The 57,055-nt window shown below is 63.7% G+C and carries 53 protein-coding genes, 3 pseudogenes and 1 riboswitch (2 of these 57 cut by a window edge); of the genes and pseudogenes, 36 read left to right on the top strand and 20 right to left on the bottom strand.

The window, feature by feature from the left end:
• The 10 genes and pseudogenes from purE to CDQ91_RS09175 form a co-directional block, all read left to right on the top strand.
• Positions 1-504, top strand: partial view of a 5-(carboxyamino)imidazole ribonucleotide mutase gene (purE, locus tag CDQ91_RS09220; protein WP_088472431.1) — the 3' portion only. Its footprint begins 15 nt before the window's first position; the window shows 504 of its 519 coding nt (coding positions 16-519); its start codon lies beyond the left edge, outside the window; it ends in the stop codon at positions 502-504.
• 4 nt (positions 505-508) lie between these two features.
• Positions 509-1,582: a 5-(carboxyamino)imidazole ribonucleotide synthase gene (locus tag CDQ91_RS09215; RefSeq protein WP_088472430.1), complete on the top strand. Its 1,074-nt coding sequence runs from the start codon at positions 509-511 to the stop codon at positions 1,580-1,582.
• A complete protein-coding gene (locus tag CDQ91_RS09210) occupies positions 1,579-2,070 on the top strand; it encodes a dihydrofolate reductase (RefSeq protein WP_088472429.1) in 492 nt (163 codons plus the stop codon). Before CDQ91_RS09215 ends, CDQ91_RS09210 begins: the two co-directional genes overlap by 4 nt.
• Positions 2,070-3,251: a dipeptidase gene (locus CDQ91_RS09205; protein WP_088472428.1), complete on the top strand. Its 1,182-nt coding sequence runs from the start codon at positions 2,070-2,072 to the stop codon at positions 3,249-3,251. Before CDQ91_RS09210 ends, CDQ91_RS09205 begins: the two co-directional genes overlap by 1 nt.
• Positions 3,248-4,177: a bifunctional riboflavin kinase/FAD synthetase gene (locus tag CDQ91_RS09200; protein ID WP_088472427.1), complete on the top strand. Its 930-nt coding sequence runs from the start codon at positions 3,248-3,250 to the stop codon at positions 4,175-4,177. Before CDQ91_RS09205 ends, CDQ91_RS09200 begins: the two co-directional genes overlap by 4 nt.
• 102 nt (positions 4,178-4,279) lie before the next feature.
• Positions 4,280-5,326 carry a glycerophosphodiester phosphodiesterase family protein gene (locus CDQ91_RS09195; RefSeq protein WP_088472426.1) on the top strand — a complete coding sequence of 349 codons (1,047 nt, stop codon included), beginning with the start codon at positions 4,280-4,282 and terminating at the stop codon, positions 5,324-5,326.
• Positions 5,327-5,421: 95 nt separating this feature from the next.
• A pseudogene (locus CDQ91_RS09190) lies at positions 5,422-5,708 on the top strand (GIY-YIG nuclease family protein).
• A 145-nt stretch (positions 5,709-5,853) separates the two neighbouring features.
• Positions 5,854-8,859 (top strand): isoleucine--tRNA ligase, encoded by a 3,006-nt coding sequence (locus CDQ91_RS09185; protein WP_088472425.1) that lies wholly within the window; start codon positions 5,854-5,856, stop codon positions 8,857-8,859.
• Positions 8,859-9,380 carry a signal peptidase II gene (lspA, locus tag CDQ91_RS09180; RefSeq protein ID WP_088472424.1) on the top strand — a complete coding sequence of 174 codons (522 nt, stop codon included), beginning with the start codon at positions 8,859-8,861 and terminating at the stop codon, positions 9,378-9,380. The genes CDQ91_RS09185 and lspA overlap by 1 nt, the downstream gene beginning before the upstream one ends.
• 25 nt (positions 9,381-9,405) lie before the next feature.
• A complete protein-coding gene (locus tag CDQ91_RS09175; protein ID WP_088472423.1) occupies positions 9,406-9,825 on the top strand; it encodes a DUF3035 domain-containing protein in 420 nt (139 codons plus the stop codon).
• Positions 9,826-9,886: 61 nt separating this feature from the next.
• On the opposite strand, the gene CDQ91_RS09170 is transcribed toward CDQ91_RS09175, so the two are convergent.
• From CDQ91_RS09170 to CDQ91_RS09155, 4 genes are read right to left on the bottom strand one after another with little or no spacing between them, the layout of a single operon-like run.
• Positions 9,887-10,555: a hypothetical protein gene (locus tag CDQ91_RS09170; RefSeq protein ID WP_088472422.1), complete on the bottom strand. Its 669-nt coding sequence runs from the start codon at positions 10,553-10,555 to the stop codon at positions 9,887-9,889.
• A 31-nt stretch (positions 10,556-10,586) separates the two neighbouring features.
• Positions 10,587-12,515 carry a 1-deoxy-D-xylulose-5-phosphate synthase gene (gene dxs, locus CDQ91_RS09165; RefSeq protein ID WP_088472421.1) on the bottom strand — a complete coding sequence of 643 codons (1,929 nt, stop codon included), beginning with the start codon at positions 12,513-12,515 and terminating at the stop codon, positions 10,587-10,589.
• A gap of 57 nt (positions 12,516-12,572) precedes the next feature.
• On the bottom strand, positions 12,573-13,148 hold the full coding sequence (locus CDQ91_RS09160; RefSeq protein WP_088472420.1) for a hypothetical protein: 576 nt from the start codon (positions 13,146-13,148) through the stop codon (positions 12,573-12,575).
• Complete coding sequence (locus tag CDQ91_RS09155; protein WP_088472419.1) at positions 13,135-13,383, bottom strand: hypothetical protein; 249 nt, start codon at positions 13,381-13,383, stop codon at positions 13,135-13,137. Before CDQ91_RS09155 ends, CDQ91_RS09160 begins: the two co-directional genes overlap by 14 nt.
• Before the next feature lie 153 nt (positions 13,384-13,536).
• Between CDQ91_RS09155 and CDQ91_RS09150 the strand changes: the two genes are divergently transcribed.
• Positions 13,537-14,559: a MipA/OmpV family protein gene (locus CDQ91_RS09150; protein ID WP_158213648.1), complete on the top strand. Its 1,023-nt coding sequence runs from the start codon at positions 13,537-13,539 to the stop codon at positions 14,557-14,559.
• A 140-nt stretch (positions 14,560-14,699) separates the two neighbouring features.
• On the top strand, positions 14,700-15,155 hold the full coding sequence (locus tag CDQ91_RS09145; protein ID WP_088472417.1) for a DMT family transporter: 456 nt from the start codon (positions 14,700-14,702) through the stop codon (positions 15,153-15,155).
• 7 nt (positions 15,156-15,162) lie between these two features.
• Here the strand turns inward: CDQ91_RS09145 and CDQ91_RS09140 are convergent, their stop codons facing one another.
• From CDQ91_RS09140 to CDQ91_RS09130, 3 genes are read right to left on the bottom strand one after another with little or no spacing between them, the layout of a single operon-like run.
• The gene (locus tag CDQ91_RS09140) at positions 15,163-15,567 is read right to left on the bottom strand and encodes a GFA family protein (protein WP_088472416.1); all 405 of its coding nucleotides are present in this window, start codon (positions 15,565-15,567) and stop codon (positions 15,163-15,165) included.
• A gap of 46 nt (positions 15,568-15,613) precedes the next feature.
• Entirely contained in the window at positions 15,614-16,348 is a 735-nt protein-coding gene (locus CDQ91_RS09135; protein ID WP_088472415.1) for a helix-turn-helix transcriptional regulator, read from the bottom strand.
• 24 nt (positions 16,349-16,372) lie between these two features.
• The gene (locus CDQ91_RS09130) at positions 16,373-16,813 is read right to left on the bottom strand and encodes a DUF6265 family protein (protein WP_237245906.1); all 441 of its coding nucleotides are present in this window, start codon (positions 16,811-16,813) and stop codon (positions 16,373-16,375) included.
• A 161-nt stretch (positions 16,814-16,974) separates the two neighbouring features.
• Between CDQ91_RS09130 and CDQ91_RS09125 the strand changes: the two genes are divergently transcribed.
• The 3 genes from CDQ91_RS09125 to CDQ91_RS09115 all read left to right on the top strand — a co-directional run bounded on the left by CDQ91_RS09125 (position 16,975) and on the right by CDQ91_RS09115 (position 21,444).
• Positions 16,975-18,786 carry a tetratricopeptide repeat protein gene (locus CDQ91_RS09125; RefSeq protein WP_144036736.1) on the top strand — a complete coding sequence of 604 codons (1,812 nt, stop codon included), beginning with the start codon at positions 16,975-16,977 and terminating at the stop codon, positions 18,784-18,786.
• A gap of 4 nt (positions 18,787-18,790) precedes the next feature.
• Positions 18,791-18,902: riboswitch (TPP riboswitch) on the top strand.
• A gap of 56 nt (positions 18,903-18,958) precedes the next feature.
• On the top strand, positions 18,959-20,851 hold the full coding sequence (gene thiC, locus CDQ91_RS09120) for a phosphomethylpyrimidine synthase ThiC (protein ID WP_088472412.1): 1,893 nt from the start codon (positions 18,959-18,961) through the stop codon (positions 20,849-20,851).
• A gap of 14 nt (positions 20,852-20,865) precedes the next feature.
• On the top strand, positions 20,866-21,444 hold the full coding sequence (locus CDQ91_RS09115; RefSeq protein ID WP_237245905.1) for a DUF2199 domain-containing protein: 579 nt from the start codon (positions 20,866-20,868) through the stop codon (positions 21,442-21,444).
• Between the two features lie 102 nt (positions 21,445-21,546).
• On the opposite strand, the gene CDQ91_RS09110 is transcribed toward CDQ91_RS09115, so the two are convergent.
• The gene (locus CDQ91_RS09110) at positions 21,547-22,605 is read right to left on the bottom strand and encodes a GTP pyrophosphokinase (protein WP_158213647.1); all 1,059 of its coding nucleotides are present in this window, start codon (positions 22,603-22,605) and stop codon (positions 21,547-21,549) included.
• Between the two features lie 181 nt (positions 22,606-22,786).
• Here CDQ91_RS09110 and CDQ91_RS09105 point away from each other — a divergent pair, with 181 nt between their 5' ends.
• The 4 genes from CDQ91_RS09105 (at position 22,787) to CDQ91_RS09090 (ending at position 25,267) form a co-directional block, all read left to right on the top strand.
• On the top strand, positions 22,787-23,194 hold the full coding sequence (locus CDQ91_RS09105; RefSeq protein WP_144036734.1) for a hypothetical protein: 408 nt from the start codon (positions 22,787-22,789) through the stop codon (positions 23,192-23,194).
• 644 nt (positions 23,195-23,838) lie between these two features.
• Positions 23,839-24,321 carry a glycine zipper 2TM domain-containing protein gene (locus CDQ91_RS09100; protein ID WP_174688493.1) on the top strand — a complete coding sequence of 161 codons (483 nt, stop codon included), beginning with the start codon at positions 23,839-23,841 and terminating at the stop codon, positions 24,319-24,321.
• 84 nt (positions 24,322-24,405) lie between these two features.
• The gene (locus CDQ91_RS09095) at positions 24,406-24,747 is read left to right on the top strand and encodes a hypothetical protein (RefSeq protein ID WP_088472408.1); all 342 of its coding nucleotides are present in this window, start codon (positions 24,406-24,408) and stop codon (positions 24,745-24,747) included.
• 37 nt (positions 24,748-24,784) lie between these two features.
• Positions 24,785-25,267, top strand: coding sequence for a nuclear transport factor 2 family protein (locus tag CDQ91_RS09090; protein WP_158213646.1), 483 nt, complete (start codon positions 24,785-24,787; stop codon positions 25,265-25,267).
• Here CDQ91_RS09090 and CDQ91_RS09085 read toward each other — a convergent pair.
• Positions 25,264-26,100, bottom strand: coding sequence for an arylamine N-acetyltransferase family protein (locus tag CDQ91_RS09085; protein ID WP_237245904.1), 837 nt, complete (start codon positions 26,098-26,100; stop codon positions 25,264-25,266). The two genes, CDQ91_RS09090 and CDQ91_RS09085, sit on opposite strands and share 4 nt — an antisense overlap.
• Positions 26,101-26,257: 157 nt before the next feature.
• Between CDQ91_RS09085 and CDQ91_RS09080 the strand changes: the two genes are divergently transcribed.
• Positions 26,258-26,866: a 2'-5' RNA ligase family protein gene (locus CDQ91_RS09080; RefSeq protein ID WP_088472405.1), complete on the top strand. Its 609-nt coding sequence runs from the start codon at positions 26,258-26,260 to the stop codon at positions 26,864-26,866.
• Here CDQ91_RS09080 and CDQ91_RS09075 read toward each other — a convergent pair.
• From CDQ91_RS09075 to CDQ91_RS09060, 4 genes are all read right to left on the bottom strand, one after another.
• Positions 26,863-27,291 carry an OsmC family protein gene (locus tag CDQ91_RS09075; RefSeq protein ID WP_088472655.1) on the bottom strand — a complete coding sequence of 143 codons (429 nt, stop codon included), beginning with the start codon at positions 27,289-27,291 and terminating at the stop codon, positions 26,863-26,865. The two genes, CDQ91_RS09080 and CDQ91_RS09075, sit on opposite strands and share 4 nt — an antisense overlap.
• A 66-nt stretch (positions 27,292-27,357) precedes the next feature.
• Positions 27,358-27,915, bottom strand: a complete 558-nt coding sequence (locus CDQ91_RS09070; protein ID WP_144036733.1) for a hypothetical protein — start codon at positions 27,913-27,915, stop codon at positions 27,358-27,360.
• An 87-nt stretch (positions 27,916-28,002) separates the two neighbouring features.
• Positions 28,003-28,344, bottom strand: a complete 342-nt coding sequence (locus CDQ91_RS09065) for an Mpo1-like protein (RefSeq protein ID WP_088472403.1) — start codon at positions 28,342-28,344, stop codon at positions 28,003-28,005.
• Between the two features lie 72 nt (positions 28,345-28,416).
• Positions 28,417-30,732, bottom strand: a complete 2,316-nt coding sequence (locus tag CDQ91_RS09060) for a TonB-dependent siderophore receptor (RefSeq protein WP_088472402.1) — start codon at positions 30,730-30,732, stop codon at positions 28,417-28,419.
• Positions 30,733-30,857: 125 nt separating this feature from the next.
• On the opposite strand from CDQ91_RS09060, the gene CDQ91_RS09055 reads away from it, so the two are divergent.
• From CDQ91_RS09055 to CDQ91_RS09025, 7 genes and pseudogenes are all read left to right on the top strand, one after another.
• A complete protein-coding gene (locus CDQ91_RS09055) occupies positions 30,858-31,319 on the top strand; it encodes a hypothetical protein (RefSeq protein ID WP_088472401.1) in 462 nt (153 codons plus the stop codon).
• A 47-nt stretch (positions 31,320-31,366) separates the two neighbouring features.
• Positions 31,367-34,744: pseudogene (locus tag CDQ91_RS09050) on the top strand (TonB-dependent receptor domain-containing protein).
• A 79-nt stretch (positions 34,745-34,823) separates the two neighbouring features.
• Positions 34,824-36,827: a tetratricopeptide repeat-containing sulfotransferase family protein gene (locus CDQ91_RS09045; protein ID WP_158213645.1), complete on the top strand. Its 2,004-nt coding sequence runs from the start codon at positions 34,824-34,826 to the stop codon at positions 36,825-36,827.
• On the top strand, positions 36,824-37,981 hold the full coding sequence (locus CDQ91_RS09040) for an aspartyl/asparaginyl beta-hydroxylase domain-containing protein (RefSeq protein ID WP_088472399.1): 1,158 nt from the start codon (positions 36,824-36,826) through the stop codon (positions 37,979-37,981). Before CDQ91_RS09045 ends, CDQ91_RS09040 begins: the two co-directional genes overlap by 4 nt.
• A complete protein-coding gene (locus tag CDQ91_RS09035; protein WP_088472398.1) occupies positions 37,978-39,495 on the top strand; it encodes a putative 2OG-Fe(II) oxygenase in 1,518 nt (505 codons plus the stop codon). The genes CDQ91_RS09040 and CDQ91_RS09035 overlap by 4 nt, the downstream gene beginning before the upstream one ends.
• A gap of 610 nt (positions 39,496-40,105) precedes the next feature.
• A pseudogene (locus CDQ91_RS22040) lies at positions 40,106-40,174 on the top strand (zinc-ribbon domain-containing protein); the annotation flags it as partial.
• A gap of 6 nt (positions 40,175-40,180) precedes the next feature.
• Positions 40,181-41,251: a hypothetical protein gene (locus CDQ91_RS09025; protein WP_237245903.1), complete on the top strand. Its 1,071-nt coding sequence runs from the start codon at positions 40,181-40,183 to the stop codon at positions 41,249-41,251.
• Positions 41,252-41,264: 13 nt separating this feature from the next.
• Here CDQ91_RS09025 and CDQ91_RS09020 read toward each other — a convergent pair whose 3' ends face one another.
• Positions 41,265-41,735, bottom strand: a complete 471-nt coding sequence (locus CDQ91_RS09020) for a DUF3237 domain-containing protein (protein ID WP_088472395.1) — start codon at positions 41,733-41,735, stop codon at positions 41,265-41,267.
• Between the two features lie 64 nt (positions 41,736-41,799).
• A complete protein-coding gene (locus CDQ91_RS09015; RefSeq protein ID WP_088472394.1) occupies positions 41,800-43,986 on the bottom strand; it encodes a TonB-dependent receptor in 2,187 nt (728 codons plus the stop codon).
• 152 nt (positions 43,987-44,138) lie between these two features.
• Between CDQ91_RS09015 and CDQ91_RS09010 the strand changes: the two genes are divergently transcribed.
• On the top strand, positions 44,139-45,536 hold the full coding sequence (locus CDQ91_RS09010; RefSeq protein WP_088472393.1) for a spinster family MFS transporter: 1,398 nt from the start codon (positions 44,139-44,141) through the stop codon (positions 45,534-45,536).
• Between the two features lie 7 nt (positions 45,537-45,543).
• On the opposite strand, the gene CDQ91_RS09005 is transcribed toward CDQ91_RS09010, so the two are convergent.
• Positions 45,544-45,825: a putative quinol monooxygenase gene (locus CDQ91_RS09005; protein ID WP_237245927.1), complete on the bottom strand. Its 282-nt coding sequence runs from the start codon at positions 45,823-45,825 to the stop codon at positions 45,544-45,546.
• A gap of 31 nt (positions 45,826-45,856) precedes the next feature.
• Positions 45,857-46,774: a hydroxymethylglutaryl-CoA lyase gene (locus tag CDQ91_RS09000; protein ID WP_088472391.1), complete on the bottom strand. Its 918-nt coding sequence runs from the start codon at positions 46,772-46,774 to the stop codon at positions 45,857-45,859.
• A gap of 138 nt (positions 46,775-46,912) precedes the next feature.
• Here CDQ91_RS09000 and CDQ91_RS08995 point away from each other — a divergent pair, with 138 nt between their 5' ends.
• Positions 46,913-48,088: a CaiB/BaiF CoA transferase family protein gene (locus tag CDQ91_RS08995; protein WP_088472390.1), complete on the top strand. Its 1,176-nt coding sequence runs from the start codon at positions 46,913-46,915 to the stop codon at positions 48,086-48,088.
• Positions 48,085-48,789: a glutathione S-transferase family protein gene (locus CDQ91_RS08990; protein ID WP_088472389.1), complete on the top strand. Its 705-nt coding sequence runs from the start codon at positions 48,085-48,087 to the stop codon at positions 48,787-48,789. The genes CDQ91_RS08995 and CDQ91_RS08990 overlap by 4 nt, the downstream gene beginning before the upstream one ends.
• A gap of 46 nt (positions 48,790-48,835) precedes the next feature.
• Here the strand turns inward: CDQ91_RS08990 and CDQ91_RS08985 are convergent, their stop codons facing one another.
• A complete protein-coding gene (locus CDQ91_RS08985) occupies positions 48,836-49,561 on the bottom strand; it encodes a glutathione S-transferase N-terminal domain-containing protein (protein ID WP_088472388.1) in 726 nt (241 codons plus the stop codon).
• 1 nt (position 49,562) lies between these two features.
• Positions 49,563-50,066, bottom strand: a complete 504-nt coding sequence (locus tag CDQ91_RS08980; RefSeq protein ID WP_088472387.1) for a DUF3237 domain-containing protein — start codon at positions 50,064-50,066, stop codon at positions 49,563-49,565.
• A 112-nt stretch (positions 50,067-50,178) separates the two neighbouring features.
• Between CDQ91_RS08980 and CDQ91_RS08975 the strand changes: the two genes are divergently transcribed.
• The 6 genes from CDQ91_RS08975 to CDQ91_RS08950 all read left to right on the top strand — a co-directional run bounded on the left by CDQ91_RS08975 (position 50,179) and on the right by CDQ91_RS08950 (position 56,379).
• Entirely contained in the window at positions 50,179-52,533 is a 2,355-nt protein-coding gene (locus CDQ91_RS08975; protein WP_088472386.1) for a TonB-dependent receptor, read from the top strand.
• Positions 52,534-52,701: 168 nt separating this feature from the next.
• Positions 52,702-53,997 carry a spinster family MFS transporter gene (locus CDQ91_RS08970; RefSeq protein ID WP_088472385.1) on the top strand — a complete coding sequence of 432 codons (1,296 nt, stop codon included), beginning with the start codon at positions 52,702-52,704 and terminating at the stop codon, positions 53,995-53,997.
• Positions 53,998-54,027: 30 nt separating this feature from the next.
• Positions 54,028-54,426, top strand: a complete 399-nt coding sequence (locus CDQ91_RS08965; RefSeq protein ID WP_088472384.1) for a nuclear transport factor 2 family protein — start codon at positions 54,028-54,030, stop codon at positions 54,424-54,426.
• Positions 54,427-54,437: 11 nt separating this feature from the next.
• Complete coding sequence (locus tag CDQ91_RS08960) at positions 54,438-55,082, top strand: carboxymuconolactone decarboxylase family protein (RefSeq protein ID WP_088472383.1); 645 nt, start codon at positions 54,438-54,440, stop codon at positions 55,080-55,082.
• A gap of 66 nt (positions 55,083-55,148) precedes the next feature.
• Positions 55,149-55,775, top strand: coding sequence for a glutathione S-transferase family protein (locus tag CDQ91_RS08955; RefSeq protein ID WP_088472654.1), 627 nt, complete (start codon positions 55,149-55,151; stop codon positions 55,773-55,775).
• Positions 55,776-55,785: 10 nt separating this feature from the next.
• Positions 55,786-56,379 carry a VOC family protein gene (locus CDQ91_RS08950; protein ID WP_088472382.1) on the top strand — a complete coding sequence of 198 codons (594 nt, stop codon included), beginning with the start codon at positions 55,786-55,788 and terminating at the stop codon, positions 56,377-56,379.
• A gap of 237 nt (positions 56,380-56,616) precedes the next feature.
• Here CDQ91_RS08950 and CDQ91_RS08945 read toward each other — a convergent pair whose 3' ends face one another.
• Positions 56,617-57,055, bottom strand: partial view of a long-chain-fatty-acid--CoA ligase gene (locus CDQ91_RS08945; protein WP_088472381.1) — the final stretch only. 1,127 nt of this gene lie beyond the right edge of the window; 439 of the gene's 1,566 nt are visible here — the last part of the coding sequence; the start codon falls outside the window, past its right edge; the stop codon is at positions 56,617-56,619.

The raw sequence follows: 57,055 nt of genomic DNA, 5'->3' as shown, positions 1-57,055 counted from the left end.
CCGCAGGGCGGAAGCGCCAGAGTCAGCGTTGGCGTAATCATGGGCAGCCAGTCGGACTGGCCCACAATGGCGCACGCCGTCCATATATTGGAAGAATTTGGCATCGCACACGAGGTGCAGATCGTCTCCGCCCACCGCACCCCCGACCGCCTGATCGACTATGCAAAAAGCGCCGCAAACCGTGGCCTCCGCGCCATCGTCGCGGGCGCGGGCGGCGCGGCGCATCTGCCCGGCATGGTCGCTTCGATGACGCGCGTTCCCGTCCTGGGCGTTCCCGTCCAGTCGGCTGCGCTCAGCGGTGTCGACAGCCTGTATTCGATCGTCCAGATGCCCGGCGGAATTCCGGTCGCGACCTTTGCGATCGGCAAGGCGGGGGCGACCAACGCCGGCCTGTTCGCCGCCGCGCTGCTCGCGGGCGATGACGCCGATCTCGCCACCCGGCTCGACGCATGGCGCGCCGCGCAGACCGAGGGGGTCGCCATGATCCCCGTGCGCGAGGGCTGAGCGCTTGCTGCCTCCCGGTTCGACCATCGGCATTTTGGGCGGCGGCCAGCTCGGCCGCATGCTCGGTCAGGCCGCCGCACAGCTCGGCTATCGCATCCACATCTATGCACCCGACCGCGAAAGCGTCGCCGCCGATGTTGCGGCGCAGCACACGCAGGCGGCGTGGGACGATGAATCGCGCCTCGCCGCCTTTGCCTCGGCCTGCGACGTCGTCACCTTCGAATTTGAAAATGTCCCCGTCGACACCGTCCGCTTCCTGTCGGGCCATGTCGCGGTGCGCCCCGGCGGCGGCGCGCTCGAAATCGCGCAGGACCGGCTGATCGAGAAGAATTTCGTCGCCGACCTCGGCGGCCGCCCGGCCCCCTTCGCTGCGGTGGCGAACCGCGCCGCGCTCGATACCGCATTGGCCGACGTCGGCGCCCCCGCGATCCTGAAAACCGTCCGCATGGGCTATGACGGCAAAGGCCAGGCGCGCCTCACCAGCCCCGACGACGCCGATGCCGCATGGGACGCGATCGACCGCCACGCCGCAGTGCTCGAAGGTTTCGTGACCTTCGCGCATGAATTTTCGGTCCTGATGGTGCGCGGGATCGACGGCGAAACACGCTTCTGGGACAGTCCGGTCAATGTCCATGAACATGGTATCCTCGCGACATCGAGCCTGCCGCCGCCGCAGATCATCCGCGATCAGCAAGACGAAGCCCGCGCGCTGCTCGCGAAGATCGCCGACGCGCTCGACTATGTCGGCGTGCTGACCGGCGAGTTTTTCGCCACCGAAAACGGCCCGATCTTCAACGAAATGGCGCCGCGCGTCCACAACAGCGGCCATTGGACGATCGAGGGCGCGGTGACGAGCCAGTTCGAAAACCATATCCGCGCCGTCGCCGGTCTGCCGCTCGGCGATACCTCCACGACCGCACTCCCCGTCGTCATGCGCAATCTGATCGGCGCCGAGATCGAGGGCGTGCCCGCGCTGCTCGCCGACGGCGCTGCGCGCGTCCATCATTATGGCAAGGCCGAGGTCCGCGAGGGCCGCAAGCTCGGCCATGTCACCTGGGTTGGAACCTTGCCTTCATGAACCATCCCGAAATCACGCTGATCCTCGCGCGCGCCAGCAATGGCGTCATCGGCGCCGACGGCAAAATGCCCTGGCACCTTCCCGCCGATCTTCGCCGCTTCAAACAGCTGACGATGGGCCGCCCGATGATCATGGGGCGCAAAACCTTCGACAGCCTTCCCGCGCTGCTCGAGGGCCGCCGCCACATCGTGCTGACCCGCGATCCCGACTGGCAGGAGGAGGGCGCCGAGCCAGCGCACAGCGTCGAGGGGGCGCTGCGCCTCGCCAATGCACCGCATGTGATGGTGATCGGCGGCGCCGAAATCTATGCACAATTCCTGCCGCTGGCCGACCGCATCGAGCTGACCGAAATCGCGCTCGAGCCCAAAGGCGACGCCGCGATCCCCGCCCCCGGTCCCGAATGGCGCGAGATCGCGCGCGAGGATCATCCCGCCGGCGACGCTGGCCGCCCCGCGTACAGCTTCGTCACGCTCGTAAGGAAAAAATGATGCGCCGCTGGCTGATTGGCATACTGGTCGTCCTGATCGTCGCGGCGGGCGCCTTCTTCACCCTCGCCCCCGGCATGCTCGAGCGCAGCATGAACAAGGTCGACGGCAAACCGCTTGCCGAGGTCAGCGAGCGCGCCAAGGCGCTCCACAAGACCCTCACCGTCGTCGATCTGCACAGCGACAGCCTGCTCTGGAGCCGCGACTTTCTCGATCGTGCAAAGCGCGGCCATATGGATCTGCCCCGGCTCGAAGACGGAAACGTCGCGCTGCAAATCCTCGCGAGCACGACCAAGTCGCCCAAGGGCCAGAATTACGACGCCAATAGCGGCGATACCGACAATATCACCGGACTGGTGATCGCGCAGTTGCAACCTGTGCGGACGTGGAACTCGTTGCTCGAACGCTCGCTGTGGCACGCCGAAAAGCTGCACCGCGCGGTCGCAGCGTCGGACGGCCAGCTCGTCGCGGTCGCCGACCGGGCCCAGCTCGACGCGCTGATCGCGGCGCGGCAAGGCAAGGCGGTGCCCGTCGGTGCCATGCTCAGCATCGAAGGATTGCACGGGCTCAAAGGCGATATCGCCAATCTCGACAAGCTCTACGCCGCGGGCTTCCGCATGGCGGGGCTCACCCATTTCTTCGACAATGAGCTCGCGGGATCGATGCACGGGCTCAAAAAAGGCGGCCTCACCCCGCTCGGACGCAACGTTGTGACGCGGATGGAAGCCAGGGGGATGATCGTCGATCTCGCCCATTGCTCCAGCGCCTGCGTCGCCGACATTCTCAAAATGGCGCGCCGCCCCGTCGTCTCCAGCCACGGCGGCGTGCAGGCGACGTGCAAGGTCAATCGCAATCTCAGCGATGAACAGATTCGCGGCGTCGCCGCGACGGGCGGCCTGATCGGCATCGGATACTGGGACGCAGCGGTCTGCGACACCTCACCCGCGAGCATCGCGAAGGCGATGAAGCATGTCCGCGACCTCGTCGGCATCAATCATGTCGCGCTCGGCAGCGACTATGACGGCGCGACGACGGTGCGCTTCGACACGTCAAAGCTGGTGCAGGTGACGCAGGCGCTGATCGACGCGGGCTTCAGCGACGACGAAATCCGCGCCGCGATGGGCGGCAACGCGATCCGCGTGCTGTCGGCTGGCCTCGTGCCCCTCGCCCCGCCCGCCCCGTGATTCGCCTCGATGGCCACGCCCGCATCGAAGAACCACTCCGTGGCGGGGTGATCGCGCTCGGCAATTTCGACGGCTTCCACGCCGGGCATCAGGCGGTCGTCGGCCGTGCCGTCCGCCATGCGCGTGACGAGGGCCGCCCCGCGATCGTCGCGACCTTCGACCCGCATCCGGTGCGCTTCTTCAAGCCCGACGTCCCGCCCTTTCGCCTGACGACGCTCGATCAGCGGCAGGAGCTGTTCGCCGCGGCGGGCGCCGACGCGATGCTCGTCCTGCCCTTCGACGCGACGCTCGCGGGGACGACGGCCGAGGATTTCATCACCGGGCTGCTGCTCGATCGCTACGGCGCGGCGGGTGTCGTCACCGGCAGCGATTTCGTCTTCGGCAAGGGCCGCGGCGGCGATGTCGTGACGCTGGCCGACCATGCCCGCACCCACGGCTTCTTCACCGAAATGGTCGCCCCGGTCGACGATGCCGAGGAGGTCGTCTCGTCGAGCCGCATCCGCGACGCGCTGCGCGAGGGCGATTGCGACACCGCCGCGCGCCTGCTCACCCGCCCCTTCACCGTGCGCGGCACGGTCGAACATGGCGACAAGAACGGCCGCCTGCTCGGCTTTCCGACCGCGAACATCGACATGGGAAATTATCTGCGCCCGCGTTACGGCATCTATGCGGTCACCGGCCGCCTGCCCGACGGGCGCATCCTCAGGGGCGCGGCGAACATCGGCATCCGCCCAAGCTTCGATCCGCCCAAGGAATTGCTCGAACCGCATTTCTTCGACTTCGCCGAAGATCTCTACGGGCAGGAAATCGACGTCGCCTTCCGCGCCTTCATCCGGCCCGAGGCGAAGTTCGACGATATGGACGCCCTGACCGCGCAAATCGCGGCGGATTGCGACCGCGCGCGGGAATTGCTCGCCAACATATAATCATCGTCATGCCGGACTTGATCGGGGGTTCATGGATGCCGGATCAAGCCTGTCCTGAGCCTGTCGAAGGGTCCGGCATGACGAAGACGGAGGGGGAAATATATGACCGAAACGACCGACGATGACTGGGCCGCCGGGCTCGAACCCCCGCCCAAAAAGCCGATGAAGCGCGGCACCAAAATCTTCCTCTGGGTCTTCGCGGCAATCGTCGCCTGGTTCACCCTCAGCAACGCGAGCTGGCTCGCCCCCGATCCCGTCGGCAAGCGCACCCTCATCGCGCATCGCGGCGTGTCACAGCTTTTCGATCACAGCGGCGTCGGCCGCGACACCTGCACCGCGACGCGCATCCGCGCGCCCGAACATGATTATATCGAAAACAGCCTGCCCTCGATCCGAGCCGCGATCGGCCGCGACGCCAATATGGTCGAACTCGACATTGCACCGACCAAGGACGGCCAGATCGCGGTCTTCCACGACTGGACGCTCGACTGCCGCACCGACGGCAAAGGCCCGATTCGCGACGCCACCATGGACGAGCTGCGGAAACTCGACATCGGCTATGGCTACACCGCCGACGGCGGCCAGAGCTTCCCGCTGCGCGGCAAGGGCGTAGGCATGATGCCCGGCTTCGACGAAGTGCTGAGCCAGCTCGGCCACCTCTCGCTGCTGATCAATTTCAAGTCGCCCGACCCGAAGGAGGCCGAGATGCTGCTCGCCGCCTTTGCGAAGGCCGGGATCGATCCCAATGACGGACGCTTCGGCTTCTATGGCAAGGGCAAGCCGATCGAAATCATCCGCGAAAAGGCGCCCAAGGCATGGGCCATGGACCCGGACAGCGCCAGGACCTGCACCACCGACTATATCAAATATGGCTGGTCGGGCTGGTATCCGCCCAGCTGCGTCGGCAACACGATCATCGTCCCGCTGAACCGCCAATGGGCCTTTTGGGGCTGGCCCAAACGCCTGCAAGCGCGCGCGGCAGCGCATGATACCCGCGTCCTCCTCGTCGGCGATCAGGACGACAAAGCGAACGGCCTCGGCCTCCACAACGTCTACCAGCTGCAAAAAATCCCCGCCGCCTTCACCGGCTATGTCTGGATCGAGGATATCTACAACCTCGGCCCCGCGCTCCGTCCGCGACAGAAGTGACCAGCGCCTGGGCCCCGGCTTTCGCCGGGGAGCTGATCCGGATTGAACCTTGTTGTTCCCCGGCGAAAGCCGGGGCCCAGTAACAACGGTCGATCATGAAGCAAGGCAGCGTCTACATCCTGACCAATAAACGCAACGGCACGCTCTACATTGGCGTCACCAGCAACCTGCCCCAGCGCATCTGGCAACATCGCGAGGGCCTGATCGAAGGTTTCACCAAAAATACGGCTGCAAACTGCTTGTCTGGTACCAGCATTTCGATGATCTTCAGGACGCCCGCCGCCGCGAGGCCCAGATGAAGGAATGGAAACGCGCGTGGAAGATCGAGTTGATCGAGGCGATTAATCCCGACTGGCGCGACCTCACTTTCGACCCTGCCTAGCCCCGCATGGGCCCCGGCTTTCGCCGGGGAACAACTCTGGCGTGCGACTATGGTTCTTGTTCCCCGGCGAAAGCCGGGGCCAATGGCGGCACTGCGCCACATAAAAGGTGACGAAACCCCTTCTGTTACGCTAAGCGCCGCGACCATGACCGAAAGCACGCCCGCGCCCGAAACCCGCGATTATCGCGACACCGTCTTCCTGCCCAAGACCGACTTTCCGATGAAGGCCGGCCTGCCGCAGAAGGAACCGCTGATTCTCGCCAAATGGCTCGAGGGCAATCTGGAAGGCCAGATTCGCGAAAGCCGCAAGGGCCGCGACCAGTTCATCCTCCACGACGGCCCGCCCTATGCCAATGGCGACATGCACATCGGCCATGCGCTCAACCATATCCTGAAGGACATGGTCGTCCGCACCCAGACGCTGAAGGGCAAGGACGCGCCCTACGTCCCCGGCTGGGACTGCCACGGCCTGCCGATCGAGTGGAAGGTCGAGGAGCAGTATCGCAAGAAAAAGCTCAACAAGGACGAGGTTCCGGTCGAGGAATTCCGCGCCGAATGCCGCGCCTATGCCCAGCATTGGGTCGACACCCAGCGCGAACAGCTGAAGCGCCTCGGCATCGGCGGCGACTGGGACCATCCGTACCTGACGATGGATTATGAGGCCGAAGCCACTATCGTGCGCGAACTGCTCAAATTCGCCGCCAACGACATGCTCTATCGCGGCGCCAAGCCGGTGATGTGGTCGCCGGTCGAAAAGACCGCGCTTGCCGAGGCCGAGATCGAATATGAGGACATCGTCTCGACGCAGATCGACGTGGCGTTCCAGATCATCGAAAGCCCAATCGCTGAGCTGATCGGCGCGCATGCGGTCATCTGGACGACGACCCCGTGGACGATCCCGGTCAATCAGGCTTTAGCCTATGGGCCGGAGGTGGAGTATGTTCTTGCGAGCCCCCTTTTGTCGGGGGGCTCAGAGTCCGCTTGGAACATCATTCATGCTCACCCCCTGTATAATGGATGGTTTGACAGGCCCGTATTGGTAGCCGCAGATCTTGTTGAAGCATTCAAGGCACGAGTGGATGCAGCGCTTAAGACGATCGATTTGAGTGAGGTAGGTTCGCCGCGCGTCGACTTCGATCTGGATTTTGGACCGGAAGACCGCTTCAAAGGCGCCGACCTCGCCGGCACCATCGCCCGCCACCCGATGCACGCACTCGGGGGCTTCTTCGCGCGTCCGCGTCCCTTCCTCGCGGGCGATTTCGTCACCACCGACAGCGGCACCGGGCTCGTCCATATGTCGCCCGACCATGGCGAGGATGATTTCGACCTGTGCAAGGCGAACGGCATCGACCCCGTGTTCGCGGTCGAGGGCGACGGCAAATATCGCGAAGACTGGGGCTGGCTCGGCGGTCAGGGATCGGTGATCAATCCCAAGTTCAACGCCCCCGACGGCCCGATCTGCACCGACCTGCGCGAATCCGGCGGGCTGCTTGCAGCCTCGGCCGATTACAAGCACAGCTATCCGCACAGCTGGCGCTCGAAGGCAAAGGTCATCTATCGCTGCACCCCGCAATGGTTCGTGCCGATGGACAAGGTGATGACGCACATCGAGCCCAAGACCCCGCGCGAAAAGCGCTGGGAGAATGAGGGCGGCGCGATCAACCCCGCCGAAGAGGACCTCTGCGCCGCGCCGACGCTGCGTCAGGCGGCGATGCAGGCGATCGACGAGACGCGCTTCGTCCCCGAAAAGGGCCGCAACCGCATCAGCAGCATGGTCAAGGACCGCCCCGACTGGGTGCTGTCGCGCCAGCGCGCCTGGGGCGTGCCGATCACGCTCTTCGTCGACCGCAAGACCGGCGTCTATCTCAACGACCCCGCCGTCAACGACCGCATCGTCGCGGCGGTGAAGGCAGGCGGTGTCGACGCATGGAGCGACGCGCGCGCGCAGGAATATCTGGGCGAGGCCTATGACGCCGCCGATTACGAGCGCATCGTCGACATTCTCGACGTCTGGTTCGATTCGGGCTGCACCCACGCTTTCGTCCTCGAAAGCGGCCGCTGGCCCGCGCTCGTCCGCCACGACGGCGGCACCCACAGCGCCGATCTTTATCTGGAAGGCAGCGATCAGCATCGCGGCTGGTTCCAGTCGTCCTTGCTCGAGTCGTGCGGCACGCGCGGACAGGCGCCGTACAAGGCGGTGCTGACGCACGGCTTCACGATGGACAGCAAGGGTCTCAAGCAATCCAAGTCGGTCGGCAACACGACCGATCCCGTCAAGGTGATGCAGACCAACGGCGCCGACATCATCCGCCTGTGGGCGCTGAGCGTCGATTTCACCGAAGATCACCGCATCGGCGACGAGATCCTGAAGGGCGTCGCCGACCAGTATCGCAAGCTGCGCAACACCTTCCGCTACCTGCTCGGCGCGCTCGACGGGTTCAGCGAAGAAGAACGCGTCACCGACGTCGCCGCGATGCCCGAGCTGGAGCGTTATATGCTCTCGCTGCTCGCCGACCTCGACACAAAGATGGCGCAGGCGGTCGATGATTTCGACTTCAACAGCTACACGCGCCTGCTCGCCGATTTCTGCAACGAAGACCTCTCGGCCTTCTATTTCGACATCCGCAAGGACGTCCTCTACTGCGACCTCGGCCCCGCCGCACCGCTCGGCACCGACACCCGCCGCGCGTATCGCAGCGTGCTCGACATCCTGTTCCACGCGCTCGTCCGCTACGCCGCGCCGGTGCTGGTGTTCACCAGCGAAGAGGTGTGGGGCACGCGCTATCCCGAAGCGGGCAGCGTGCATTTGCTCGAATGGCCTACCGTCGACGCCGTATGGAACGACGCCACGCTCGCGACCAAATGGGCTGGCGTGCGCACCCAGCGCGAAGCGGTGACCGAGGCGATTGAACCCTATCGCCGCGAAAAGACGATCCGGTCGAGCCTCGAGGCCGAGGTCACGATTCCCGATCCGACGCTCGATCCAGCGGCGCTTGAAGAAATCTTCATCGTCTCGGTCGCCCGCGCGGGCGATGCGCTGACCGTCACCCGCACCGAAAACCACAAATGCGGCCGCTGCTGGCGCCACCTGCCCGAGGTCGAGTCCGACGGCAGCTTGTGCAATCGCTGCGACACGGTATTGGACGCCTGATGACCCGCACCCGCTCCCCCTATCTGGGCTTCGGCCTGTTGATCGCGGCCTTCGCCTTCCTGCTCGATCAGGTCAGCAAGTGGATCGTCATCGTTCCGCTATCGCTCGAGCCCCAGCGGACGATCGAGATTGTCTCTTTCTTCAACCTGACCTGGGCTGAAAATTGCGGCATTTCGCTGTCGATGTTCTCGGCCTGCAACGACACCACGCGCTGGACGCTCGTCGCGGTCACCGCTGCGGTCGCCGCCGCCGTCGCCTTCTGGATGACGCGCGAAAAGGCGAAGGGCGACGTGATCGCGCTCGCGATGATCCTCGGCGGTGCGCTCGGCAATATCGTCGATCGCGTCCGCCACGGCTTTGTCGTCGATTTCGCCGACCTGCATTTCGGCGATTTCCGTCCCTTTCTGATTTTCAACGTCGCCGATGCGTGCATCACCATCGGCGTGCTTTTGCTGGTTGCGCGCGCGCTGCTCTTGGGCGAAAAGGCCGCAACCACGGACGGCCAGCCGTCCGCCGATTAACGGGGCGCATAGGAGTATATTTCAAGTGAACCGGACCACCGCCATCCTTGCCGCCACGATTGCCGCTTCAACCCTGTCGGCCTGCGGGTCGAACAGCCTGTTCAGCCGCGACCGCCCCGATGAAATGATGGTGTCGCGCCAGGCGCCGCTCGTCGTGCCGCCCGATTATTCGCTCACCCCGCCCGCCCCCGGCGCGGCGCGTCCCGGCGGCGAATCGACCGCGGAGCAGACGCTGCGCGCCCTGTTCGGCGGCCCCGCCCCGCGCAGCGCCAGCGAAGCCGCAGTGATCGGCAGCGCCGATGGCACGCGCGCCGACCCCGGCATCCGCAGCCAGGTCGGCAGCCCCAACACGCAGGTCGTCGACAAGGGCCTCGTCGTCCGCGACATCCTCGCCGCCCCCGAAGGCGACGGCCGCGACGCCTCCTCGGCAATCCCGGGGGCCTAAGCCTCCATACGATCAATAGCGAGACGACGGCCCGGCGATCCCGGGCCGTTTTCTTTTGGGCTCAGCCGAACAGCAACGACACCGTCGCGAACAGGGCCAGCGCCTCGACCATCGCGCGCGAGGCATGGCCAAAGGCGCGCCAGTGGCCCGATCGCATATGCTGCGCGAACCACAATATCTGCAAACTGCCGAACCACAGCAGCGCAAAGATCAGCAGCGCGAAACCCGCCAGCATCGCCTCGGTCGCGGTCATTCGCATCAGGATCGACGCGCCGGTGACCATCATGGCAAAGGGCGCGGTCGCATAGCATTGGCTATAGAAGGGCGCTTTGAGCGTATTGCGGTCGAGTTTGACGTGCCGCGCCAGCACCAGCCGCGCCGCCATCATCAGCGGGAAAATGCTGAAAAAGGCGACGCGCAGCAGGATCAGGCTCGAATCGTCGCTGATCAACCCGCTCAGCCCCGTCCGGTCGGTCACCATGGCGCTTTCGCCCACCGTCGACAGCTCGATCCCGTGACCGATCACCAGCGTCAGCATCAGGAACAGGGGCGGCGACAGCGTGTCAGTATATTGCCGGTCAGCGGCATCGCCGAGTTCGGCCTCCGAATAATCCATCATCTTCAGCGGCCGTGTCAGCGTCCGCCACAGCGTGACCGGATAGAAGACCAGCCATGACATGATCTCGTAAAGCAGCTCGTCGAGCGACTGGATGAGTTTCAGGAAATCCATACCGCGCCCCGATCCCCCTGCGGTCTTCGGACTAGGCCCGCGCGCCCGCCTCTTCGACGCCCGCGCTATTGTGGCGCAGCGCTTTCAGCACCGTATCGACGATCTGCGGCGCGTTGAGCCCCGCTGCGTCATATTGCACCTGCGGCGAATCCTGGTCCTGAAACACGTCGGGCAGACGCATCGTGCGCAGCTTCAGCCCCGCATCGATCAGCCCTTCGTCGCTCGCCAGCGTCAGCACATGCGCGCCGAGCCCGCCGATGCTGCCTTCCTCGACCGTCACGCACACCTCGTGATTAGCGAGCGTCTTGCGGATCAGCTCCTCGTCGAGCGGCTTGGCGAAGCGCAAATCGATCACGCTCGTCGACAGCCCGCGTGCTTCCAGCGTGTCGGCGGCCTTCAATGCCTCGGCGAGCCTTGTGCCGAGCGACAGGATCGCGACCGCCTTGCCCTGCCGCACCACACGGCCCTTGCCGATTTCCAGCTTCTCGGGAACCGCGGGCAGCGCGACCCCGGTGCCATTGCCGCGCGGGTAACGGAACGCAATCGGGCCATCGTCATATTCGGCGGCGGTGTAGGTCATATGGACGAGTTCGGCTTCGTCGGCCGCCGCCATCACCACCATGTTCGGCAGCGTCGCGAGATAAGTGACGTCGAACGACCCGGCGTGGGTCGATCCGTCGGCGCCGACCAGCCCGGCGCGGTCGATCGCAAAGCGCACCGGCAGATTCTGGATCGCCACATCATGGACGACCTGATCATAGGCGCGCTGGAGGAAGGTCGAATAAATCGCAGCGAACGGCCGCATTCCCTGCGCCGCGAGCCCGGCGGCAAAGGTCACCGCATGCTGTTCGGCAATCCCGACGTCAAAGGTCCGCGTCGGATGCGCTTTCGCGAATTTGTCGACCCCGGTGCCCGACGGCATCGCGGCGGTGATCGCGACGATTCGCTTGTCGGTGTCAGCCAGTTTCGCCAGCGTTTCGCCGAAGACATTCTGATAGGCGGGCGGTCCCGGCGGCGCTTTGGCCTGCTCGCCAGTGATCACATCGAATTTCTGGACGCCATGATATTTATCGGCGGCCGCCTCGGCGGGAGCATAGCCATGCCCTTTTTTGGTCACCGCATGGATCAGCACCGGGCCATGGTCGCTATCGCGGACATTCTCGAGAATCGGGATCAGATGCTCGAGATTATGGCCATCGATCGGCCCGACATAATAAAAGCCCAGCTCCTCGAAGAGCGTCCCGCCCATCGCCATGCCACGCGCAAATTCATCGGTCTTGCGCGCCGCCTTGTGCAGCGGTTCGGGCAGCTTGCGCGCAAAGCGCCGTGCGATCTCGCGCAATTCCAGGAACGGCCGCGACGACACCAGCTTGGCGAGATAGGCCGAAAGTCCTCCCACCGGCGGGGCGATCGACATGTCATTGTCGTTGAGGATGACGATCAGGCGATTGCCCGCCGCCTTGGCATTGTTCATCGCCTCATAGGCCATGCCCGCCGACATCGACCCGTCGCCGATCACCGCGATCGCGCGGCCGGGTTCGTCCTTCAGCTGGTTGGCGATCGCAAAGCCCAGCGCGGCGCTGATCGAGGTGGAGCTATGCGCCGCCCCGAACGGGTCATATTCGCTCTCGCTGCGCTTGGTGAAACCCGACAGGCCGCCACTGGCGCGCAGCGTTCGGATGCGGTCGCGGCGCCCGGTGACGATCTTGTGCGGATAGCATTGGTGCCCGACGTCCCACACCAGCTTGTCGCGCGGGGTATCGAAAACATAATGGATCGCGACGGTCAATTCGACCACCCCCAGCCCGCTGCCCAGATGCCCGCCCGTCGTCCCGACGGCAGAAATCATCTCGGCGCGCAGTTCGTCGGCGAACTGGCGGAGTTGTTCGGGCTTCAGCTTGCGGAGGTCGGCGGGGACATCCACCGTGTCGAGCAGCGGCGTATGCGGACGTTCGGTCATCCCGCGGTCATAAAGATAAGCGCCGAAGCTGTCGAACGAAAAGGCGGTGCACGCCGGTCAGCGCGCGCGCGCCGGATTTCGGATATCGTCGGTCAACTGCCAGCAATCGGCCGTGGGACGAAAGATCAAATAGCCGCCGGGCCCAGTCTTTTCGATCAGCGTCCCCGGCCCGTCGCCCTCGCCGGGCTCGAAACGCCCCGGAACCCAGTCGACGCGTTCGGTTCCCGTCGACGCCGTGTTGAATTCCACCTGCACAGTGACAAGCTGGCCGGGATCGCCGCCACCCGGCGCATCGAACCGACGCGCCGACGCACCGGTGACATAGCTGTAATCGATCATCACGACGGGAAAATCATCGGCAGCCAGATAGCGGTTCGCCGGCACCTCGCGCGCGCTCCCCTCCACACCCGAACCGACGGCAGGCGCCGTATAACGCTCGCGCACCAGCCGACTGTTGGCGAAAGGCCAGAGAAAGGCCGGAAAGTCGCCGCTGCGGCACGCGGCCGCGGCTTCATCCAGAAAGAAGCGGTCGCTCTCGCTCACGGCATCTTCGGCGGCCGCGCCCCCCACCGGCGCCAGAACGCACAGCATCGCCGCAAGCGCCCCGCCCAACCGGGCATTATTCTTCGTCATCGCTTCGTTTCTCCTCAACGGGCGGCGCATCCTTCGCCGCCCCGACCTGTGCATAGAGGCCGCGCACCATCAGGTCTGTGAACACGATCATAACCCCTATCATCCCGACCAGCAGCGCGATCGCCGCGACCGGAAAGGGGCCAATGCCATCGATGAGCCCGCGCCGCGACGCAAGCGCAAGCAAGGCCGCGAGCGCCATCAGCGCATAACCGGCAAAACGTGGTGCGCGACTCATGCCGCCGGACCCGCGAAGCAAGAAACAGGAAATTGGTGCATCAAAGCGTGATGAAGCCAAACGCGCCCGCCCGCAAGACGAAGCCTTTGCATTGTCCCGTCAATCTCTTACACCTGTGAACAAGGGGGTCGGCTCGCAGGAATGTCGAAACGCATGACCCTGACCCGCTTCGCCCCCCTCTCGCTCCGCCCCTGGCGCTTCGTGCTGGCCTTCGCGGCACTCAACCTCGCCACCGCCTCCCCCGCACAGGCCGAAGAGATGGCCGCGCAGCCTCAGGGGATCGCCGCAACGCCCGGCTTCCCCATCACCGCCGACGACAGCGAACCCGCCCGCTTCGTTCAGGACACCAGCGATATCGACGAGAATATCCTGCTGCCCGCTGCGCGCATCGATGCGGATGACAGCGACCGCAAATGGGCGCGCGACTATGTTGCGCTCGCCGCCGGGGTGATGACGACGCCCAGCTATAATGGATCGGACGACCGCTCGATCCTCCCCGCTTTCTATCTGCGCGGGCGACTCGGCGGCTATGCCTTTTCGACCCGCGGCACCAATTTCCAGGTCGATCTGATTCGCCAGCGGCGCGGGCAAAAGACCGATTTCAAATTCGGCCCGATCATCAGCCTGCGCGGCGACCGCAGCGGCGGGATCAAGGATCCGCAGGTCGAGGCGCTCGGCGAAAAGAAACTCGCGGTCGAACTCGGCATCTCGGCGGGCATCACCCACACGGGGGTCATCACCAGCGATTATGACCAGATCGGGCTGCGCCTCGTCGCGCTCAAGGACATCTCGGGTCGCCACGGCAGCTGGGTCGCCTCACCAACGATCGACTATGGCACCCCGCTGTCGAAGCGCGCCTTCATCGGCGTCTCGGCCTCGGTCAATGTCTATGGCAAGGGCTTCGGCCATTATTATTACGACATCGACCCGCTTGGCAGCGCCGCGAGCGGCTTGCCCGTCTATGACCGTGCCGGGACCAAGGCGACCGCGGGCAAATATACCTTCGGGATCGCGGGCGCCTATGCCTTGTCGGGCGATCTGCGCAAAGGCTTCGTCCTGATCGGCGGCGCCCAATATGGCCGCCTGACCGGCCGCTACGCCGCCTCGCCGATCGTCGCCGAGGCGGGCAGCGCCGACCAGTGGCTCGCGGGTGCAGGCGTCGCCTATCAATTTTGACCGGATATCCCGCCATACCTGTCCGGCCGCCGCGGCATATCCGCACGCGCAACGGCAACGAAATTGGCACCCCCAATTGGGGGCTCGCCGGGCCGCCCGTCCTCGACTATGCGCGGGGCAAGCCGTGAAGGACTGCCCCGATGACCGCCAATAACGCCGCTCCCGCCTTTGCCACGATCATGCTGCTCACCGGGATCGGAATTCCGATCCTTGCGGCGCTCAATTCGGGCCTCGGCGGGCGCCTCGGCAGCCCGATGGCCGCATGCGTGATCCTGTTCGGCGTCGCGCTGCTCATCGCGATCACCGGCGCACTCTTCACCGGCACGCTGGGCCATGTCAGGCTCTCGTCCGACATCCCCGTTCATTTCTATTTCGGCGCACTGTTCATGGCCTTCTATGTCATCGCGGTGACCTTCATCGCGCCGCGCTTCGGGGTCGGCAACGCCATCTTCTTCGTGCTCGTCGGCCAGTTGATCAGCGCCGCGACGATCGACCATTTCGGCCTGTTCGGCGCGATACGCTCGGCGATCGACGCCAAGCGTATCGCCGGAATCGCCCTGATGGTCGCGGGGGTTTACCTCGCGCGACGGAGTTGAACGCCGCTCACATATGCGCGGTGATCGCCGGCGGGTTCCACCAATTGTCGCCGCGTCCGTCCATATACTGAACCGGCAGCGCGGCCAGCTCGGCGGGCTCGACATCGTCGAGGGACGCGACCGCGACCGAATAATAAGCGCCGCCGATCTCCTCGACATAGCCATGTCCGAACGAGGACACGCCGCACGTCTTGCAGAAGACATGATGCGCGCTGTTCGACCCGAACTGGTAATCGCTCAGCGCGGCGGGATCGGTCAGCAGGCGAAACGCCTCGGGCTTGATCTGCGCGCCCCAGCCCCGCTTCTTGGTACAGATCGAGCAATTGCATTTGCCCGTCCCCGCCGACAGATCAATGTCGGCTTCATATTGGACCGCGCCGCAGTGGCATGAGCCGTGATAGGTCTTGATCATCGCGTAAAATCCTCGCCATTTTCGGGCGCCGGTCACCGGCCGCCCTTCACTTGGCGGGAGTTAGACCATCCTGCTGACAGATCGTGTCAGCAGGATGGTCGGAAAAATCGCGGTGGCGCCAGAAATCGGCCATCAGCACCGCGCGGCGGCGCCCGAACCCCTCGTCGCCAATCCGCGCCGACGTCACCCGATCGATCCGGAAACTGCGGAAATCCTGCCGCAGCAGGCACCAGGCGGCGATGATCTGCTTCTCCTCATAATAAGCGAGCGCCGCGGGCCAGATCGCGCGTTCGGTCGTCGTCCCGCCCGCGTCGGCATAGCCGATATGCAGCGTCTTTTCGGCGCGCATCGCCGCGCGCACCGTCGCCAGCAGCGCCGCATTGATCTCACGCCACTGGCTGTTGACCGGCCACAGCCCCGCCTCGTCGATCCGCTGTTGAAGCGCATCCGGGCTCGCCGCCGCGATCTTCGCCAGCGCCATCCCCGCGGCACGCGACAGCGATCCGTCCTGCCGCCCCTCGACCCAGCGCGCACCGAGTACCAGCGCCTCCAGCTCGTCGACGGTGAACATCAGCGGCGGCAGGAAAAAGCCGGGGCGCAGCACATAGCCGACCCCCGCCTCGCCCTCGATCGGTGCGCCGAGCGCGACCAGCGCCTGGATATCGCGATAGAGCGTGCGCACCGAAACGCCCCGCTCTTCGGCCAATATCTCGGCAGTCACCGGCCGCCGCCGCCGGCGCAGGCTGTCGATGATCGCGAACAATCGTCCGGTCTTGTCCATGCCGCTCCCTTCGCCTCGACAGTATCAGCGGCGCTCATAGGTCCAGCTCCGCGCCTTCGTCCCGTCGATCGCCGAAATCGTCGCGGTCAGCGTGTCGCCGGCACGGACATAGTCGATGCGCTGCGGATAATCATGCGCGACATTTTCAAAGCGCGCGCTGGTCGCATCGTGGCGTACCAGCCGAAACGCGACCGGCGCCCCGCCCTGCGGCTGCGCGACATAGGCGGGCACGCCATCGGCGTCCGCCGCGATCCGCAGAAATTCAAACTCGCGCAAATTCTCACCGCGCCCCGACCGGCTCACCCCCAGCATCATCCCGCCACGCGGCGGCATCCAGCTTTCCTCGGTCCAGCGCCCTTCATCTTCGCGCACCCAGTCGCCCGCCAGCCACGCAAGGTCGCCGACCGTCGCAGGCGATCCCGCCGCGAGCAGAAGCGCCGTCACTCCTGCCAGCCATGACATCATTGCGCACCTCCCGACAAAGCTACCCTATCGGATGAGTTTATCGGCGTGTTGGCGGGAGCGGTCAACGATCGCCCCCGGTCGAAATCGCGATGCGGTCGTCAAAAATGGCGATCTGCAACAATTCACTATGCATAACAGCACGACCGTGACAGAAATTACTTATGACATGCCATCGAAAATCAATTCTTGCCGTATTTTCATTTCTGATACTTGGTTCTCCATTGCCAAGTCAGGCCAAGCCGTCCGCACCGACGACTATAGCACCGCCTGAAACATCAAAGGCAACGCCGGTTCCTGCTCCGGCGACAGAGGAGGTTTGGCGACTGACCCGCGAGCGCGACATCGCCCATATTCGTACCGAACTCATTGCAAACCAGACGAACTGGTTCGCGATCCTGGTGAGCGCCGTGATGGGCGGATTCAGCCTGCTTATCGCCGCCGTGGTGATCTTTTTCACCTTTCGCTTCAGCAAAGCCGCCGTGACGGAAGCGAAACAAGGCATTGCGGAGGAACGGACGCGTATTCAAAAGCTGCTGGAAGAGGCGAACGCCGCCGTGGCGTCGATCCGCAGCCACGAACAGACGGCCAAGGAGATCACCGAAAATCTCAAACCCGGCGAGGCACCCGCCAGCGAAGTGGAACGAAAGGCCCTGCGCGACATCGCCCGCGAAGCACAGGCCAAGCCGCGCCGCGAACGCACCCTCGACGATTATCGCGCCTTGGTCACCGTCGCCGCCATGAGTGAAGAATGGGACGTGGTGGAGCGAAGAGCCGGAGCTATGGCCTATTTGTTCGACGATGCTGCCGACGAAGACCTGTTCTTTCCGCTGTTTTACAGAGCGGTCGCGTTGAACAAGCTGGGTCGCGATGCAGAAGCCAATATCATCTATGATGAAATCGACGAAAAATTCGGCCGCAGCGACCAACCCGCGTCGCAGGAACAGGTCGCCATGGCACTGCTCAACAAGGGGGTCACCCTCCGCTCGATGGATCGCCCCAACGATGCCATCGCCGCCTATGACGACCTCCTCGCTCGCTTCGGTAACAGCAACCAGCCCGCGCTGCAGAAACAGGTTGCCATGGCACTGGTCAACAAGGGGATAGCTCTCGGTGCGATGGATCGGCCCGAAGACGAAATCGCTACTTATGACAATCTCCTCGCCCGCTTCGGCGATAGTAACGAGCTCGCGCTGCAAGAACGGGTCGCCAAGGCACTGATCAACAAGGGGATAGCCCTCAGCGCGACGGATCGCCACCTCGACGCCATCGCCGCCTTTGACGACCTCCTCGCCCGCTTCGGCGACAGCAACCAGCCCTCGCTGCAGGAACGGGTCGCCAAGGCACTGATCAACAAGGGGATAGCCCTCAGCGCGACGGATCGTCACGACGACGCCATCGCCGCCTTTGACGATCTCCTCGCCCGCTTCGGCGATAGTGACCAGCCCGCATTGCAGGAACAGGTCGCCAAGGCACAGGTCAACAAGGGGGTCACCCTCGGTGCGGTGGATCGCCACGACGACGCCATCGCCGCCTTTGACGACCTTCTCGCCCGCTTCGGCGACAGTGACCAGCCCGCGTTTCGGGAAATGATCGCCATGGCACTGGCCAACAAGAGTATCACCCTCGGCGCGATGGATCGCCACGACGACGCCATCGCCGCCTATGACGACCTCCTCGCCCGCTTCGGCGACAGTGACCAGCCCGCGTTTCAGGAAATGGTCGCTACGGCGCTTTTCAACAAAGCCTGCATTTCTGCGCTTCGGCGCGATAGTGCGACTTGCATCGCCTACCTGACGCAATGGCGTGATCGGAAAGGTAAATTGGATTGCGATGCCATCGCGAACGATAGCGACTTTGATCCGATCCGCGCCGATCCCGATTTCATCGCCTTCCTGCGCGCCAGCGGGTGCGAGCCGACAACCGCGCCGTCTCCAGCCGCCTCTCCGGTGGACAGCAAGCCCGCGCCCCGCTAAACACCCCTCATCCCCGGGGAGCCTGTCGCGTGACCGCAGGTTGAGAGCGGAATAAACCGCGACCCGTTGAACCTGATCCGGATAATACCGGCGGAGGGAGGGTCGGCGTTTCGTTCCATACCCAAGGACCGGAATCCCCATTCTCGCTCCGACATATATGGAGCGACTGCACATGGCCGACATCGACACCCGCCTCGCAAAGGGCACCGCAACTCCGATCGGCGTCACCACCGGCCCGATCCGTGGCAGCCGCAAAATCCATGTCGCGACCCAGACCGGCAGCGGCATCCGCGTCGCGATGCGCGAGATCGACCTCGACCCGCATTCGGGCGAGCCCCCGGTGCGCGTCTATGACACCAGCGGCCCCTACACCGACGTCAATGCGACGATCGACATCGAAGCCGGCCTCCCCGAAATCCGCGCCGACTGGATCCGCGCCCGCGGCGACGTCGAGCAGGTCACCCAGCGCGAGGTAAAGCCCGAGGATAACGGCCAGCTTGGCCCCGATCGCAGCGGCGGCGTCGCCCCCTTCCCCAACGTCCGCCGTCAGGTTCTCCGCGCCAAGCCCGGCGCGAACGTCAGCCAGATGTATTACGCCCGCCGCGGCATCATCACGCCCGAGATGGAATATGTCGCCGAGCGCGAAAATCTCGGCCGCGTCCGCCTCGCCGAATATAAGCGCGACGGCGAAAGCTTCGGCGCGTCGATCCCCGACTATGTCACGCCCGAGTTTGTCCGCGACGAGGTCGCGCGCGGCCGCGCGATCATCCCCAACAACATCAACCACCCCGAATCCGAGCCGATGGCGATCGGCCGCAACTTCCTCGTCAAGATCAACGCCAATATCGGCAACAGCGCGGTCGCATCGGACGTCGCGAGCGAAGTCGACAAGATGGTCTGGTCGATCCGCTGGGGCGCCGACACCGTCATGGACCTGTCGACCGGGCGCAACATCCACGACACGCGCGAATGGATCATCCGCAACTCGCCCGTCCCGATCGGCACCGTCCCCATCTATCAGGCGCTCGAGAAAGTCGGCGGCGTCGCCGAGGATCTGACCTGGGAAATCTTCGCCGACACGCTGATCGAACAGGCCGAACAGGGCGTCGACTATTTCACCATCCATGCCGGCGTCCGCCTGCCCTACGTCCCCCTCGCGGCCAAGCGCATGACCGGCATCGTGTCGCGCGGCGGCAGCATCATGGCGAAATGGTGCCTCGCGCATCACAAGGAAAGCTTCCTCTACGAACGCTTCGACGAGATTACCGAGATCATGAAGGCCTATGACGTCGCCTACAGCCTCGGCGACGGCCTCCGTCCCGGCAGCATCTACGACGCGAACGACGAGGCGCAGTTCGCCGAGCTCTACACGCTGGGCGAGCTCACCAAGCGCGCCTGGGCGCAGGATGTGCAGGTGATGATCGAGGGGCCGGGCCACGTCCCGATGCACAAGATCAAGGAGAATATGGAAAAGCAGCTGGAGGCATGCGGCGAGGCGCCCTTCTACACGCTCGGGCCGCTCACCACCGACATCGCGCCGGGTTACGACCATATCACCAGCGGCATCGGCGCCGCACAGATCGGCTGGTACGGCACCGCGATGCTTTGCTACGTCACGCCCAAGGAGCATCTCGGCCTCCCCGACCGCGACGATGTGAAGGTCGGCGTCGTCACCTACAAGCTCGCCGCCCACGCCGCCGACCTCGCCAAGGGCCACCCCGCCGCACAGGTCCGCGACGACGCGCTATCGAAAGCCCGCTTCGAATTCCGCTGGCGCGACCAGTTCAACCTGTCGCTCGACCCCGACACGGCGGAGCAATATCACGACCAGACGCTCCCCGCCGAAGGCGCCAAGACCGCACATTTCTGCAGCATGTGCGGCCCGAAATTCTGCTCGATGAAGATCAGCCAGGAAGTGCGCGAGTTTGCGGCCAAGCAGAACCAGCCCGCCGAGAATTTCCTCGCCGCCGAGGAAGCCGAGAAAGGCATGGCGGAGATGAGCGAGCTGTTTAAGGAGACGGGAAGCGAGTTGTATATGGGCGCGGGTGGACGCGAACACGATTGATGGAAAGAGGGGGCTTGTTCGGAAAACTGTTCGGACGGCGAAAGCCGTCCGCCCTTCAGCTTCTGCAATCGGCCCGCTGGAAATGCGCGAACTGCGATGTCGAGCATGAAGGCATGTTCGACATCGGCTCGCTGGCCCCCGATCATTGGGGCAAGGCCGAACAGCTCGAACCCAACAGCGCGCTAAGGCTCGACGGCGATTTTCTGTCGGAAGATTTCTGCGTGATCGACGGCGAACATTTCTTCGTCCGCTGCGTCTTCCGCATCCCCGTCCACGGCATGCCCGAAAAATTCGGCTACGGCGTCTGGTCCACCCTCTCGCGCGAGAATTTCGACCGCTACGTCGACGGCTTCGACGACGGAAAATATAGCGACATGGGACCGTGGTGGGGCTGGTTCTCGAATAGCCTCAAGGGCTTTCCTGAGACGATCAATCAGGGCTGCTGGGTCCATCCGCGACTGGGGAGGCAACGGCCGGTGATCAGCCTTGACGATAAGGATCACGAACTGGCGATTGCGCAGCAGGACGGTATCAGCCCGGAGCGGCTGCTCGAACTCTACGCTGAATATGGTCATGCGCCCGACGAGAGCTGATCACAGGGATTAAGGGTGTTGCACCTGTCACCGTAATTCCGGGCTATAAGGGGCTAAAGAGTTGAATTCCGAAAACCCTGACGGGCAGATGAAAGCTCACTGCTAATCATCGTTCTCTGCAACCTCTAGCACGCGTTCCGCGATATCTTCGCCCCAACCTTGGCCAACGAGGTCCGATAGCGTTGGCTTGCGCTCTACATTTCTAATAATATGAAGAAGAAACGAAAATGATGTCGATATCGACCAAGATTTCGATGGATGAGAAGACAATTGTCTTTTCATATATTCCCTATCAAACGATCCTGCAATATTTAGAAGTTCTCTAGCTTGCTCTATTGAATTTTCCTGACAAATATCAACTATGCTTGATATTACCTCTCCATCTCCTTCGAAATCTGGATCAGAATCATCAAATATAATAAAACCTATAGACTTTATTTTTTTTGGAGCCTCATTATCATTACTCCATTTATTTAGAACTATCTGAACCGAAGACGGAGAAATTGCAAAGCTTAGATCATCTTTTTTTACTAAATCCTTAGAATCACTTAGAATTTTTGCTCTCTCATCTCTGACCTGAACAAATTGTTCATCAGCCATTTCAAATAGGCCAGATATCCTATTAAGCCTCCTCTTAATTAGAGACGGTATTTTACTTTCAATTTTATATTGCACTTGATGAGAAACTGCCGCCCACGCGTGCTGTATAACAGTTCTAACTTGTATCTCGCAGCAAAGATCGGCCACATCACTCCACTCTATCAAATTAGCTCGGACCCTTGCTGGCTTTACAATTCTATGAAGAGATAAATATCCAAATCTATCTTCAGACAGATGCTTTGCACTATGAGAGTCTTCCTTTCCAACTATTAGAAACTCTCTCTCGATTATTTGAGACATCTCTTCGCAATCGTCTTGATAGTAACAAATAACCCTTACGCCTGATAGGTCGGTTATCTCTTCCAAAGATGAATATGACTTCCCAGGCCTCCGAATTTTTTCAATCAAGGAATCAACGGTTTTTGCCCTATGTTCAATGACATGAAATGATATCGATGACGACTTAGCAAGAGCGCCTAACAATGAAGCAGTCCTCTGCGAGAGAGCTTCGTATGCAGAGTATCTAGAGCTATAATTTTCAACAATTTGCTCAGGGGTCACCGATCTTATCCTAAAAATAATATCTTGATGCAGCATATAGACCGATATTTTTTCTCCGTTCAAGATCGGTCGTATGAACGCAATGCCGCCTCACAGGCGGAGAGAAAATTAAGAAAGGCGCCATCCGCTCTCGGCTGCCCACCACTCGGCACCACCCCCACACCATGCTACACACCCGTCGATGCGCGCCCGAAACCCCCTCTACGTCATGGCAAAGCCGCCGCCGGAGGTGCAGGATGCGATCGTAGCGCTGCCGCGCAACGACCCCGGACGCGGCCCCCACCTCCTCCATGTCACGCTCATCTCGCTCTACGACCTCCACTATGCGCCGCCCGAGTGGCTGCTCGCGACCATCGCCGCGCTGGACAGCTTCGCAGCAGCACCTTTCCCGCTCGCCTTCTACGGACAAGAGAACCGCAAGGCGGTGACACTGCGCACGCGCGATCCGCTGGCCGAGGCCCGGGCGTTCCAGAAGGCGCTGGTCAACCATCTGCTTGCCGCGAAAAGGCGCCGATCATGGACGGCACCACGCCCGAACCGCACATCACGATCAACTATCGCGGCGACCGCCAAGGTTCTCAAACTTTGAGGGCGCTAAAAATGCCGCCGATCGGCTGGACGGTCGACGAGATCATCCTGATGGAAAGCATCGTCGGCAAGACCACCCATGTCGAACATGGCCGCTGGCCGCTCCGCGGCGGCCGCGTCTGATCCGCGCCCCGCCATGGCGGTGTACGGGTGCAAGGATATATTTTCTTTCTCGTCACCCCGGACTTGATCCGGGGTCCAGCTTGTCACCGTTGCTGAGCGGGACCCCGGATCAAGTCCGGGGTGCCGAAGAGGGATAGAGCCACTTTCGGTCGTATTCGGGCAGTCGAATGTGTCAGCGCCACGCCACGCCGATCCTATTTCGCACCGCGCGGGGCAGAAACGCCTTTCCTACAATCTGCGCATCTGGTTCACCGGTTCGGAGGCTACGGCAGCCCCGCTTGCCGCTTCCGCTCCGTCTCCGCCGCCCCTGTGTTCGCCTCTCCCATACCGACTGATATCGCCGCCGCCGCATCGCCACTGGGCTGACCTTTGCTGAACTTTGGATGGCAACCAGACATCGAAGCGCCGCGACCCCCGGCGGAACTCCCACCCCTCTCGGGGCTTTACTCCATGCGAGGGGCAAAAACAGAGCATGCCCACGCCCCGCTTGGCCGGCACGCGATCCTGAATGGAGTGATGTCGATGAACAAGCTGATGATCCTGCCCCTTGCCGCCGCAACCGCGCTCGCGGCCGGCTGCGCCTCGAACGGCCTGTATGGCGGTGTCGGTGCGGGCGCGAGCAGCGGGCGCTATGACGATGGCGGCTATGGCTATTACGATCAGAATACGTATAGCCAATATGGCAATTACGACTATGACCGTCCCGACCCGCGCCACGGCGGCTATTATGCCGACAATTATTACCGCACCGACCGCCGCTACAAGGAACGCCGCCTGTCCAGCAACGACCGCGTCTATCGCGGCCGCGACAATAAATATTATTGCCGCCGCAACGACGGATCGACCGGGCTGATCGTCGGCGGCATCGCCGGCGGGGTGATCGGCAATGTCATCGCCCCCGGCAAGTCGGAGACGCTCGGCACCATCCTCGGCGCCGTCGGCGGTGCGGTCGCCGGACGCGCGATCGAACGCAGCGGGAATAACAATGACGTGCGCTGCCGCTAAGGCCTGATGCAACAGGATGGGGGTCGCCAGCCAGAGCGGTTGGCGGCCCCTTTCCTTGTCAGCCTTCGGTGATAAACTGCCCGCATGTCGCACCCGTCGAACATCGTTTATTGCACCGGCCCCGGCGACCCGCACGCGTTCGACGGCATCTCGGTCCGCCACCGCCGGAATGCTTTGGGGGGCGATCTCGACGTCCGCTGCCCGGTCTGCAGCGGCCATGGCCAGTGGAACAGCCAGATCGACCTGATCAGCCACCGTTCGATCCGCGTGCCCTGCCCCAAATGCGACGGGCGCGGCTGGATCGAAACCGGGGCGGATATGGTCCCCAGCCACGACATCGCGCTGTCTCCCGAAGGGCGCCCGGTCTGGGTGGTGCGGCTCGATCACTCCGATGATGTTGAGGACGGGCCTGACGTCCCCACCTGACGCCGGAAGCGGCGACACCGCCTGTAGGAAGATGAGGATGCACCGAATCCCGACGATCATGCTGGCCATCGCCGCCCTCGCCACCGTCCCGCTGGCCGCCGCGAACGCACAGCCGGCGCCCGATGACACCGCCGCGCTCACCGCCTTCGCCGACGCCTTCGATGCAGCACAGATCTCCAGGGACGGCGCGGCGCTGGGCCGCATGGTCGCCGACGATCTGGTCTTCATCGACGGCAGCGGCAAGCGGCTCGGCAAGGCCGATTTCATCGCGGGCTGGACCGGCGCCGACGACGCCTATGACCCCGTGACCCTGCGCGACCGCATCGTCATGCCGCTCGGCCCCGACGCGGGCCTTGCGAGCGCCGAGACGATCCTGTCGGGGCGTTCGGCGGGCCAGCCCTTTCGCGTCCGCATCCGCTTCACCGACATTTTCCGTCGCAGCGGCGACAGCTGGCAGGCCGCCTATATCCACGTCACCCGCATGGGGCCTGAGGTGGAGGTGCCCAAGTCCCGGCCCTAGGCCGCAATCTCCATCACCGCGGCGCGCGCGATCGCCGGGCGCCAGTGCGGGCGCATCGGCAGCAGGAACATATCGCCCAGCGCCGCCTCGATTTCGTGGGCGGTCAAATAGCTTTGCTCGACGCGCCCGGCGGTAAAGCGGATCGTCAGCCGGTTGTCGCGCAGCACATAACGCGCCGTGTCGCTCGCCCGCGCGACGATCAGCTGGTGGCGAAAATGCGAGCTGGGGTGGGTCGCGGTATACCAGTTGGCGACCGCGATATCGATCGGCTGCTGCGGCACATCGTCGAACATATACATCGCCTTCCAGCTGTCGCCGAGCAGCGCCTCGACCAGCCACTCGCCGTGCGCCGTACGGATGCGATACGCCTCATGCGCGGTCGGCTGCGGATCGGGATCGTCGATCGCCAGCGGCGCGGTCGGCGCCGCCGCGCCGAAGCCAACGTCGGCGAGCCACGGCCGACCGCCCAGTATCACGCGGATCACCATATGGCTGCGCGCGGTCGTCGGCGCATCCTCCGCCATCATCCAGCGCACCCGCCCCAGCCGCGCGGCGGCATCGAAACCGATCGTCTGGAGCACGCGCAGGAACAGGCCATTTTGCTCATAGCAATAGCCGCCGCGCCGCTGGTCGATCAGCTTGGCATCGACCGACCCGGCGTCGACGTCGACCCCCTTGCCGGTCAGCACGTCGAGCGCCTCGAACGGGATCGCGGCGATATGCGCCGCCTGCAGCGCGCGCAGCACCTCCAGCGTCGGCGCGACCGGTCCGTCATAACCGATGCGCGCCAGATAGCGCGGCAGGTCGACGGGGTCATGGGCAGGCTGGATCATCGGCATATCTCCGTTCGGCGAATCATCTGGCACAACTTATGCAAGCTCAACCATGGTTGAGATCAAGCGACTTTGTACCGCAGGCCGTGCCCCGCTGATTCGACTCTTGCTGCAAATGAGAACATAATGGGAACATATTCCGAATCGGAGGAGTGTCATGTCCAGTCAGACCATTCGAACCTTTCTTGGTTTCCAGCTTCCGCCCGCGCTGCGCCCGCTGTTCGCCGAATGGCAAAGGCGCGCCGGGCAGACCGCCAACGCCGTCGACCTCGCCATGCTCCACCTGACCTTGTGCGTCGTCGGCGAGACCTTTCAGCGCGACCTGTTCCTCAGGAACCGTGTCATCGCGGCGCTGAGCGCTGCTCTGCCACCCGCCGCGCCGATCCGCCTCGGCCGCATCCACGGCGGTGCAATGGGCGCCGAACTCGTCACCCGGGGCCGAGCGCATGAAATCAAGGATTTCTTCGAAGCGGTCGCGACCCTGCTCGGCTCCCATGGGATCGATCCGTTGCACCGGGTGTCGGGCCTCCGCCCGCATATCACGCTAGGCTACGACCGCGCGCTCTTCGACGCCTTCAACGTCATCCGCCACTGGACGCCCGAGCAACTGTTGCTGATCGAAAGTCGGCCGCACCCCGGCGGCAAAGGACGCGAGCATCTCGTCCTCCACCGCTGGCCGCTTTTGCCGCCCGCACAATCGGCCTTCGCTTTCATGGCCGAAGAACCGCCCGCGTCACCGATACCGCCGCTCCTGCGAGCCGCCTAATTTTCGAGACTATGCTCCAGCGTAATCTCGCAATTGAGCAGCTTGGAGATCGGGCAGTTTTTCTCGGCCTCCTCCGCGATCTGCGCAAATTCGTCGGCACCGATACCCGGCACCTTGCCGGTCAGCGTCAGCGCCGACCGGGTCACGGTGAAGCCACCATCCTGCTGCTCCAGCGTCACCGCCGCACTGGTGTCGAGCGAACCGTCGGCATAGCCCGCGCGTGCCAGCCCGAACGACAGCGCCATGGTGAAGCATGCCGCATGCGCCGCGGCGATCAGCTCTTCGGGGTTCGTCCCCGGCTTGCCCTCGAAACGCGTACCAAAACCATAGGGCTGCGCGTCGAGCACCCCCGATTTGGTCGTGATCGACCCTTTGCCCTCCTTGCCAAAGCCTTCGTAGCGGGCGGATGCGCGATTGACGGTCATGAACATGCTCCTTGGCTGAAATCGGGTCGTGGAGACTCGCACGGCCAGCATAGCATGACGGGCGTGCTAGCGCTTGATCTTGCCGACCAGCGCCACTGCCATATCCTTCGCATTCGCCGCCGGCGCGCTGCTGATGGTCAGGATCACGAACTTGTCGCCATCGAGAAAGACGTTGAGCTGGTTGATGCCGGGGACGAAAAAGGCCGCCTTTCCCAGCCCCGCCACATCCTCGATCGCCTTGTCGGAAAAGGCCGCCATCGTCTTGGCGGTGCCCTCGCGCGTCTGCTTGATCGCGGCGTCGCTATTGTCGCCGATCGGCGAGCGCCGCGCCATCAGGGTGGCGGCATCGCCATTCGCGAGGCGATAGGTACATTCGGACGTTGCGGCGTTGGAACCTTCGGCCTTGTTGACGAAGGCCAGGTTGGTTTCGATCACCGTCTGGCCCAGTGCCGCGCCGACCGCCGCCTTGTCGAGCAAGGCACAGGCGTCGCTGGCATCCCAGTCGTTCGCCGCGACCGCCGTGGCGTCGCCGTCCGCCGGGGCGCCGTCCTTGGCCCCGCCGCCGCACCCGGCGAGCATCAGCGCGCCGAGCGCCGCCACAACATGTTTCACACCTGTCCGCATAAGTTCATCCTTCTGCCATGGTGCGACCCGCGCGCCACGATGCGCGCAAAGCGGCGGCGCGGCAAGGATGGAGAACCGGTCCGGGAATCAGCGCGGGGCCCGCGCCACGCCCGCCTTGTCGAGTTCGGGCCCCAACCGCCCGGTCAGCCACATCGCCCACATTTTGAAATCGGCGGCAAGGCTCCACAGCGGATAGGTAAAGGTCGCCGGGCGGTTCTTCTCGACCCCGAAATGCGCGACCCAGGCAAAGAAATAGCCCGCGAGCGGCAGCGCGAACAGCCATGCCCAGCGCCCGCTCAGCACCGCCGCAATCGCGATCAGCACGACAAGGCTGGTCCCGACATAATGGAGCGCCCGCGTCCGCACCTTGCTGTGCTCGCGCAGGTAAAAGGGCCAGAATTCAGCGAAGCTGGTGTAGAGCCGGGGCATCGGCGAAGAATGTCGCGATTGGGATGCGCGGTCAAGCCGCCGACCGAACCGCGCCGCCGCCGTGAAGTCATTTTACCATTTGTAGCGCAACGACCCCACCACAGTCCGGGAAGCCCCGAAATAGCAGCTGTTCGACAGGAAGCAGGATGAGATATGCTTCTTGTCGAACAGATTCTGGGCATTTACCGCAATGCTGAGGCCGTCCATCGACGGGCTGGCATGACCGAGGTCGTAGGCGAGCATCGCATCGACCAAAGTGAAGCTCTTCGTCTTGAACAATTCGAAGATCGTCACGCTGTTGACCACCTTGTAGCTCGTCGAACCGAAGGAACCGCCCACATGGCGGAAGCCGCCGCCGAGACTCAGCCCGCCGAGCGGACCATCGCCCGCGCCGCCACGGCCGAAGTCATAGGAGAGGAATGCCGACGCCTGCCATTCGGGAACGCCGAGCGGAACCGTTCCGGTGGTCGAAGGCATGCCGGTGGTGCCCAGCCTGGTGGGCGTCGGCGCCGCTGCAGGAACGGCGGGCGCGCCCTGCGTGATCAGCGCGTCGGTATAAGTGCCGGCAAAGACAAGATCGAGGCCGGGGCGAAGTTCGCCGCGTGCTTCGAGTTCGACGCCGCGAACGCGCGTCTCGCCAATCTGTATCTGTGAATTGGTCGGACGGCCGCCGGTTCCCGCAAGCGGATCACCGACCGGGACATTCTGCCGTTTCAGTTCATAGGCCGACAGGGTTACAAGAGCATTCAGGCCGCGCGGCTGAAATTTGAGGCCCGCTTCATACATATTGCCCGTGGTCGGGGAGAAGGGGTTGCCGAGATAGTCGGCGCCCGCCTGCGGTTCGAAGGATTCGGTGTAGCTGACATAGGGCGACAGGCCGAATTCGAACGCATAAAGCGCGCCGAAGCGCATGGTGAAAGCATTTTGCGAGAGCGGCGTCAGGGCATTATTCTTCTTGTTGAGGGTGCGCTGGTTGTACCAGTCCCACCGGCCACTCGCGATCAGGTGGAGCCCTCCGATCGTCATCTGGTCCTGGATATAGACGCCGGTCTGGTCGCGCTGGCTATAGCTGTTTGTATAAGCCGGCGAGAGCAGGGTCAGATTGAGGCTCGGAACCCGCCCATAGACCGGCGCATAAAGATTGAGGTTCGGGATACTCGTCAGCGGATTGGCCGTCTGCCCGCTATTGAAATGCTGGAAATTTTCGCCTGTGATCCGAAGATAATCGAGGCCAACCAATATATTATGTTCGATGCCCGCGGTTTCAAACTCGGCGTTGAAGCTGCTGTCCATCGTCAGCGTATCGAAATCCTCGTCGGCACCGCCTCCGCCGCGAATGATCGTGCTGTAATCGGTGTTGATATTGAGCCCCGTGCCCGTCGTCGCGAAACCCGCGACATAAAACTGGCGATAGCTCAGCTTGTTGTTCTGGAACCGGACATTCGAACGGAATGCCAGATGGTCGTTGAACGCGCGCCGGAACAGCAGGGCGACCGACTTTTGCTTGTGGTCATAAACCTCATAGGCTGGATCGCCGGTGTTCATATCATAGTCGATCGGACCCTTGGGGTTGGGCAGCGCGCTGCCATAGACCGGCGCCCCCGAATAGCCGCTGCCCGATGGCGCGTGCTGATAGGATGCGATCAGCGTGATATTTGTCTGATCATCAGGCGCGAAGGTGATCATCGGGCTGATATGATAACGCTCGCTTTCGGTAAGCTTGGTGAAGCCGTCAGCCTTCTGCCACCCACCGACGAGGCGCACGCGCCATTTTCCGTCGGCATCGAGTGGCTGGTTGATATCACCGACGAGGCGCACGCTGTCATAATTGCCAAGCTGGGCCTCGAAGCGCCCGAAAGCCTCGGCCTCCGGCTTTTTGCTCGACAGATTGATCAGCCCGCCCGGCGTGCCGTTACCATAAAGAACCGAGGCGGGGCCCTTCATGATGTCGATCTGGTCGATCCGGTTGAAATCGGTCTGCGGGGTCGAATAGGGACCGGCGATAAGCCGCATGCCGTCAAGGAAGAGGCCCGGCGCAAAGCCGCGCAGATACATCTGGTCATAACGCGACACCGTACCGCCGCGCTGGTTCGCCGCGACGCCGGCGACATATCCGACCGCCTGATTGAGCGAGATCGCGCCGCGACGTTCAAGCTCTTCACCGTCGATCACCGTGATCGTCTGCGACGTCTCGATCAGCGGGGTTCCCGTCTTGGTGGCCGAGGAAACGCTGGCCTGGCGCAGCCCGGTCACGACGATCGCCTCACCCGCAGCGCCGCTCTCGGCGGCCTCTTCGGCAGCAAAAGCGGCCTGCGAACCCATGACCATCGCCACGACAAGCGTGGCGCGCGAAAGATTCGACCGCGCCGCGGCGCCCGGATTCATCATAATCACCCCTTATTACTATTGATATCGATTCGCATTTGCGAATAATCAAAGAACCCGCTTGGGGCAAGCCACAGTCGATCGATTGAGGACGGGGCCGTGGCGGGTGCATTTTCACAAACGGTCGCATGGCGGCGCAGGCGTTTACCGCCCTTGTCGGCGGCGATGCCGCCGCAGCGGGCAGCATGTCGCTGTTCGCCAGAATCGCACCGCTCGACCGCGCGGAGGCGACGATCTGCCCGATGCCCGGGCGGGCGAACGCAGAGGTTGCTATCATGCTCTGGACAAGGTTCGGGCCACCAGCGGTCGCTTGTCTGCCACCGATCCGCCGTTCCAGGACCGAAACACTGGCGATTGAGGCGATTGCTTTCCTCGGGATGCTTGCCACTGCGCGGCTTTCGCTCGCGGCATGGCGCGCGGTTCATCACTTCAGGGCCTATCAAGGTCCGGTGGCGTTTGTCGGCATGGTCGCTGCTGCTGGATTACCGCTCATACTGCGGTTTTCGCGCTGGCCGCGAACGGGTCTGCTCGTGGGGCTTGGCTCGAGCACGATTGCCACCGGCGCGATAGCGCTTGGCTTCACACGATAGCCGATCGCTCCATTGGCAGATGCGCCGATCGCCCGACCTGGTTTCGGATGAAACAAAGTTTCGCGATAGATGCACCCCGCAACCCTTGCGTTTCCGCCTTGTTGCAAACAAGTCACAATCGCCGAGGAAACGCCGAGCCGCGCCGGAAATTTTCTTTACCGCACATGAATAGGGGCGCATCCCCTGTGTTGTCGGGGCATAGCACTGCAGTCCGATTTGCTCGCAGGGCTGCCTTGAACACTCATCTACTAACGGTAGGGGACGGCACTGTGAGAAAAATCCAATCATCGAAGTTGACGCCAAAGCTAGGCGGAGCTCCCTTTCTTATAGGGGTCAGCCTGCTCGCTCTCAGCTCTCCGGTCAGGGCGCAGGATGCGCCTGCGGACGAAAGTGCAGCAGAGGAAACGATCGTCGTCACCGGTTCGCGTATTCCGCAAGCCAATCTGGAATCCGCCGCCCCCATCACCGTCGTCACCGGCGAGGATATCAAGCTGCAGGGCACGACCCGCGTCGAGGATATGCTGAACTCGCTGCCGTCGGTCTTCGCCAGTCAGTCATCAACCGCCGCCAATGGCGCCGACGGCACCGCGACGGTCGATCTTCGCGGCCTTGGCACCACCCGCACCCTCGCGCTGGTCAACGGCCGCCGCCTGCTGCCGGGCGATCCGAGCCCGAACAGCGGTTCGGCCGCCGACATCAACATGATCCCGGCCGCGCTGCTGAAAAACGTCCAGGTCCTGACCGGCGGCGCTTCGGCGACCTATGGCGCCGATGCGGTCGCGGGCGTTGTGAACTTCGTCATGGACACCGACTTCTCCGGTTTCCGTCTCGACGGCCAGTATAGCGTGTTCCAGCACGACAATCGCAACAAGGTGACGCCGCCGCTGCTCGATGCCCGCGGTTTCGGCTATCCGAGCGGAAGCGTCGTGGACGGCGGAACGCTCGATGTCACCGCGATGTTTGGCGCCGGCTTCGATGACGGCCGCGGCCATATCGTCGCCTATGCCGGCTATCGCAAGGCGAAGGCGGTGCTGCAATCGCGGCGCGACTATAGCGCCTGTACGATCCAGAATAGCGGCGGCGGCGCCCTTCAGTGCGGCGGTTCGCTGACCAACTCGACCGGCACGGCCATCCTGTTCGATCCGACGCTCAACACCGCGTCGTCGACCGTGTACAGCTTCCTGCCCGGCGGAGGGTTCGAAAACACCACGTCGCGCTATAATTTCGCGCCGACCAACCATTATCAGCGTCCCGACGAACGGTACACCGCCGGCTTGTTCGCGAACTATGAAATCAATGAATCGATCAAGCCCTATCTCGAATTCATGTTCATGGACGACCGCACCGTCGCCCAGATCGCCCCGTCGGGCAACTTCGGCAACACGCTGACGGTCAATTGCGATAACGCGCTGATGTCAGCCGCCCAGCGTGCTGTCATCTGCGCTGACCCCAACCTGATCAACGGTTATATCGGCACCTTCCCGACCGCCGTCGCGGCGCCTTATAACACGATCGCAAATGGTGGCCCGGGGCCGCTTGCTCCGCCACTGGTGTTTACCGGCGCGTTCGGTCAGACCTATAATCAGGGGTTCATGCAGGTGCTTCGCCGCAACGTCGAAGGCGGGCCGCGCCAGAGCGATTTGCAGCACACCAACTACCGCGCGGTGATCGGAACCAAAGGTGACCTCGGCAAGGCCTGGTCGTACGACACCTATTATCAATATGGCCGCTCGAACTATAGCCAGGTCTATTCGAACGAATTCTCGGTCGCGCGCCTTACCCGCGCATTGAACGTGGTCGACGAAGGATTCGAGCGCACCGGTGTCGCCAACGGCAACATCGTCTGCCGGTCGGTGGTCGACGGCAGCGATCCGACCTGCGTTCCGTACGATATCTTCAACGGCGCCGGCGGCGCGAGCCCCGAATCGGTCGCCTATCTTTCGGCGACGGGCTTCCAGAAGGGCTATACGTCGGAACAGGTTGCCAACGCCTCGTTCACCGGGATGCTCGGCGAATATGGCATCAAGTCGCCATGGGCTGAAGACGGAATGAGCGTCAATCTGGGTTTCGAATGGCGCAAGGAGTCGCTGGATCTCAAGACCGACAACGCCTTCTCAACTGGCGACCTGACCGGCCAGGGCGGTAAGACGCTGCCGCTTTCGGGAAGCTTCCGGGTCTATGAATTCTTCGCCGAAACGCAGATTCCGCTGATCCAGGAAAGCTTCATATATGATCTGACCTTCAGCGGTGGTTATCGCAAATCCTATTACCGGACGAGCGCCGACCGGAAATATGATACCGACACCTATAAGCTGCAGCTGGAATTCGCGCCGATCCGCGACGTTCGCCTGCGCGGCCAGTATAACCGCGCGGTTCGCGCCCCGAACATTCAGGAACTGTTCTCGACACCCACCGTCGGCCTGAACGGCGCCAGCGATCCGTGCGCCGGAACGCCGGTCACTGCGACCAATTATGGCTGCATCGCGCAGGGCTTCGCTGTCGGAACCGGCACGACAGCAAACCCGGCTGGTCAGTATAACGGCCTTCTGGGCGGCAACCCCGACCTGAAACCCGAAACGGCAACGACCAAGACCGTAGGTATCGTGCTGCAACCGGGCTTCCTGCCGCGCTTCTCACTGACCGTCGACTAGTTCGACATCAAGCTGAAGGACGCAATCCAGCCGCCCGCGCAGGATGCGATCCTGAAGGATTGCAGCCTGAACGCCACGGCAACCTTCACGCCCGTCTCTTGTGGCCTGATCTTCCGCGATGCGGCGGGCTCCTTGTGGCTGACACCCGATGGCTATGTCGACAATACGCCATCAAACCTCGGCCGCGTTCACACGCGCGGCATCGAGGTCAACAGCGCGTTCAGCCAGGAAATCGGCCAGATCGGCACCTTGTCGTTCAGCTTTGTCGGGACCTATCTCGACAAATATCAGGTCGATAACGGCATCACCCAGCCCTATGACTGCGCCGGTCTCTATGGCCCGGTTTGCAGCTCGGGCGGGACGACGGCGGGCGGATCGATGCTGCCCAAGTGGCGTCACAAGCTGCGCACGACCATGAAGTTGGCGGACGGCCTCGGGATTTCGCTCCAGTGGCGTTATATCGGCAAGGTCTCGGCGGAAACGCTCAGTGACAGCCAGTCGCTGCGCGGCGATTTCCCCTTCGACCCCGGTCTGCACATCAAGTCGTACAGCTATTTCGACCTGACGACGACCTTCGACGTGTCGGACAATTACACCTTCCGCCTCGGCGTCAGCAATTTGTTCGACAAGCAGCCACCCCTGGTGACGTCGGGCAGCGCGGCACGCGACGGGTCGAACCTGTGCCCGACCGGACCGTGCAACGGCAACACCTATCCGGCGACCTATGACGCGCTGGGGCGCTATATTTTCGCAGGCGTCACACTGGACTTTTAAGGCCGGTATTTGATCCTATGATGGGGCGGCGGGTCGATCGATCCGCCGCCCTTTTTTTGATTCGACGGATGACATGCCGATGCTCGATCCCCGAACTACCGATGTCCTGCGACAGGCCGTCGGCGCAGCCCAGTCGGGCGATACGGCGCGGGCGCGGCAGCTGGCCGAAGGTGCGCTGGAGACAGGCGGCGACAGGACCGCACTCAATGCCTTTCTGGGTATGTTGCTAGCGCGATCGAATGACCTGACGGGCGCCGTCCGCCATCTCAAGGCCGCACATGCCGAGCGGCCGGGCGATGCGACAATCGCCTGCAATCTGATTGCCGTGTTGCTCGACACGGGCGACCTGAACGACGCGTTGACCGTCGCCACGCCAGATCTGGCGCGCGCCGACCCGACCCTTCGCATCGCGCGCTATCGCGGCTTCATCAGCCAATCGCTCGAACTTTTCGGCGAAGCCGTCGAGGCATACGAGCATGTTGTGGCGGGCGAACCCGATGATTTCGAAAGCTGGAACAATCTGGGCAATGCACGGTCGGCGACCGGCGACCTCGATGGCAGCGTCGTCGCGCTCGAACGGGCGATGGCGCTCAACCCGCTGGCGCCGCCGACCCGGCTCAACCTGGCCGTGGCGCTGCGATCGGTGGGACGTACCGAAGAGGCCGAGACGCTGCTGCGCACGACGGCGGACGAATTCCCCGACGACGCCCGCGCACTGCACGAACTATATGTCCAGTACAAGAAGGAGGGGCGGCAGGAAGCCGCGATGGAGGCATTGGAAGCCGCTCTGATCCGCGATCCGGTCAATGCCAATCTCCAGCTGAAATTCGGTGTCGAATGCGGGCTGGTCAACCGCATAGACGAAGCCGAACAGGCGTTTCGCACGGTGCTCGCGATCGATCCGACCGTCACCGACGCCTATGTCGGCCTGACCGTCCAGTTCGAACACAGCAATCGCGAAGAAGAATTTGCGCCGCTGATCGCGCTCGCCGAAGCGCATGGTGTTGACGGAGGTGCGCTCGCCTTCATGCGCGCCTTTGAATATCGGCGCGCAAAGCGGTTCGAGGACGCGCTGGAGAGCCTCGCCCTCGTGCCGCCGGACATCCAGCTCGAGCGCACGACGCATCTGCGCGGACAGGTCCTCGACCGGCTGGGCCGCGTCGATGAGGCATTCGCCGCATTCCGTGGAACGAACCGGCTGCATCAGGATTCGGCCACCGATCCACTGCAGCGATCCACCGAACTGCGCGCCCAGTTACGCGGCGAGCTAAGTTTCATGACCCCCGAATGGGCCGCAACCTGGTCCGATATCGCCATCGCACCCGACAATCCCGATCCGGTGTTCCTGCTGGGTTTTCCCCGGTCCGGGACAACCCTGCTCGATACGATCCTGATGGGCCATCCGGACACGATGGTACTCGAAGAACAACCACCGCTGAACCTGACCGACAAGCGCGTCGGCGGCACGGCGGCGATCCCGGGGCTCGACGCGGCGGCGGTCGCCGATGCCCGGCGCTTTTATTTCGACGAAATCGCCAGGGTAGCACCGGCGCCACTCGATCCGGCACGGATGTTGGTCGACAAGTCACCGCTGTTCCTGAGCAAGGCGGTGCTGATCCAGCGCCTCTTCCCCAATGCGCGCTTCATCCTTGCGCTGCGACACCCGTGCGACGTGCTGCTCAGCTGTTTCATGAGCAATTTCCGGCTCAACAATGCGATGTCGAATTTCCTGCGGCTCGAGGATGCGGCAGAATTTTACGACCTCACCTTTCAGCATTGGGAACGCGCGCGCGAACTCTTCCCGCTCAAGGTCCACACGATCGTTTATGAACGGCTGGTCGAGGATGTCGCGGCCGAGGTGCGGCCGCTGTTCGATTTCCTCGGGCTCGAATGGCGCGACGCCGTGCTCGACCATCAGGCGACCGCCAAAAAGCGCGGGCTGATTACCACCGCCAGCTATGCGCAGGTCGTCGAGCCGATCTACAAGCGCGCCGCCGGCCGGTGGGAGGGGTATCGCCAGCATCTCGAACCAATCCTGCCGACCCTGCGCCCATGGGTCGAAAAATTCGGATATAGCCTGTGAGCGAAGCCCGTGCCGCGCTGGTCGCCGAAGCCGACCGCGCGCTAGCGGGACAGGATCTGGCGCGCGCAGTCGCGCTGCTTGAAGACGCCCTCGCGTTGGGCGAGGATTTTCCCGCGCTGCTGCGGCTCGCAGGGGTCCACCGCGCCGCCGGGCGGCCGCGCCTCGCATTGGATGCCGTGCATCGCGCACTGGCGCTGGCGCCGCTCGACTTTACCGCGCTCATGTTGCGGGCCAGCCTGCTCGACCGGCTCGGCGATCCAAATGCCGGCGAAGCCTGGGGGCATGCCATAGCCCAAAAGCCGGCGGAGGCGCTGCCGCCGCAACTCGTCACCGTCCTCGCCGAGGGGACGCGCAAGCATGCACTGTGGCGCGATGCGAAGGACGCGGCATGGGCCCGGCATATAGCCGATGCCGAAAGCCGCGCCGACGCCGAGGAACGCGGACGCATCGCCCGCTTCCGCAGCAACGCCCTGCGCCGGACCCGCCCCTTTCATAGCGAGCCGACGCATTTTCATTTCCCCGGACTGCGCGAGCGCGAATTTCATCCGCGAAGCCTGTTTCCATGGCTCGCACAGATCGAGGCCGCGACCGAAACCATCGCCGCCGAGCTTGATGCGGTGATGACCGCCGAGCGCGCCGAACTGGTGCCCTATGTCCAATATGCCGCGCACCAGCCGCTCGACCAATGGCGCGCACTGAACCATAATCCCGACTGGACCGCGATCCATCTGCTGCGGAACGGCCGGCGGATCGAGGCCAATGCGCGCCATTGCCCGCAGACGATGGCGCTACTCGAAGGGCTGGCGCAGCCGGTGATCGCCGGCGCTTCGCCCAATGCCATGTTCTCGCTGCTCGCGCCCGGCACGGCGATCCCGCCACATGTCGGCTTCAACAATGCGCGGCTGGTCTGCCACCTGCCGCTGGTTGTCCCCGACGGCTGCTGGTTCCGCGTCGGCGCCGAAACCCGCGACTGGCGCCGCGGCGAAGCCTTTGTGTTCGACGACACGATCGAGCATGAGGCGCTGAACCCCAGCGACAGGTTGCGCGTCGTCTTCATCTTCGACCTGTGGCATCCCGACCTCAGCCCGGTCGAGCGCGAGGCGGTGGCGGCGCTGATTGCCAGCGATGCGGGCAGCCTGCCCGACAGCCGATGAATTTTTCTGCCCGGCTCGCCGTCGTCCGGGCCGGACGGGCGACTGTGGACGATTTCGGCGACCTCGCCCGTCATGCCCTCGACGAAGGCGAGGAAGAGGCCGCACTGCCATGGGTCGCCTCCGCCGCGACACAATATGGAATGGCCCGTTTGTGGCAATGGACGGGTCTGTTGCACCGCGCGCTCGATGCCCATCAGGCCGCATTCGACGCCTTCGGCGAAGCCACCCGGCTGGCACCGGCCGACGTCGGCATTGCGCATGGCCGTGCGCGTGTCGCATTGGAGGCGGGGCTCGACGCCGTGGCGCTCTTTGAAACCGCCGAAAGGCTCGGACCGCCCAATGGCGATATATTGATCGGTCTCGCCGCCGCGCGCTGGGCGGCGGGGCGGGGGGAGGAAGCCGAAGCGGCCCTCGATGCGATCATCGCCCAAGTGCCCCTGTGGATACAGGGACATAACCAGCTGGCGCAACTGCGCGCCCTGATGGGAAAGCCGGCGCAGGCGACGGCATCCTTCGAACGGGCGCTGGCACAGCAGCCCGACGCGCTCGCGCTTTGGCGCGGGCTGCTCGACCTGCATCTCGTGCATGAGGATTACGCAGCACAGGCGATCGTCGCAAAGCGGGCACAGGCGGCCGGGCTGGCCCCCGCACAAATTGCCGACCATATGGCGATTTCCTCTGCCGAAAGGGGCGAAGCAGACCGCGCCGACGCGCTGTTCGCCGCCGCGCCGGCCGCCATGCAGGCCGGGCTGAATCTGTGGCAGGTGCGGCATTTCTTGCGGACAGACCGGCTCGCGTCGGCGCTGTCGCTGATCGACGACGTCATCGGCAGCGGCGGCACACAAGAAGCCGCGATCTGGCCCTATGCAGCGACGGCGTGGCGATTGGCCGGCGATCCCCGCTATGACTGGTTGGTCGGGGGTTCCCGGCTGGTGGCCGAGATGAATCTGCGCGACCGCCTGCCACCGCTAGACGTGCTCGCAACCCATCTCAGGGGACTCCATGTCGCCAGGGGCGAATATCGCGATCAGTCGGTGCGCGGTGGCACCCAGACCGACGGCCCCTTATTTTGCCGGAGCGATCCGGTCATCGGCGCCCTGCGGGCGGTGGTCGTGACCGCGGTCGAGACCTATGTCGCCGCATTGCCGCCCCGCGATGCCGGGCACCCACTGCTGGCCATGCGGCGCGACCGGCGCCCGCGTTTTTCCGGCAGCTGGTCGGTACGGCTGGGTGGCGGCGGCCATCATGCCAATCATGTCCATCCGCAAGGCTGGATCAGTTCGGCATTATATGTCGCGCTGCCCCCGAAGAATACCGGGGACGCGCCCGATGCCGGATGGCTGACCCTTGGCGAACCCCAGGCCGCGCTCGGGCTGGCGCTGCCGCCAAGCCGGATGGTCGAGCCCGCACCAGGGCGATTGATCCTGTTCCCCTCATGGCTCTGGCACGGCACACGGCCCTTCGGCGAAGGCGAACGTCTGACCGTCGCCTTCGACGTGGCGCCACCGCGCTGAACCATAGGCCCATGCGACCGGAGCAGGCAAAATCGCTTGGCCGATGGCCGATGACGCCATAAATATGGCGGATCAATCGCATGGAAAGGGCCCCCTCATGCCCCATGGACGCTTCATCCCGCTGGCCACGTTGCTAGGCTGCACGCTGACAGCATCTATCGCCGTCAGTGCGGCAGACCCACCGGCCGCTCCCGAACCGGCGAAGCCCGCAACAACCGCATCGGCGAGAGATGGAAAGCCGAAGCTTCGCGACCCGAATGAAATCATCTGCCGGAAGGAGCAGGTGCTGGGCAGTCGGCTTGAGACAAAACGCCGATGCATGACGCGGAGCGAGTGGGCTGAGGCGAACCGTGTCACGCGCGGTGAACTGGAACGCGCGCAGGTTCAGCGCGGCACGTCGGCGCAATAGGTCCGCCGCCAAGGGTCGCCGCCGGCCCCACAGCTTGCATGAAGCCACCGATCCTGTATCGGCGCGGCCCCCTGCATGACGCAGCCTGTCATTGATATTGCACGAAAAACGCCAAGTGCGGTGAGTCACATATATAGCTCCGCACCGCCGCTATCAGGCGCGCGAGGGCGGCAATCAGATTCGAAGGATAGAGATTAAGATATGTCGAAATTTTGCTCCGAGTGCGGATCCGCGCTTTCGCAAGGCGTACGCTTCTGTCCGGCGTGCGGAACCGCCGTGCAGGCGCCGGCCGGAGAGGCTGTGCAGCCTGCGGCGGAAATCGCGCCGCCAACACCCGTTGCGCCGACCCCGATGGTCCATGATGTCATCGAAGTGGAAGGCGCCGCACCGGCGCCCCGCAACAATGCGATCCTGCTGGGCGGCGCCGCGCTGCTCGCCGTGGCGATCGGCGGGGGAATCTGGCTTGGTTTGTCGAGCACCGGTGGGGAGGTCGAAACGACGACCGAACAGAGCGCCGAGCCGGGCGAAGCCACACAGGAGAAGCTCGACTATTTTGCCGCTGCCGACGCCAATTTACGCGACCGGCCGACGATCGAAGGTAGCAAAATCGTCGGATCGCTGAAGCGCGGCGAGAAGATCACCGGCACCCTCATAGGCGACGAGCGCGGCAAGCAGTGGGTGAAGGTCGACACCACAGGACAATATGTCAGCCTGGTCAATCTGTCGAAGAGCGCGCCGCCGTCGCTCGCGACGCTCGACGGCAGCGACCGTATCACCACCGCGCGCTGCTCGATGCTCGAAACTGCGGCATCCGGGGCGGCGGTCAAGACCGCCTTGCAGCCCGGCGCGAAGGTCCGGCTGATCGGCGCGACCGCCGATGGCTTTACCGAATTCGGCCTCCCGGGCGGCGGGGTCGGCTATGCGCCCACGCCCGACGCCTGCGCGACCGACCCGTCGCCGGCGAAGGGCGCGGTCGCCAATTCGCTGATCAAGTTCGATTTTCGCGATTGCGAATTCGGCCCCGAACTTGCCCCCTATTTCGAGAAGGCCGCGAACGCGCGCCTCGCCAAGGGGATCGACGATGACGCCGAAGAATATATCTTCCCGGTCGACAAGCTGTTTCAGGGTCTGCGCGTCACCAATATCATCGTCGGCTATGAGTGGCGCGGGGTCGCCTTCGCCGATCCGGCGGGCAAGGCCCAGACGGTGTTCCGCAAACTCGGCTTCGACATCGACAAGGACGGCAATTTTACCGTTCCCGACGATATCGCCCCGACTTCCTCGCTGCAGACGACCGATACCGCTTCGCGGGCACGCAGGCAGAGCGAACTGATATGCGGCGTCTGAGGCGTCGCAGATCCTAGAGCAGCTCGAACACGTCGTAACGCACCGCGCCGCCGACGCTGGCGCCCAGCCCGACCGCGACGATGTCGTTGAGCCACGCATAGCGTTCGTCGCCGGTCTCGAACATCGGCGTCGTGCGGAAATAGATCTCGGCCTTGTCAGCGTCGCTCTGCGGCCCGCCGGCGCGGGCATGCTTGTGCGCGACCGACAGCGGGCGCAGCACGCCGCGATAGGAGACATAGATAAGCGCGCCGTCGTGGGTTTCGAAGGTGATCCGCGCGTCGAGGCGCAGCGTGTCATTGTCGTCGATCGTCGCCCAGTCGCCGCCGCTGGGCATCACCCGGCCGCGCAGCCGCTCGCCCTCGAGCTCGCCGCCCGTCAGCGCGGCGATCATGCGGCGGCCGAAATGCGCCTTGCCCACCATCTGCTGCGGCTCGGTAAAGCTGGCGCGGTAAGAACAAAGATAACGGAAACTGGGCTCGATCATGGTTTTCCTCCTGTCGGTCAAACGGGAAGCGCGGCGGGGCAGGGACGCCTCGCCGCGCACCCGGTCAGATTTTGAACGCCAGTGTCGCGCCGTAGGTCCGCGGCGGGGCGTAGGGGGTCAGAATCTGACGGAACGGGCCGAAATAGGTGACGTAGGTCGGCACCAGCTCGTTGGTCAGATTCTTGCCCCACAGCGACAATTCCCATTCCTCACCGGGACCCGCGATCGACAGCCGCGCGTCGACATTGTCGTGGCTCGGCCACAATTGCTGCGGGATGTTCGACGCCTCGAAATAGGCGTCGTCGACCCAGCTGTAATCGACGCGGAGCTTCGCGGTCAGGTCACCGATCGGCGCTTCATATTGGCCGCCGATGTTGAACTTGTTCTTCGGCGAACGCGGCAGGCGGTTGCCGGTATAGGCCTGCCCCGGGATCGAATATTCGGTGAACTTCGCATCGAGATACGCATAGCTGCCGTCGATCTGCAGTCCCTGGGTTGGCCGCACGACAAACTCGACCTCGGCGCCGCGAATCCGCGCCTTGGCCGCGTTGCTGACGACGACGCAGCACAGCGGGACGAGCTGCGAAATCTGAAGGTCCGAATAGTCGGTCTGGAACGCCGCGACGTTCAGCCGCAATTTGCGGTCGAACCAGTCGGTCTTGGCGCCGACCTCATAGCCCCAGGCGAATTCGGGGTCATAGGGGGTCGAGGCCCCCGCCGCGGTTCCCGACAAGCCCTGAAAGCCGCCGCTCTTGTAACCGCGCGCAACCGAGGCATAGACGAGGATATCGTCGCTCGCCTTCCAGTTCAGCGCGGCGCGCGGGGTGAAGGCCTTCCAGCTTTTGGCGCCGGTCACATCATAGCCCGCGGCCGATCCCAGCGGCGGCGGGAGGCCCGGACCATCGTCGATCTTGAAGCCTGCGAAGCGCCCGCTCTTGCGCTCCCACGTCATGCGCGCGCCGACCGTTGCGGTCAGCGACGGCACAATCTCATAATCGAGCTGGCCGAACACTGCCACGCTGCGCGCGTTGACCGATTGCGGATAGAGGCCGATCCCCGACCCTGCGGGGGTCGGGAATTGCTGAATCTGCCCCTGCACGCGGTCGTTGTTTTCCTTGAGATAATAGACGCCGGTCTGGCCATTGAGGCGACCGTCGAACGCTTCAAAGGCCAAGCGCAGTTCCTGACTGAACTGGCGATTGTCTTCTTCGCCGAAATCAGTCGATTCGATCTGCGTCGGCGGGTTGACCGGGTTGCTGAAGAAGGGGGTTTCGAATTCGAAATCGACCTCGCGGAGCGCGGTCAGCGAGGTGAGCGTACCGAACGGGAGGTCGAGGTTCACTTCGGCCGAATAGGCCTTGATCGTCCGCTTGATGAACCCGTCGGTGTAGGCGTTGACGACGCGCGGATCGGGGTTGATCCCGACGCAGTGAACGCCGCCGTTGAAGCTGGTGTCGCAATTATTATGGCGCGGATTGCCGCGCTGGTCCTGATGCGAAATATCGGCGCGCAGGATGATGTCGAGCGTATCGGTGGGCTGGAAGCGCAGCGCAAGCCGCCCCGTCGTCAGATTCTGATCGTTGACGTCATGGCCGGTCGTCTCGTTAAACTCATAGCCGCTGCGCTGCTTGTGCGAGATACCCGCCGACAGAAAAACCTTGTCAGTCAGCGCCATATTGCCGCGCGCGACGACACCGACCTTGTCATAATTGCCGTATGTGCCCTCGAAATAGAAGCTGTTGTCGGCCGACGGCTTGCGGCTGATGAACTGGACGAGCCCGCCGATCGCATTTTTGCCGAACAAGGTGCCCTGCGGCCCGCGCAGCACTTCGACCCGTTCGAGGTCGAGTGCGTCGAGGTCGGGGGTGCCGCCGCGCCCGGCATAGACGCCGTCGACGAAGACGACGACCGATGGGTCACCGCCGGCATTCTGGCTGATGCCGGGAGGACTGCCGATACCACGCATCGCGAAATTGGTGTTGATCGGATCGACCGCGCTGACGCTGAGCCCCGGGGTGCGGGTCGCAATGTCGGCGACCGTCTCGATATTGCTCGCGCGGAGTTGGTCCGAACTGAAGGCGGTGACCGATACGGGCACGTCCTGCAATTTCTGTTCCTGACGCTGCGCGGTGACGATAATATCGCCGCTGCTGTCGGCGGCCGCCTCCTGCGCCATAGCAACACCCGGCATCGCGAGCATCGCGACTCCTGCCAGCAACCATGCAGACGGATTCATCCTCTGTTCGGACATTTGCTCTCTCCCATATGTGTCGCCGTAGCGCGCGCCCGATCATGCTTGACTGTCGGCGCATTTATTGCTTAGTTAACTAAGCATATATCTGCTATAGAGCAGCATTATCCGCCTTGCAAGGGGCGGTCGCCAAAACGAAGAATGGGAGAGTTATGGCAGCGCAAAGCGCGGGTAGCGGGACCCTCGAGTCCATCGATCATCCGCCCGCGGTCAGCCCGCCCTGGCCACGCCCGGCGTATAGCTGGTATGTCGTTGGCGTCCTTCTGCTCGCTTACACGCTATCATTCATCGACCGGATGATCCTGAGCCTGCTCGTCGCGCCAATCCGCGCCGCACTCGATATTTCGGATACGCAGGTCAGCCTGCTCATCGGCCTCGCCTTCGCGCTTTTCTACACATTGCTCGGGCTGCCGCTCGCCTGGATCGCCGACCGCTATAACCGGCGCAACCTGATCCTTGTCGGGATTGTGGTATGGAGCTTCATGACCGCGGGCTGCGGCTTTGCAGGAAGCTATGCGACGCTGTTCGCGGCGCGCATGGGGGTCGGAGTCGGCGAAGCAACGCTGTCGCCCGCGGCCTATTCGATGCTCAGCGACTATTTCCCGCGCGACAAGCTGGCGCGCGCGATGGCGGTCTATTCGATCGGCGTGCCCTTGGGAGCGGGCATCGCGCTCATCCTCGGCTCATTCGTCGTCCAGGCGGTATTGACGGCGCCGATGATCGAGGTGCCTTTCTTTGGCGCGATGGATGCGTGGCGGCTGATCTTCGTCTGGGTCGCGGCGCCCGGGCTGCTGATCGCGCTGCTGATGTTCACCGTGCGCGAACCGCTACGTCGCGGGCGTCGTGCCGTCGCGCCCGTGGCGAACGCATCGACCACACCGGCGCCCGGCCTCCTCGCGCATCTTCGCGAACAACGCGTGGCGCTCGGCGCGCTGTTTGCCGGCATGTCGCTGATCGGGCTCGTCATGTATGGCGCGATCGCGTGGATTCCGACCTTTTTCGCACGCACCTATGGCATGGGCGTCGGCGAGGCGGGGCTATGGTTCGGGATCATCATGGCGATCGGCGGCACGATCGGGCTGCTCGCCGGGGGCGCGCTCGCCGACCGCCTCTATGCGAAGGGCGTCGCCGATGCGCATCTGCGCGTGATGCGGCTGTCGATCCTGCTGGGCGGCCCACCGCTGATCGCCGCCGCATTGATGCCCGATTCGACCCTCGCCTTCGTCATGCTCGCGATCGCCTATCCGTGCATGACGATGCACGGCGTCGGCGGCGTCGCGCTGCAATTGATCACCCCGAATGAATATCGCGCGCGAATGACCGCGCTCTATTTCTTCGTCGTCAATCTGATAGGGCTCGGCTTCGGGCCGATGCTGATCGCCCTGCTCACCGACTATCTGTTCGAGGATGATGCGATGCTGCGCTATTCGATCGCGACCGTTGCCGGCATCGCGTTGCCCGCCGCGGCGGCGATCCTGACATGGGGCTTCAAGGGGTTTTCCCGCGACCTCGCGCGCATGTCGGCCGAGGCGGAGTCCGCCCCGGCCTGACGTCCGATCAGTTCAGCGCGTCGAGAAATTCGACCTCTGGTGCTGCGCCCAGATGCGCGGCGAGCGCGGTGCGGATTTCGGCGAAATGCGGGGTATTCGGATGGGCATCGAGCGCCGCCTGCGATTCATAAACTTCCATCAGTTTGTAGACTCCCGCCTCGCTGCGCGACCGCGCTACGCGATAGAGCAGGCACCCCGGCTCGCCCGCGAGCACCTTGGCGGCGCCGTCGGTCAGCGCCGCGCCCAATTCTTCTTCATGCCCCGGCTTGGCGGTCAGCTTGGCAATCACTGCGATCAAAATCTCTCTCCTCTGGTTGTTTTCAATTTTTGGGAACGGGCGGAAAGACCGGCGCCTTACTGACCATCGCGGGCAGCGGACGGCCCATCACCCCGGTGAACCATTGCGCCGCATCAACGATCGAGGGCAAGGCAAGCCCAGTCGCGATGCCGCCGCGTTCGAGCATATAAACAACGTCCTCGGTCGCGACATTGCCCGCCGCACCCGGCGCGAAGGGACAGCCGCCGAGCCCCCCGAGCGACACATCGACCGTCGCCGCGCCCTCGGCGACCGCCGCCCAGACATTGGCGAGGCCGCTGCCGCGCGTATTGTGGAAATGCACCCGAACCGGAAGGCCGCCGACCGCTTCGCGGACGCGTCCGACCATCTCGCTCACTTGTGACGGCACCCCAACGCCGATTGTGTCGGCGAGTGCGATCTCGCGCGGGCCCGCCTCGGCGGCGCGCTTTGCCATTTCAACGACGCGATCGATCGCGACTTCGCCCTCGAAGGGGCAGCCAAAGGCTGTCGCGATTGTGATCTGGCCGCTGCGTCCCGCCGCCTTGGCCAGCGTGACAATTTCCATCGCTGCGGTCAGCGATTCGTCCGACGTCTGGCGCTGATTGTTGATCCCGAACGTGTCGCTCGTCACGCACACCGCGCCCAGTTCGTCGATCCGCCCGGTCGCCAGCGCACGCTCGGCGCCGCGGCGGTTGAGCACGAGGCCGATGTAAGTGACGTCGGCGCGGTCGGGCAACAGCGCCACCAGATCTTCGGCATCGGCGAGTTGCGGGACGCGGCGCGGGTTTACGAAACTCGTCACCTCGATCCGGCGCGCACCATAAGCGATCGCGCGCGCGATAAGCTCGGCCTTGTCGGTAGTAGAGACGATCGCCGCCTCATTCTGCAGCCCGTCGCGCGGGCCGACCTCGACCATTTCCACGCCTGTTCCTGATGCCATCGCGCATTTCCGCTTTCGTGCCTGATTTAGCCGGTTGCAAATTACATAGCATACTAAGTATATCATCGCCATAGGCGGCGACAAGGCTTGTCCATGCGGATAAGCCGATACGCCATATTACCGCCCGAAGGGAGCGACATGACAGAGAAACATGGCAGCGGGGGAGCGCTGGAGGGGATCCGCGTGGTCGAGATGGGGCAGCTGATCGCGGGCCCCTTTTGCGGGCAATTGCTCGGCGACATGGGGGCGGAGATCGTCAAGCTCGAGCCGCCCGAAACCGGCGACCCGATGCGCCATTGGGGCCAGGGCGACACACCCAGCTGGTGGCGCGTCATCGCGCGCAACAAATATTCGGTCGCGGTCGACCTGCGCTCGCAGGAAGGCCAGAGCCTCGCGCGCGAGCTGATCGCCAAGGCCGATATTCTCATCGAGAATTTCCGCCCCGGAACGCTCGAGAAATGGAATCTCGACCCCGCCGAGCTGCGCAAGACCAATCCCGGGCTGATCGTCGTGCGTGTGTCGGGCTATGGCCAGACCGGCCCCTATTCGTCACGCGCCGGCTTTGGCGGGATTGGCGAGGCGATGGGCGGGTGGCGCGGTATCGTCGGCTATCCCGACCTTCCCCCCGCGCGCATGGGGGTGTCGATCGGCGACACGCTCGCGGCGACTTACGGCTGCATGGGGGCGCTCGCCGCGCTCCACCATCGCAGCAAGACCGGCGAAGGCCAGATCGTCGATTCGGCGCTTTATGAAGCGGTGCTGCAGGTGATGGAATCGACCGTCTCCGACTATTCGGCGAGCGGCACCAAGCGCCGCCGCACCGGGTCGACCCTGCCCGCGATCGCACCTTCGAACGTCTATCCGTGCCGCGACGGCGAATATCTGATCGGCGCCAATCAGGACGGCGTCTTCGCGCGCCTCGCCGAAGCGATGGGACAGCCCGAATTTGCGCGTGACTCACGCTATGCGACGCACCTCGCGCGCGGCGCGCGGCAGGAGGAGCTCGACGCGCTGATTTCGGAGTGGACCGCGACGATGACCATCGCCGAACTCGAAGCGAAAATGATCGCGGCGGGCGTCCCCGCGGGGCGTATCTTCGATGCCGAGGACATGCTGGCCGATCCGCATTTCGCCGCGCGCGAGGCGCTGGTGACGGTCGCGGATGAAGAGCTGGGCGAGATACGGATGCAGGGGGTTTTCCCCAAGCTGTCCGCGACCCCGAGCAGCGTCCGCCGCCCGGCCCCGCTCACCGTCGGGCAGGATGGGACCGATGTTCTGAAACGCTGGCTCGGCCGCGAAGGATCAGACGCATGATCACCCTCTATGGCGGGCCGACCCCCAATTCGCGCAAGATCGCGATCGCGCTGCTCGAAATGGATCTTGCCTGGCAGGTCGAGCCGATCGACATTCTCGCCGGCGACCAGTTGACCCCCGAATTTCTTGCGCTCAATCCCAACAACAAGACCCCGGTGATCGTCGACGACCAGGGGCCGCACGGTCCGGGCTTTATACTGTGGGAAACGGGCGCGATCCTGCTCTATCTCGCTGAAAAGACCGGGGGCTTCCTCCCCGCCGATCCGGCCCCGCGCGCGACCTGCTGGCAATGGCTGATGTTCCAGGTCTCCGGCATCGGCCCGATGTTCGGGCAGGAGGTGCATTTCACCCATTATGCCAAGGACCGGCACGAATATGCGATTGCGCGCTATAGCCGCGAGGTCGACCGGCTGATGATGGTGCTCGATAAGCGCCTTGGCGAAGCCGAATGGCTCGCTGGCGACGATTACAGCATCGCCGACATGGCGATGCTGCCCTATCTGCCGCGCCAGCTCGCCGAGAAGGCTGGGCGCTTCCCGAATGTCGAACGCTGGGCCGCCGTGATGTTCGCGCGCCCCGCCGTCGCCGAAGGAATGAAGTTCGGGGTCGCCCGCGCCGAAACGATCGCGGGTGGACTTACCGGCTTCACCGACGAACATCGCGCGATCCTGTGGGGCGACCGCCAGCACGTCGCGCGGTAAAAGCCCGTCATCCCGGCTCGCGCCGGGATGACGTTTTTCTTCGGGCTCAATCGCCCCGCACCGCTGCATGATTGGCGTCGCCGAACATGTTCGACCATTCGGCCTCATCGAGTTTCTGGTGCCGCCCGATATATTTTGCGGGTGCGGCGAGATCTTCGCGGCCCATGGCCCGCGCCACTGCGGGGCGTTCGCGGATGACCTCGAACCAGCGGTGCGTCGCGGGATGATCGCCCAGCCCCATCCCCATCACAAAGGCCGAGGCGCGGCCCGGCCAGATCGCCATGTCGGCGATGCTATAGTCATCGCCCGCGACATAGGCGCTCTTCTCCAGCCGCTTTTCGAGCACATCCTGCAGGCGCTTCACTTCGCGGGTGTAGCGCTGGACGGCATAATCCTGCCCCGCCGGGGCGTAGCGCAGGAAGTGGCTCGCCTGCCCGCCCATCGGCCCCAGCCCCGCGACCTGCCAAGTCAGCCACGACAGGGTCGCGGCGCGCGGCGCGCCCGAGGGGGCGAGGAAGCGGCCGCTCTTCTCGGCCAGATACTGCAGGATCGCGCCCGATTCGAACACGGTGACAGGATCGCCGCCGCCGCCCGGCGCGTGGTCGACGATTGCGGGCAATTTGTGGTTCGGGTTGATCTGGCCAAACTCTGCGGTCAGCTGGTCGCCGTTGAAGATATCATAGGGAATGACGCGAAAGGGCGCGCCAATCTCCTCGAGCATGATCGCAATCTTTTGCCCGTTAGGGGTCGCCGAATAATGGAGGTCGATCATCTCAAAGGATCGCATGGATCGCGTGGCGGACGCCGAAACTCGTCCGTTCGCCGACACCGACCGCCAGCACGCCGTTGAGCCAGCCATATTTCTCGCTCGCGGTCTCGAACACCGGGGCGATTCGCAGATAATAGCGCGCCGGATCGACATCAGGCTGGGCGGGGTCGGCAAATTCGGCGCGGACATCGTCGGGGATGAGATTGCGGCCGCTGTAGGTCAGATAGATGAGCTCGCCGTCATCGGTCCGCCAGACCGCGCGCGCGTCGAAGGTGCCGACCGACCCATCACCCAGACGCCCCGAGCGCGACCAGTTGCCGCCGCCCGGCAGGATAACGCCATTGATTTTCGGACCGAAAAAGCGCCCGCCGCTGATATAGCCCATACGCTGATCGCCAAACGGCGTCGCGCCGATGCCGATAATTCCGCCGCCGACCTCAAACTCGGCAGTGCACAGATACTGGCTGGCGAGCGCCGCGGGAACGGGCTGCTGATCGACGTCGGTCATGATGCGAATCCTCCTTGCAAAACTATGGACAAGCTTAAAACCATTAGTATACTAAGGGTCAATCAGATTGACGGATCAGCACCGTCGACGATGGACCATTGGGAGGGTGTATATGAAGCTTCTTGACCAGATTCTGCTGTCCGGCGTGGCTTGTGCCGCGATGATGGCAGGCGCCGCGCCAGCGATGGCGCAGAGCGACGCGCCGGCCGATACCGCCGCCAGCGACACGAACGACATCATCGTCACCGCGCGTTTCAAAAATGAATCGCTGCAGGATGTCCCGCAGGCCATTTCTGCCTTCGGCGAAGAGGCGCTGACCAAGATCGCGGCGCGCGACATCACCGACCTTGCCCCCTCGACCCCGAACATCAGCATCCAGCCGGTGGCGACCTTCTCCAACTCCGCCGCGATCTTCATCCGCGGCCTGGGCGCGCAGGGCATCGAATCGACCGAGGAGAGCCCGGTCGGCATCTCGATCGACGGCGTGTTCGTGACGCGCCCGGTGGCGACAATGCTCGACACCTTCGACCTCGACCGGATCGAAGTGCTGCGCGGGCCGCAGGGCACCTCGTTCGGCAAAAATTCGCTCGCCGGCGGCATCGCCGCCTATACCAAAAACCCGGGCCGCGACTGGGGCGTGCAGGCCGAAGTCACCGTCGGCAATTATGGCCGCATGGACGCGCGCGCCGCGGTCAACATGCCGATCATCGAGGATGTGCTGGCAGCGCGGATCGTCGTGAACAAGGAAACCTATGACGGCTTCTTCACCAATCGCCTGAACGGCAAGAAGATTGGCGGACAGGACAGGCTGACGCTGCGCGGCACGGTTGTCTTTACCCCCACCGACAATCTCGACATCAACCTGAAGGCCTTTCTCGTTCGCGACCGGTCGAGCGCGCCGGGCGGCGATTCGGGCCCCGACCGCAACAAGCTGTTGTGGACGGCCTTCGGCTTCGAGGAGCCCGATGACGGTGCCTTCACGATCGGTCGCGATTTTTCTGCCCATCATGATACCGATCAACTGGGCTTTATCGGTAATGTCGGACTCGACCTGGGTTCGGTTGAGCTCAAGTCGGTCACCGGTTATATCGAAACCGACGATTTCAACGACAGCGACTACGACCAGTCGGAGAAATTCTTCTTCCCGACCTTCCGCGTCCAGTCGCACCGCCAGTTCAGTCAGGAATTGCGTCTGCAATCCGATTTTTCGGACCGCGACGATGCGCTGGCGCGCCTCAACCTGGTTTTGGGCGGCTATTATCTGAAGCAGAGCTTTGAACTGGCGCAGGCCTTCCCGACGCTCCCCGTGCTGCTCGCTCCGACGCTGCGTTTTGGCAGCCAGGATTATGTGGAGCAGGACAATACTGCGAAGGCGCTGTTCGGGCAGGCCATCTATGGCATCACCGACCGGCTGAACGTGACCTTCGGCATCCGTCAAAGCTGGGAATCGAAGGATTATTTCCGCGACCCGACCGGAACCCTGTTGTCGCCCGTCTTTTTCACCACGCGTGAAACGGTCAAGTCGTTGGCCGAAATGGAAGTGATCGCCAACACCAACCTCGCGGCGGGCAAAGCATTTAAACTCGGCTATAATCGCGACCGCATGTCGTTCAAGGCCGGGGTCGACTATCGCCTGACCGATGATGTCATGGTCTATGCGGGATATAGCCAGGGTTATAAGGGCGGCGGTTTCGGCGCCCGTTCGGCGACGCCGTCGACCGCCGGACCGACCGCAGACAATACATCGGAGCTGTTCGAGGCCGGTTTCAAGGGCGATTTCTTCGATAATCTGTTGCGTCTCAACCTCACCGGCTTCGTCACCAAGTTCAAGCAGCTGGAATTCGGCGTCTTCTTCCCCAACCCCAATGTCGCATCGGGGCAGGAAACGGCGCAGCTGAACATCGGCGCGGCGACGACCAAGGGGCTGGAACTGGAAGCGACGCTGAAGCCGACGCAGAATTTTCGCCTGTCGGCCAATATTGGCTATCTCGACGCCAAATATACCGACTTCTGCGCCGACATCGACGGCCCATCAGCCTTTCCGACACCGCCGGTGTCCACATGCGGCGACGTCACCGCACTGCCGAATGGCACCTATCTGGTCGACGTCGATCACACCGACCTGAAACTGGTGCGTGCCCCCAAATGGCAGACGCAGGCCTCGGCCGAATATACGGTGCCGCTCGGCAGCGCTGGCAATCTGTCGTTCCGCGCGGCAGCGCTGTATCGCAGCGTCTTCTATTCGTCGGTCGCCAATGAGGCCGGCGGACGCACTGGCGATTTCGTGCTGGTCGATGGTTCGATCGGCTGGGAAAGCGAAGATGCGCGTTTCCGGGCGATGCTCTGGGGCAAGAATCTGACCAACAAAACCTATGTGTCGGCCTTCACCCCGACCGCGCAATTCTTCAACCAGCGCTTCTATGGCGCGCCGCGGACCTTTGGCCTGACGCTCGGCGCCAGCTTCTGATCCGTTGCCGCCGGACTTGACGTCCGGCGCCGGCATGCCTGAACAAAAGCCCCCCTGTCCTGCTGGACAGGGGGGCTTTTTTCCGGCCATCGTAAAGCTGATTGACAGATAAGCTTAAATATCTAAGTATTTTTCCAACGACAAGAATCGCTGATTTTGGGGAGTGTTATGACTGAGGCCACCGTCCTCGCCGGACCCGCCGCACCGTCGCACAGCGGCCTTGCGCTGCGGCGCAATGTTGCGCTGGCCATGCTCTTCCTCGTCGGCACGATCAACTTCGTCGATCGCCAGCTTCTGTCGATCCTCGTCGAACCGATCCGCGCCGACATGCAGTTCAGCGACACCCAGTTCGGGCTGCTCACCGGCCTCGCCTTCGCGCTCTTCTATGCAGCGATGGGCATCCCCATGGCGATGGTCGCCGACCGCTGGAATCGGATCAAGCTGATCGGCATCGCCTGCGTCGTGTGGAGCGGCTTCACCGCCGCCTGCGGCATGGTCTCCAATTTCTGGCAGCTCGCCGCGATGCGCTTTGGCGTCGGCGCAGGCGAGGCCGGCGGCACCGCGCCGTCGCTGTCGGTGCTCGCCGATTATTATCCGCCCGCGCAGCGCCCGCTGGTGATCGGCCTGTTCACGCTCAACGGCCCCTTCGGCGTCTTCGTCGGCGCGGCCTTCGGCGCGTGGGCGGCGGCGCATATCGGCTGGCGCGGCGCCTTCCTGGTGATCGGCGCAGTCGGCATCATTGTTGCGCCGCTGCTCATCTGGCTGGTGCGTGAACCCGCACGAGGCCAGATGGACAAACGGGCGGAAGCCGATGCACCGCTGCCGATCGGACAGACGCTCGCGATGTTCGCGCAGCGCCGCTCGCTGCGCATGGTGATGGTCGGCAGCGGGATGGCGGCGTTCGTCAGCTATGGCATGCTCAACTGGATTCCAGCCTTTCTGATGCGCGTGCAGGGGATGCCGCTATCCGCGATGTCGACCTGGTTCGCGCCCGCCGCCGGCATCACCTTTGGCGTCGGCATTTTGGGCGGCGGCTGGCTGGTCAGCCGCGCGGCGCGCACATCGCCGCGCGCCTATGGCACCATCCCGGCGATCGCCGCCGCAGTACTGGTCCCGACCTTTATCGCCGCGCTGCTCGTCGACAGCTGGCAGCTTTCGCTCGCGCTGATGCTGATCCCGATGGCGGCGTGCATCGTCTATGTCGCCCCGGCGCTGGCTTTGGTCCAGAACCTCACCGCGCCGCGCTCGCGCGCCACCGCGTCAGCGGTGCTGATGCTGATGTTCAACATCGTCGGCCTCGGGCTCGGACCGCTGTTCGTCGGCATGATCAGCGACGCGCTGAAACCTGAATATGGCGACGAAAGCCTGCGCTGGGCCTTGATGGCAATCATTCCCTTCGCGGTTGCCGCCGGCGTCGCGCAATATGCGATGACGCGGCACCTCGACAAAGACTTCGCCGAGTGAGGGATTTCGCCGAATGAGCGAAAGGAGAGGATGATGGACAGCGAAGTCGATATCCGCGCGATGGCGACACGCTTTTTCGACGCGATCGAGGCCGGTGACATCGAGACGATGCGCACCACCTTCACCCCCGATGCCGAGATCTGGCACAACACCGACGAGGCGGTCGGCACCCGCGACCAGACCGCGGCGACGCTGACCGCCATGGTCGCGCGGATCAAGGACCGCCTATATGCCGACCGCCGATTGACGGTCTTTCCCGGCGGCTTCGTCCAGCAGCATGTGCTGACCGGCCGCCGCGTCCACGACGACGGCGAAGTCCGCCTGCCCTGCGCGATTATCTGCAAGGTCGAAGGCGGCAAGATCACCCGCCTCGACGAATATTTCGATTCGGCGCACGTCGCCGAATTCCGCAAATTTGCGAATGTTTGAGGAGTAAACCCATGCCCGTCCTGCGTCAGGTTCCCCGGTCGGAAGTCACCGACGAAACCGTTCTTGCCTATTACAACCGCCTGTTTGGCGAACGCGATCCCGTCGCCGAGCCCGGTACCGCAACCGGCACCCCCGGCGACTGGTGGACGGTATTCGCGCTCGCGCCCGATATCTTCAAACATGCCGTTGACGGCTTTGCCGTCTATCGCCACCCCGCGCGCAAGATCGACCCGGTGCTGCGCGAACTCGGCCAGACCCGCGCCGGCTGGGTCAAGGGCAGCCAGTTTGTTTTCTCGCAGCATTGCAAATCGCTGCGCGGCCTCGGCGTGAGCGACGAGAAGATTGCCGCGATCGCGCATTGGGCGGTCGCCGACTGCTATAATGATCAGGAACGCGCCGTCCTCGCCTATGCCGACTGCCTGAGCCAAGGCGGCGGGCGCGTGCCGCTCGAGATCTTCGAAAAGCTCAAAAGCTTCTGGAACGACGAGCAGATTTTCGAATTCACCTACATTACCTGCCTTTACGACATGCACGCCGTGATCACCCGTGCGCTGCGCATGGAATATGACGCCCGCGAAGATCCGATCGTCGAGGTCGCGGCCCCCGAAGGCTTCAACGCCGCCGACTTCCTGAGCGCCCCGCGGCCGAAGGAATGAGCATAACCGTCAATTTAATTGACGATTATGCTCATGGGTGGTAGATATGAGAATGAGAGGATGGCCATGAAGCTTTATAATAGCGTCGGCCCGAACCCCCGCGTCGTGACGATGTTCATGGCGGAGAAGGGCATCACGCTGCCGCAGGTCGAAATCGACCTGCGCGGCGGCGAGAATCGGCGCGCGCCCTTTAACGAAAACATCAACCCGGCGGGGCAAACCCCGGCGCTCGAACTCGATGACGGATCGGTGTTGACCGAGATTTTGGCGATCTGCGAATATCTCGACGAATTGCACCCCGAACCATCGCTGATCGGCACGACACCCGAAGAACGCGCGAACACGCGCATGTGGACGCGCCGCATCGACCTCAAAATTTGCGAGCCGCTGACCAATGGCTTCCGCTACGCCGAGGGTCTGCCGCTGTTCGCGCCGCGGATGCGCTGCCTGCCCGACGCTGCGCCGGGACTGAAGGCCATCGCGCAGGACGGGCTGCAATGGCTGGACCCGCTGATCGCCGGACGCGACTTTATCGCCGGCGACCGACTGACGCTCGCCGACATATTGCTTTTCGCTTTCCTCGATTTCGGGGCGACCGTTGGTCAGCCGATCGACCCCGCCCTCACCCATATTGCCCGCTGGTACGACCGGATGAAAAGCCGGCCCAGCGCCAACCCCACCAAACCGGAATAGGAGACGGATCATGGCTTCGACAAATAGCGAATTTGAATTTTGCGGCGTCAATCACCTCGCGCTGGTGTGCAAGGATATGGCACGGACGGTTGAATTCTACCGCGACACGCTCGGCATGCCGCTGTTGAAAACGCTCGACCTGCCCGGCGGGCGCGGCCAGCATTTCTTCTTCGACATCGGCAATGGCGACAGCCTCGCCTTTTTCTGGTTCCCGAATGCGCCCGAAGCCGTCCCCGGCATCTCGGCGCCCGAAGCGCTGCCGACGCGCGGCAATTTCATGTCGGCGCACGGGTCGATGAACCATATCGCTATCAACGTCCGCGCCGACAAATTCGACGAATATTACCAGCGGCTGGTCGACAAGGGGGTCGAGGTCACCCCGATCCTCAACCATGACAATTCGGAAACCCAGTCGTCGGCCGAAATGAACGACGACGTCTATGTCCGCTCGGTCTATTTCTTCGACCCCGACGGCGTCTGCCTCGAATTCGCGGCATGGACCAAGGTGTTCGACGAAAGCGACATCGCGCACGACCCGGTCCGCGCCGACGGCACCAAGGCCGAAGGCATGATCACCGGCCGGACGCCCGTTCCCGCCGAATAGCTTTTTCCCCAGGAACACTCCTCGGGCCCGGCGTTCGCGTCGGGCCCTTTTTTTTGCTCGCTGGATAGACTGTCTCGGACATTTCCTCCCTGTCGCGAAGCGATGGGGAGGGGGACCGCCGCGAAGCGGTGGTGGAGGGGCCGCAACGTCAGCGCCAAAGCCCCTCCGTCAGCCGCCTGCGGCGACTGCCACCTCCCCATCGCTTCGCGACAGGGAGGATCTGATCTCAAATGCCCTCTACCCCACCGCGCGATCGCGGCCTTCCCAATAGGGTGCGCGCAGTTCGCGCCGCAGCACCTTGCCCGACGGATTGCGCGGCAATGCGTCGATGAACTCGACGCTCTTCGGCACCTTATAGGCCGCGATCCGCGCCCGCGCCCACGCGATGACCTCGGCGGGATCGGGCCTCTCGCCCGGCGCTGCCACGATCAGCGCCTTCACCGCCTCGCCCCACCGGTCGTCGGGAATCCCGATCACCGCGACATCGGCGACCCCGGGGCAGCCCATGATCGCGCTTTCGACCTCGGCCGGATAGACATTCTCCGCCCCCGACACGATCATGTCCTTGATCCGGTCGTGGACGAAATAATAGCCGTCGGCGTCGCGAAAGCCGACGTCGCCCGTCAGCAGCCAGCCGCCTACTACCGTTTCGGCGGTCGCGGCATCGCGCTGCCAA

Origin of the sequence: Sphingopyxis witflariensis (assembly GCF_002205635.1) — a bacterium.
Taxonomy (GTDB): Bacteria; Pseudomonadota; Alphaproteobacteria; order Sphingomonadales; family Sphingomonadaceae; genus Sphingopyxis; species Sphingopyxis witflariensis.
Note: the sequence above shows the minus strand (reverse complement) of the source record. Positions and strands in the feature narration are given on the sequence as shown.

Coding starts and splice junctions, on each gene's coding strand:
- CDQ91_RS09210 (WP_088472429.1), top strand. CDS start 1,579: ATGAACCATCCCGAAATCACGCTGATCCTCGCGCGCGCCAGCAATGGC.
- CDQ91_RS09205 (WP_088472428.1), top strand. CDS start 2,070: ATGCGCCGCTGGCTGATTGGCATACTGGTCGTCCTGATCGTCGCGGCG.
- CDQ91_RS09195 (WP_088472426.1), top strand. CDS start 4,280: ATGACCGAAACGACCGACGATGACTGGGCCGCCGGGCTCGAACCCCCG.
- CDQ91_RS09185 (WP_088472425.1), top strand. CDS start 5,854: ATGACCGAAAGCACGCCCGCGCCCGAAACCCGCGATTATCGCGACACC.
- lspA (WP_088472424.1), top strand. CDS start 8,859: ATGACCCGCACCCGCTCCCCCTATCTGGGCTTCGGCCTGTTGATCGCG.
- CDQ91_RS09170 (WP_088472422.1), bottom strand. CDS start 10,555: ATGGATTTCCTGAAACTCATCCAGTCGCTCGACGAGCTGCTTTACGAG.
- dxs (WP_088472421.1), bottom strand. CDS start 12,515: ATGACCGAACGTCCGCATACGCCGCTGCTCGACACGGTGGATGTCCCC.
- CDQ91_RS09160 (WP_088472420.1), bottom strand. CDS start 13,148: ATGACGAAGAATAATGCCCGGTTGGGCGGGGCGCTTGCGGCGATGCTG.
- CDQ91_RS09155 (WP_088472419.1), bottom strand. CDS start 13,383: ATGAGTCGCGCACCACGTTTTGCCGGTTATGCGCTGATGGCGCTCGCG.
- CDQ91_RS09150 (WP_158213648.1), top strand. CDS start 13,537: ATGACCCTGACCCGCTTCGCCCCCCTCTCGCTCCGCCCCTGGCGCTTC.
- CDQ91_RS09145 (WP_088472417.1), top strand. CDS start 14,700: ATGACCGCCAATAACGCCGCTCCCGCCTTTGCCACGATCATGCTGCTC.
- CDQ91_RS09140 (WP_088472416.1), bottom strand. CDS start 15,567: ATGATCAAGACCTATCACGGCTCATGCCACTGCGGCGCGGTCCAATAT.
- CDQ91_RS09135 (WP_088472415.1), bottom strand. CDS start 16,348: ATGGACAAGACCGGACGATTGTTCGCGATCATCGACAGCCTGCGCCGG.
- CDQ91_RS09130 (WP_237245906.1), bottom strand. CDS start 16,813: ATGATGTCATGGCTGGCAGGAGTGACGGCGCTTCTGCTCGCGGCGGGA.
- CDQ91_RS09125 (WP_144036736.1), top strand. CDS start 16,975: ATGACATGCCATCGAAAATCAATTCTTGCCGTATTTTCATTTCTGATA.
- thiC (WP_088472412.1), top strand. CDS start 18,959: ATGGCCGACATCGACACCCGCCTCGCAAAGGGCACCGCAACTCCGATC.
- CDQ91_RS09105 (WP_144036734.1), top strand. CDS start 22,787: ATGCGCGCCCGAAACCCCCTCTACGTCATGGCAAAGCCGCCGCCGGAG.
- CDQ91_RS09100 (WP_174688493.1), top strand. CDS start 23,839: ATGAACAAGCTGATGATCCTGCCCCTTGCCGCCGCAACCGCGCTCGCG.
- CDQ91_RS09095 (WP_088472408.1), top strand. CDS start 24,406: ATGTCGCACCCGTCGAACATCGTTTATTGCACCGGCCCCGGCGACCCG.
- CDQ91_RS09090 (WP_158213646.1), top strand. CDS start 24,785: ATGCACCGAATCCCGACGATCATGCTGGCCATCGCCGCCCTCGCCACC.
- CDQ91_RS09085 (WP_237245904.1), bottom strand. CDS start 26,100: ATGATCCAGCCTGCCCATGACCCCGTCGACCTGCCGCGCTATCTGGCG.
- CDQ91_RS09080 (WP_088472405.1), top strand. CDS start 26,258: ATGTCCAGTCAGACCATTCGAACCTTTCTTGGTTTCCAGCTTCCGCCC.
- CDQ91_RS09075 (WP_088472655.1), bottom strand. CDS start 27,291: ATGACCGTCAATCGCGCATCCGCCCGCTACGAAGGCTTTGGCAAGGAG.
- CDQ91_RS09070 (WP_144036733.1), bottom strand. CDS start 27,915: ATGCGGACAGGTGTGAAACATGTTGTGGCGGCGCTCGGCGCGCTGATG.
- CDQ91_RS09065 (WP_088472403.1), bottom strand. CDS start 28,344: ATGCCCCGGCTCTACACCAGCTTCGCTGAATTCTGGCCCTTTTACCTG.
- CDQ91_RS09060 (WP_088472402.1), bottom strand. CDS start 30,732: ATGATGAATCCGGGCGCCGCGGCGCGGTCGAATCTTTCGCGCGCCACG.
- CDQ91_RS09055 (WP_088472401.1), top strand. CDS start 30,858: ATGGCGGCGCAGGCGTTTACCGCCCTTGTCGGCGGCGATGCCGCCGCA.
- CDQ91_RS09045 (WP_158213645.1), top strand. CDS start 34,824: ATGCTCGATCCCCGAACTACCGATGTCCTGCGACAGGCCGTCGGCGCA.
- CDQ91_RS09035 (WP_088472398.1), top strand. CDS start 37,978: ATGAATTTTTCTGCCCGGCTCGCCGTCGTCCGGGCCGGACGGGCGACT.
- CDQ91_RS09020 (WP_088472395.1), bottom strand. CDS start 41,735: ATGATCGAGCCCAGTTTCCGTTATCTTTGTTCTTACCGCGCCAGCTTT.
- CDQ91_RS09015 (WP_088472394.1), bottom strand. CDS start 43,986: ATGTCCGAACAGAGGATGAATCCGTCTGCATGGTTGCTGGCAGGAGTC.
- CDQ91_RS09010 (WP_088472393.1), top strand. CDS start 44,139: ATGGCAGCGCAAAGCGCGGGTAGCGGGACCCTCGAGTCCATCGATCAT.
- CDQ91_RS09000 (WP_088472391.1), bottom strand. CDS start 46,774: ATGGCATCAGGAACAGGCGTGGAAATGGTCGAGGTCGGCCCGCGCGAC.
- CDQ91_RS08995 (WP_088472390.1), top strand. CDS start 46,913: ATGACAGAGAAACATGGCAGCGGGGGAGCGCTGGAGGGGATCCGCGTG.
- CDQ91_RS08990 (WP_088472389.1), top strand. CDS start 48,085: ATGATCACCCTCTATGGCGGGCCGACCCCCAATTCGCGCAAGATCGCG.
- CDQ91_RS08985 (WP_088472388.1), bottom strand. CDS start 49,561: ATGATCGACCTCCATTATTCGGCGACCCCTAACGGGCAAAAGATTGCG.
- CDQ91_RS08980 (WP_088472387.1), bottom strand. CDS start 50,066: ATGACCGACGTCGATCAGCAGCCCGTTCCCGCGGCGCTCGCCAGCCAG.
- CDQ91_RS08975 (WP_088472386.1), top strand. CDS start 50,179: ATGAAGCTTCTTGACCAGATTCTGCTGTCCGGCGTGGCTTGTGCCGCG.
- CDQ91_RS08970 (WP_088472385.1), top strand. CDS start 52,702: ATGACTGAGGCCACCGTCCTCGCCGGACCCGCCGCACCGTCGCACAGC.
- CDQ91_RS08965 (WP_088472384.1), top strand. CDS start 54,028: ATGATGGACAGCGAAGTCGATATCCGCGCGATGGCGACACGCTTTTTC.
- CDQ91_RS08960 (WP_088472383.1), top strand. CDS start 54,438: ATGCCCGTCCTGCGTCAGGTTCCCCGGTCGGAAGTCACCGACGAAACC.
- CDQ91_RS08955 (WP_088472654.1), top strand. CDS start 55,149: ATGAAGCTTTATAATAGCGTCGGCCCGAACCCCCGCGTCGTGACGATG.
- CDQ91_RS08950 (WP_088472382.1), top strand. CDS start 55,786: ATGGCTTCGACAAATAGCGAATTTGAATTTTGCGGCGTCAATCACCTC.